General features: G+C 63.3%; 48 protein-coding genes, 5 tRNA genes and 1 pseudogene (2 of these 54 only partly in view). 22 read left to right on the plus strand and 32 right to left on the minus strand.

Annotation, left to right across the window (positions count from 1 at the left end; translation table 11 throughout):
* From AC1DLO_RS01385 to leuC, 5 genes are all read right to left on the minus strand, one after another.
* Positions 1-1,021, minus strand: partial view of an NAD(P)H-dependent glycerol-3-phosphate dehydrogenase gene (locus tag AC1DLO_RS01385; RefSeq protein ID WP_476888764.1) — the 5' portion only. It extends 11 nt beyond the left edge of the window; only the first 1,021 of its 1,032 coding nucleotides appear in the window; it begins with the start codon at positions 1,019-1,021; its stop codon lies off the left edge, out of view.
* A 17-nt stretch (positions 1,022-1,038) separates the two neighbouring features.
* Positions 1,039-1,815 (minus strand): lysophospholipid acyltransferase family protein, encoded by a 777-nt coding sequence (locus AC1DLO_RS01390; RefSeq protein ID WP_476888532.1) that lies wholly within the window; start codon positions 1,813-1,815, stop codon positions 1,039-1,041.
* Positions 1,816-1,826: 11 nt separating this feature from the next.
* Positions 1,827-3,152 (minus strand): UDP-N-acetylglucosamine 1-carboxyvinyltransferase, encoded by a 1,326-nt coding sequence (gene murA / locus AC1DLO_RS01395; protein WP_476888533.1) that lies wholly within the window; start codon positions 3,150-3,152, stop codon positions 1,827-1,829.
* Between the two features lie 169 nt (positions 3,153-3,321).
* Positions 3,322-3,924, minus strand: coding sequence for a 3-isopropylmalate dehydratase small subunit (gene leuD, locus AC1DLO_RS01400; RefSeq protein WP_078108589.1), 603 nt, complete (start codon positions 3,922-3,924; stop codon positions 3,322-3,324).
* Positions 3,925-3,934: 10 nt separating this feature from the next.
* Entirely contained in the window at positions 3,935-5,389 is a 1,455-nt protein-coding gene (leuC, locus tag AC1DLO_RS01405) for a 3-isopropylmalate dehydratase large subunit (RefSeq protein WP_476888534.1), read from the minus strand.
* Positions 5,390-5,501: 112 nt separating this feature from the next.
* Here leuC and AC1DLO_RS01410 point away from each other — a divergent pair, with 112 nt between their 5' ends.
* Both AC1DLO_RS01410 and AC1DLO_RS01415 read left to right on the plus strand, forming a co-directional pair.
* The gene (locus tag AC1DLO_RS01410) at positions 5,502-6,221 is read left to right on the plus strand and encodes an IclR family transcriptional regulator (RefSeq protein ID WP_028264661.1); all 720 of its coding nucleotides are present in this window, start codon (positions 5,502-5,504) and stop codon (positions 6,219-6,221) included.
* Between the two features lie 60 nt (positions 6,222-6,281).
* Positions 6,282-6,848 (plus strand): DUF1697 domain-containing protein, encoded by a 567-nt coding sequence (locus tag AC1DLO_RS01415; RefSeq protein WP_476888535.1) that lies wholly within the window; start codon positions 6,282-6,284, stop codon positions 6,846-6,848.
* Between the two features lie 469 nt (positions 6,849-7,317).
* On the opposite strand, the gene AC1DLO_RS01420 is transcribed toward AC1DLO_RS01415, so the two are convergent.
* Positions 7,318-7,390: transfer RNA gene (locus AC1DLO_RS01420), tRNA-Glu, on the minus strand.
* Between the two features lie 126 nt (positions 7,391-7,516).
* Positions 7,517-7,588: transfer RNA gene (locus AC1DLO_RS01425), tRNA-Gln, on the minus strand.
* Positions 7,589-7,919: 331 nt separating this feature from the next.
* Here AC1DLO_RS01425 and AC1DLO_RS01430 point away from each other — a divergent pair.
* Complete coding sequence (locus tag AC1DLO_RS01430; protein WP_476888536.1) at positions 7,920-9,383, plus strand: hypothetical protein; 1,464 nt, start codon at positions 7,920-7,922, stop codon at positions 9,381-9,383.
* Positions 9,384-9,403: 20 nt separating this feature from the next.
* On the opposite strand, the gene AC1DLO_RS01435 is transcribed toward AC1DLO_RS01430, so the two are convergent.
* The 4 genes from AC1DLO_RS01435 to AC1DLO_RS01450 form a co-directional block, all read right to left on the minus strand.
* The gene (locus tag AC1DLO_RS01435) at positions 9,404-10,117 is read right to left on the minus strand and encodes an HAD family hydrolase (protein ID WP_476888537.1); all 714 of its coding nucleotides are present in this window, start codon (positions 10,115-10,117) and stop codon (positions 9,404-9,406) included.
* Between the two features lie 12 nt (positions 10,118-10,129).
* Positions 10,130-11,644 (minus strand): glutamate--tRNA ligase, encoded by a 1,515-nt coding sequence (gltX, locus tag AC1DLO_RS01440; RefSeq protein WP_476888538.1) that lies wholly within the window; start codon positions 11,642-11,644, stop codon positions 10,130-10,132.
* 93 nt (positions 11,645-11,737) lie between these two features.
* Complete coding sequence (locus tag AC1DLO_RS01445; RefSeq protein ID WP_476888539.1) at positions 11,738-12,514, minus strand: fumarylacetoacetate hydrolase family protein; 777 nt, start codon at positions 12,512-12,514, stop codon at positions 11,738-11,740.
* 74 nt (positions 12,515-12,588) lie between these two features.
* Positions 12,589-13,371: an MBL fold metallo-hydrolase gene (locus AC1DLO_RS01450; protein WP_476888540.1), complete on the minus strand. Its 783-nt coding sequence runs from the start codon at positions 13,369-13,371 to the stop codon at positions 12,589-12,591.
* A gap of 175 nt (positions 13,372-13,546) precedes the next feature.
* Between AC1DLO_RS01450 and AC1DLO_RS01455 the strand changes: the two genes are divergently transcribed.
* Positions 13,547-14,272 carry an SGNH/GDSL hydrolase family protein gene (locus AC1DLO_RS01455; RefSeq protein ID WP_476888541.1) on the plus strand — a complete coding sequence of 242 codons (726 nt, stop codon included), beginning with the start codon at positions 13,547-13,549 and terminating at the stop codon, positions 14,270-14,272.
* Between the two features lie 102 nt (positions 14,273-14,374).
* Here AC1DLO_RS01455 and AC1DLO_RS01460 read toward each other — a convergent pair whose 3' ends face one another.
* The 11 genes from AC1DLO_RS01460 to AC1DLO_RS01510 form a co-directional block, all read right to left on the minus strand.
* Positions 14,375-15,487 carry a branched-chain amino acid aminotransferase gene (locus AC1DLO_RS01460; protein WP_476888542.1) on the minus strand — a complete coding sequence of 371 codons (1,113 nt, stop codon included), beginning with the start codon at positions 15,485-15,487 and terminating at the stop codon, positions 14,375-14,377.
* 115 nt (positions 15,488-15,602) lie between these two features.
* Positions 15,603-16,667: a 3-isopropylmalate dehydrogenase gene (locus AC1DLO_RS01465; protein ID WP_476888543.1), complete on the minus strand. Its 1,065-nt coding sequence runs from the start codon at positions 16,665-16,667 to the stop codon at positions 15,603-15,605.
* A 282-nt stretch (positions 16,668-16,949) separates the two neighbouring features.
* Positions 16,950-18,509 carry a methionine--tRNA ligase gene (gene metG, locus AC1DLO_RS01470; protein WP_476888544.1) on the minus strand — a complete coding sequence of 520 codons (1,560 nt, stop codon included), beginning with the start codon at positions 18,507-18,509 and terminating at the stop codon, positions 16,950-16,952.
* Positions 18,510-18,586: 77 nt separating this feature from the next.
* Positions 18,587-19,342, minus strand: a complete 756-nt coding sequence (locus AC1DLO_RS01475; RefSeq protein ID WP_184737294.1) for an ABC transporter ATP-binding protein — start codon at positions 19,340-19,342, stop codon at positions 18,587-18,589.
* Complete coding sequence (locus AC1DLO_RS01480; RefSeq protein ID WP_476888545.1) at positions 19,339-22,143, minus strand: ABC transporter permease; 2,805 nt, start codon at positions 22,141-22,143, stop codon at positions 19,339-19,341. Before AC1DLO_RS01480 ends, AC1DLO_RS01475 begins: the two co-directional genes overlap by 4 nt.
* A gap of 210 nt (positions 22,144-22,353) precedes the next feature.
* Complete coding sequence (gene serA, locus AC1DLO_RS01485; protein ID WP_184737290.1) at positions 22,354-23,949, minus strand: phosphoglycerate dehydrogenase; 1,596 nt, start codon at positions 23,947-23,949, stop codon at positions 22,354-22,356.
* A gap of 185 nt (positions 23,950-24,134) precedes the next feature.
* A complete protein-coding gene (gene ilvC / locus AC1DLO_RS01490; RefSeq protein WP_184737283.1) occupies positions 24,135-25,160 on the minus strand; it encodes a ketol-acid reductoisomerase in 1,026 nt (341 codons plus the stop codon).
* 85 nt (positions 25,161-25,245) lie between these two features.
* Positions 25,246-25,758, minus strand: a complete 513-nt coding sequence (ilvN, locus tag AC1DLO_RS01495; protein ID WP_476888546.1) for an acetolactate synthase small subunit — start codon at positions 25,756-25,758, stop codon at positions 25,246-25,248.
* 2 nt (positions 25,759-25,760) lie between these two features.
* Positions 25,761-27,662, minus strand: a complete 1,902-nt coding sequence (locus AC1DLO_RS01500) for an acetolactate synthase large subunit (protein WP_184737274.1) — start codon at positions 27,660-27,662, stop codon at positions 25,761-25,763.
* Between the two features lie 412 nt (positions 27,663-28,074).
* Positions 28,075-29,796: a dihydroxy-acid dehydratase gene (gene ilvD, locus AC1DLO_RS01505; protein WP_476888547.1), complete on the minus strand. Its 1,722-nt coding sequence runs from the start codon at positions 29,794-29,796 to the stop codon at positions 28,075-28,077.
* 152 nt (positions 29,797-29,948) lie between these two features.
* Positions 29,949-30,875 (minus strand): LysR family transcriptional regulator, encoded by a 927-nt coding sequence (locus AC1DLO_RS01510; RefSeq protein ID WP_184737270.1) that lies wholly within the window; start codon positions 30,873-30,875, stop codon positions 29,949-29,951.
* A gap of 171 nt (positions 30,876-31,046) precedes the next feature.
* Here AC1DLO_RS01510 and AC1DLO_RS01515 point away from each other — a divergent pair, with 171 nt between their 5' ends.
* The 4 genes from AC1DLO_RS01515 (at position 31,047) to AC1DLO_RS01530 (ending at position 33,694) form a co-directional block, all read left to right on the plus strand.
* Positions 31,047-32,138 (plus strand): sunset domain-containing protein, encoded by a 1,092-nt coding sequence (locus AC1DLO_RS01515; protein WP_476888548.1) that lies wholly within the window; start codon positions 31,047-31,049, stop codon positions 32,136-32,138.
* Positions 32,139-32,183: 45 nt separating this feature from the next.
* Positions 32,184-33,356: a PQQ-dependent sugar dehydrogenase gene (locus tag AC1DLO_RS01520; protein ID WP_476888549.1), complete on the plus strand. Its 1,173-nt coding sequence runs from the start codon at positions 32,184-32,186 to the stop codon at positions 33,354-33,356.
* A 117-nt stretch (positions 33,357-33,473) separates the two neighbouring features.
* Positions 33,474-33,549 (plus strand) — tRNA-Lys (locus AC1DLO_RS01525).
* Positions 33,550-33,618: 69 nt separating this feature from the next.
* Positions 33,619-33,694 (plus strand) — tRNA-Lys (locus tag AC1DLO_RS01530).
* An 86-nt stretch (positions 33,695-33,780) separates the two neighbouring features.
* On the opposite strand, the gene AC1DLO_RS01535 is transcribed toward AC1DLO_RS01530, so the two are convergent.
* Positions 33,781-34,269 (minus strand): MarR family winged helix-turn-helix transcriptional regulator, encoded by a 489-nt coding sequence (locus AC1DLO_RS01535; protein WP_476888550.1) that lies wholly within the window; start codon positions 34,267-34,269, stop codon positions 33,781-33,783.
* 108 nt (positions 34,270-34,377) lie between these two features.
* Between AC1DLO_RS01535 and bcp the strand changes: the two genes are divergently transcribed.
* From bcp to AC1DLO_RS01570, 7 genes are all read left to right on the plus strand, one after another.
* Positions 34,378-34,851 carry a thioredoxin-dependent thiol peroxidase gene (bcp, locus tag AC1DLO_RS01540; RefSeq protein ID WP_476888551.1) on the plus strand — a complete coding sequence of 158 codons (474 nt, stop codon included), beginning with the start codon at positions 34,378-34,380 and terminating at the stop codon, positions 34,849-34,851.
* A 118-nt stretch (positions 34,852-34,969) separates the two neighbouring features.
* A tRNA-Leu gene (locus AC1DLO_RS01545) sits at positions 34,970-35,051 on the plus strand.
* A 132-nt stretch (positions 35,052-35,183) separates the two neighbouring features.
* On the plus strand, positions 35,184-36,851 hold the full coding sequence (locus AC1DLO_RS01550) for an ABC transporter substrate-binding protein (protein ID WP_476888552.1): 1,668 nt from the start codon (positions 35,184-35,186) through the stop codon (positions 36,849-36,851).
* A gap of 79 nt (positions 36,852-36,930) precedes the next feature.
* Complete coding sequence (locus tag AC1DLO_RS01555) at positions 36,931-38,436, plus strand: malate:quinone oxidoreductase (RefSeq protein WP_476888553.1); 1,506 nt, start codon at positions 36,931-36,933, stop codon at positions 38,434-38,436.
* Between the two features lie 64 nt (positions 38,437-38,500).
* Complete coding sequence (locus tag AC1DLO_RS01560; RefSeq protein ID WP_476888554.1) at positions 38,501-41,734, plus strand: efflux RND transporter permease subunit; 3,234 nt, start codon at positions 38,501-38,503, stop codon at positions 41,732-41,734.
* 127 nt (positions 41,735-41,861) lie between these two features.
* Positions 41,862-42,983: an LLM class flavin-dependent oxidoreductase gene (locus tag AC1DLO_RS01565; RefSeq protein WP_476888555.1), complete on the plus strand. Its 1,122-nt coding sequence runs from the start codon at positions 41,862-41,864 to the stop codon at positions 42,981-42,983.
* Positions 42,980-43,444 carry a MarR family winged helix-turn-helix transcriptional regulator gene (locus AC1DLO_RS01570; protein ID WP_476888556.1) on the plus strand — a complete coding sequence of 155 codons (465 nt, stop codon included), beginning with the start codon at positions 42,980-42,982 and terminating at the stop codon, positions 43,442-43,444. The genes AC1DLO_RS01565 and AC1DLO_RS01570 overlap by 4 nt, the downstream gene beginning before the upstream one ends.
* A 32-nt stretch (positions 43,445-43,476) precedes the next feature.
* Here the strand turns inward: AC1DLO_RS01570 and AC1DLO_RS01575 are convergent, their stop codons facing one another.
* Both AC1DLO_RS01575 and AC1DLO_RS01580 read right to left on the minus strand, forming a co-directional pair.
* Positions 43,477-44,283, minus strand: a complete 807-nt coding sequence (locus AC1DLO_RS01575) for a transglutaminase-like domain-containing protein (RefSeq protein ID WP_476888557.1) — start codon at positions 44,281-44,283, stop codon at positions 43,477-43,479.
* A gap of 71 nt (positions 44,284-44,354) precedes the next feature.
* Complete coding sequence (locus AC1DLO_RS01580) at positions 44,355-45,170, minus strand: hypothetical protein (protein ID WP_476888558.1); 816 nt, start codon at positions 45,168-45,170, stop codon at positions 44,355-44,357.
* A 123-nt stretch (positions 45,171-45,293) separates the two neighbouring features.
* Between AC1DLO_RS01580 and AC1DLO_RS01585 the strand changes: the two genes are divergently transcribed.
* From AC1DLO_RS01585 to AC1DLO_RS01595, 3 genes are read left to right on the plus strand one after another with little or no spacing between them, the layout of a single operon-like run.
* Positions 45,294-45,965 carry a DUF1684 domain-containing protein gene (locus AC1DLO_RS01585; RefSeq protein ID WP_476888559.1) on the plus strand — a complete coding sequence of 224 codons (672 nt, stop codon included), beginning with the start codon at positions 45,294-45,296 and terminating at the stop codon, positions 45,963-45,965.
* A 22-nt stretch (positions 45,966-45,987) separates the two neighbouring features.
* Positions 45,988-46,842 (plus strand): fumarylacetoacetate hydrolase family protein, encoded by an 855-nt coding sequence (locus AC1DLO_RS01590; protein WP_476888560.1) that lies wholly within the window; start codon positions 45,988-45,990, stop codon positions 46,840-46,842.
* A 12-nt stretch (positions 46,843-46,854) separates the two neighbouring features.
* A complete protein-coding gene (locus tag AC1DLO_RS01595) occupies positions 46,855-47,346 on the plus strand; it encodes a GtrA family protein (protein WP_476888561.1) in 492 nt (163 codons plus the stop codon).
* A gap of 90 nt (positions 47,347-47,436) precedes the next feature.
* On the opposite strand, the gene AC1DLO_RS01600 is transcribed toward AC1DLO_RS01595, so the two are convergent.
* Genes AC1DLO_RS01600 through AC1DLO_RS01620 form a run of 5 tightly spaced genes read right to left on the minus strand, consistent with a single transcriptional unit; the run spans position 47,437 to position 53,306 of the window.
* Positions 47,437-48,594, minus strand: a complete 1,158-nt coding sequence (locus AC1DLO_RS01600; protein WP_476888562.1) for a cysteine desulfurase family protein — start codon at positions 48,592-48,594, stop codon at positions 47,437-47,439.
* Positions 48,595-48,598: 4 nt separating this feature from the next.
* Positions 48,599-49,495 carry a carboxylating nicotinate-nucleotide diphosphorylase gene (gene nadC, locus AC1DLO_RS01605; RefSeq protein WP_476888563.1) on the minus strand — a complete coding sequence of 299 codons (897 nt, stop codon included), beginning with the start codon at positions 49,493-49,495 and terminating at the stop codon, positions 48,599-48,601.
* The gene (nadB, locus tag AC1DLO_RS01610) at positions 49,488-51,254 is read right to left on the minus strand and encodes an L-aspartate oxidase (protein ID WP_476888564.1); all 1,767 of its coding nucleotides are present in this window, start codon (positions 51,252-51,254) and stop codon (positions 49,488-49,490) included. Before nadB ends, nadC begins: the two co-directional genes overlap by 8 nt.
* Before the next feature lie 37 nt (positions 51,255-51,291).
* The gene (gene nadA / locus AC1DLO_RS01615; RefSeq protein WP_476888565.1) at positions 51,292-52,599 is read right to left on the minus strand and encodes a quinolinate synthase NadA; all 1,308 of its coding nucleotides are present in this window, start codon (positions 52,597-52,599) and stop codon (positions 51,292-51,294) included.
* Positions 52,596-53,306, minus strand: coding sequence for an NUDIX hydrolase (locus AC1DLO_RS01620; RefSeq protein WP_184737485.1), 711 nt, complete (start codon positions 53,304-53,306; stop codon positions 52,596-52,598). The genes nadA and AC1DLO_RS01620 overlap by 4 nt, the downstream gene beginning before the upstream one ends.
* A gap of 248 nt (positions 53,307-53,554) precedes the next feature.
* Between AC1DLO_RS01620 and AC1DLO_RS01625 the strand changes: the two genes are divergently transcribed.
* The 3 genes and pseudogenes from AC1DLO_RS01625 to AC1DLO_RS01635 all read left to right on the plus strand — a co-directional run bounded on the left by AC1DLO_RS01625 (position 53,555) and on the right by AC1DLO_RS01635 (position 55,992).
* The gene (locus AC1DLO_RS01625; protein WP_476888566.1) at positions 53,555-54,943 is read left to right on the plus strand and encodes an amino acid permease; all 1,389 of its coding nucleotides are present in this window, start codon (positions 53,555-53,557) and stop codon (positions 54,941-54,943) included.
* Positions 54,944-54,953: 10 nt separating this feature from the next.
* Positions 54,954-55,157, plus strand: a pseudogene (locus AC1DLO_RS01630) (biotin/lipoyl-containing protein); the annotation flags it as partial.
* 4 nt (positions 55,158-55,161) lie between these two features.
* Positions 55,162-55,992: an alpha/beta fold hydrolase gene (locus tag AC1DLO_RS01635; protein ID WP_476888567.1), complete on the plus strand. Its 831-nt coding sequence runs from the start codon at positions 55,162-55,164 to the stop codon at positions 55,990-55,992.
* A gap of 22 nt (positions 55,993-56,014) precedes the next feature.
* Here AC1DLO_RS01635 and AC1DLO_RS01640 read toward each other — a convergent pair whose 3' ends face one another.
* Entirely contained in the window at positions 56,015-56,464 is a 450-nt protein-coding gene (locus AC1DLO_RS01640) for a MarR family transcriptional regulator (protein ID WP_476888568.1), read from the minus strand.
* Between the two features lie 46 nt (positions 56,465-56,510).
* Between AC1DLO_RS01640 and AC1DLO_RS01645 the strand changes: the two genes are divergently transcribed.
* Entirely contained in the window at positions 56,511-57,164 is a 654-nt protein-coding gene (locus tag AC1DLO_RS01645) for a phosphoribosyltransferase (protein ID WP_476888765.1), read from the plus strand.
* Positions 57,165-57,235: 71 nt separating this feature from the next.
* On the opposite strand, the gene hpaB is transcribed toward AC1DLO_RS01645, so the two are convergent.
* Positions 57,236-57,671, minus strand: the 3' end of a protein-coding gene (hpaB, locus tag AC1DLO_RS01650) for a 4-hydroxyphenylacetate 3-monooxygenase, oxygenase component (RefSeq protein ID WP_476888569.1). 1,019 nt of this gene lie beyond the right edge of the window; the window shows 436 of its 1,455 coding nt (coding positions 1,020-1,455); the start codon falls outside the window, past its right edge; its stop codon occupies positions 57,236-57,238.

The following is a 57,671-nucleotide window of genomic DNA, read 5'->3' on the forward strand; positions in this document are numbered from 1 at the left end:
CTTCGGACTTCAGGGAGCGGGCCAGGAGTCTGGGCCCAAGTTCATCAACGGATAGTTTGCCTTCAAGGACGGCCACCACGGCCGCGGTGATCGGCATGTCGACACCGAGCTTTCCGGCTAGTTCGTAGACAGCGTACCCGGACTTGATGCCCTCCGCCGTCTGCGTCATCTGCTCGGTAACCTGTTCAAGGGTCAGGCCCTCTCCGAGCAAACGGCCCGCCGTGTGGTTCCGGGAAAGGGGCGAGGAGCAGGTCGCCACCAGGTCTCCCAGTCCAGCAAGACCGGCCATGGTATGCGCCTCGCCACCCAAAGCAAGGGCAAGCCGCGAGGTCTCCGCAAGGCCGCGCGTGATCACCGAGGCCTTCGTATTGTCGCCCATTTGCTTGCCTTCGCAGATGCCGACGGCGAGGGCGATGACGTTTTTCACAATCCCGCCGATTTCGACGCCGACGACGTCGTTGCTCGTATAGGGGCGGAAGTACGGCGCGGTGCAGTAGAGCGCGAACGATGCAGCAGTGGCTTCGTCGCCGCATGCCACGACTGAAGCCGTCGGTTCCTGTCGTGCAATTTCCATGGCCAAATTAGGCCCGGAAACCACGACGACCCGCTCTTGCGGAATGTCGAGTTCCTCGGAAATGACCTCGCTCATCCGCGAGTCGGTACCGAGCTCGAGGCCCTTCATGAGCGACACAACAACGGCTCCCGGAGCCACGAGTGGCTTCCATTTGCGAAGTTGAAGCCGAAGCGATTGCGCCGGCACGGCAAGAATCACGATTCCGGCACCGGCAAGGACCTCTGATACGTCCGCTGAGGCGGTGATGCAATCGGGCAGCGCAATATCCTTTAAGTACTGCGTATTGCGGTGCTCCGTGTTGATCTGGGTAACCACTTCGTCCCGTCGGCCCCAAATGCGGATGCTGCGCTCCGCGCCACTGGCTGTTGCCGCATCCGCCAGGACCTTTGCGAACGTGGTGCCCCAGGATCCTGCGCCAAGCACGGCGACTACCGCGGTGTCGGCCATAAGTACTTCGCCAGCGGTCACTTCTGTCCGTCCGTGCCGTTGTTGCGCGTAGTTTCTTCCGTTGCTTGGAAGCGGCCGTGCTTCGACTGATTGTGAGCAGCAGGATCCCACCGTTCCCCGGGCGGTTCTTCCCCGCGCAAGGTAGCAAGGAGCCCAGTGATGGCATCCATGATGATGTCCGTAGCCTCAACCAACGTTGCCCGGTCCAGGGGTCGGCCTTGGAAAGCACTGAGATCCACCGGTTCGCCTACCAGGATGCGGGAGGTCTTCCGCGGGAAGACATGTAGGCGCTTGGCGTACCGGGGGAACACCTCATGGGCACCCCAATGGGCAATGGGCACCACGGGGGCACCGGTCTGGATTGCCAGGCGCGCAGCTCCCGTGTGGCCCTTCATCGGCCACAAGTCCGGGTCGCGCGTCAAGGTGCCCTCTGGGTAGATAATGATGGCGCCGCCGGCATCCACCACTTCCTGGGCGGCTTGCAGCGAGCGGTTCGCTCCCGTCGTCGAGCGTTCTACCGGAATCTGGTTCGTGGCGCGCAACAGGCCACCCAGAACGGGGGCCTTGAAGAGCCCCGCCTTCGCAAGGAAGTGCGGCGGACGCTTCATGTTGTAAAGCATGTGCCCCACCACGATGGGGTCGATCTCGGTGCAGTGGTTCGGGGCCGCAATGAAGCCACCTGCGGGGAGCTTTTCGGTCCCCTCCCACTTCTTTGCCATGAGGATGTTCATGAGCGGACGCGCAATTCCCGCGAGAACAGCGAACATGGCACGGCTCTGGGCCGATTCCTTCAAGGTATCCCCCGTTACTTGGAGTCAGTGAGGTCGAAATCGGCGCCCAGCGCGGCGAGCTTTTCTGTAAATCGCTCGTAACCCCGGTTGATGATGTCGATCCCGGTCACCCTGGACGTGCCGGTCGCGGCAAGCGCCGCAATAAGGTGACTGAATCCGCCACGGAGGTCGGGAATATCGATGTCGGTGCCCCTGAGCGGGGTGGGTCCTGAGATGACGGCGGAATGCAGGAAATTGCGCTGGCCGAATCGGCACGGCACGCTGCCGAGGCATTCGCGGTGGACTTGGATGGTGGCACCCATACGACTCAACGCGTCGGTGAAGCCGAAGCGGTTTTCGTACACTGTTTCATGCACGATCGACACTCCTTCAGCCTGCGTCAGGGCCACCACCAAGGGCTGCTGCCAGTCGGTCATAAAGCCCGGGTGTACGTCCGTTTCCAGGACGAGCGGACTGAGCTTCCCGCCAGGGTGATAGAAGCGGATGCCGTCCTCGCGGATATCCATCCCGCCACCCACCTTGCGGTAGGTGTTCAGGAAAGTCATCATGTCCCGCTGCGAAGCACCCTCAACGAAGATATCTCCACGGGTCACCAATGCAGCGGAAGCCCACGACGCCGATTCGTTGCGGTCCGCCAGGGCACGGTGGTCGTAGCCACCAAGGTCCCTGACGCCTTCGATCCTGATGGTGCGATCCGTCTGGACGCTGATGATCGCGCCCATCTTTTGCAGGACGGCGATGAGGTCGATGATCTCGGGTTCGGTGGCGGCACCACTGAGTTCAGTGATGCCCTCGGCGCGTGTGGCGCTCAGCAGGACCTGTTCCGTGGCTCCCACCGAAGGGTAAGGGAGGGAGATCTTGGCACCGTGGAGTCCCTTGGGGGCGGAAATATGGATGCCGCCCGGGCGCTTTTCGACGACGGCGCCAAACTGACGGAGTACGTTGAGGTGGTAATCGATGGGCCTGTCACCGATCTTGCACCCGCCGAGGTCCGGAATGAATGCTTCGCCAATGGCATGGATCAGCGGGCCGCACAGCAGGATCGGGATGCGGGAGTCTCCCGCGTGGGCGTCGATCGCGGTACTGGACGCTGTCTTGGCGTTTTGGGGATCCAGCGTGAGATCGCCGGTGACGGGGTCTTTCTGAACAGTCACGCCATGGAGCTGCAGCAGGCTGGTGACCACCTCCACGTCCTTGATTTCCGGGACGTTCCGCAGCACCGAGGGTTCGTTGCCGAGGAGCGAAGCCACCATGGCCTTGGGAACAAGGTTCTTGGCACCTCTGACGGTGACGCGACCGGTCAAAGGGACGCCGCCGCGGATTGTCAGGACACTACTCATCTATACCGGTTTCCTCACGAGTTGATGCCCCCATACTTACGAAGACTCCAGCTAAGCATAAAAGCTGACGTTACCGATTCGAAATGGAGCACGCCCGGCAGAACTTCCGCAGACGGAAAAGGACCGGCATGGAGCCGGTCCCTTTCCGGTGAACTACTGGTACCGCGCCCTACTGGATTCGCGCCGGCAGGGTTTTCGGCTTGAAGGAGGGCCTCGTGGCCTCGTAGGCCGTGATGTCTTCCTCGTGCTGGAGCGTCAGTCCGATGTCGTCCAGGCCCTCCAGGAGGCGCCAACGGGTGTAGTCATCGATTTCGAAGGGTGCCACGACGTTTCCGCACTCGACGGTCTTGGACACGAGGTCCACCTTCACTTCGGTGCCGGGCGCGTTTTCAAGCACTTTCCAGATGAGCTCGATGTCATCCTGGGCAAGCTCGGCTGCCAGGAGCCCTTGCTTTCCCGAGTTGCCGCGGAAAATATCCGCAAACCGGGAGGAGAGTACGGCTTTGAACCCGTAGTCTTTCAGTGCCCAGACAGCGTGCTCGCGGGATGAGCCGGTGCCGAAATCGGGTCCCGCCACAAGCACGGAGCCGGCGTTGAAGGGTTCCTGGTTCAGGATGAAGGACGGGTCCTTGCGCCACGCTGAGAAAAGCGCGTCTTCGAAACCGGTACGGGTGATCCGCTTCAGGTAGACCGCTGGAATGATCTGGTCCGTGTCCACATTGCTCTGGCGCAGCGGGACACCGATGCCGGTGTGGGTGGTGAACTTTTCCATGGGGATCCTCCTAGGCGGCGTCGGTAGTGGTGGATGCGGACACTGAGGCGGGCTCCAGGTCCGACGGCGAGCTCAGCGTCCCGCGTACTGCCGTGGCTGCAGCTACCACCGGCGAAACCAAGTGCGTGCGGCCGCCCTTGCCCTGGCGCCCCTCGAAGTTGCGGTTCGAGGTGGATGCGCAGCGCTCCCCCGGTTCCAGCTGGTCGGGATTCATGCCCAGGCACATGGAGCATCCGGCAAAGCGCCATTCAGCGCCGAATTCCTTGAACACCTTGTCCAGGCCCTCTGCTTCGGCTTCAAGGCGGACGCGTGCCGAGCCGGGAACCACCAGCATCCGTACTTTCGGGTCTTTTTCGCGGCCGCGGATAACATCGGCGGCGGCACGCAGGTCCTCGATACGGGAGTTCGTGCAGGAACCAAGAAACACCGTGTCCACCCGGATGTCCTTCATCGGGGTACCGGCTTCGAGGCCCATGTACTGCAGGGCGCGTTCGGCGGCCAGCTTGGCGTTTTCGTCACCGAAGTCCTCGGGGAAGGGCACCGCTTCGTTGAGCGAAATGCCCTGGCCCGGGTTGGTTCCCCAGGTCACGAACGGCTCCAAAGTATCGGCGTCGAGGTCCACCTCGACGTCGAAAGTCGCGTCGTCATCGGTGTGCAGCGTATTCCAGTATTCGACGGCGGCATCCCACTCGTCGCCCTGGGGGGCGTGCGGGCGGCCGTGCATGTAGTCGTACGTCGTCTGGTCCGGAGCCACGAGTCCGGCACGGGCACCGGCCTCAATGGACATGTTGCAGATGGTCATGCGGGCATCCATGGAGAGTGCACGAATGGCCGAGCCACGGTACTCGAGGACGTAGCCCTGGCCGCCACCGGTGCCGATCTTGGCGATGACTGCCAGGATGATGTCCTTTGCCGACACGCCCGGGCGCAGGGTGCCCTCAACGTTGATGGCCATGGTCTTGAACGGCTTGAGGGACAGCGTCTGGGTGGCCATGACGTGTTCCACTTCGGACGTGCCGATACCCATGGCCAGCGCACCGAATGCGCCGTGCGTGGAGGTGTGGGAATCTCCACAGACAACCGTCATGCCGGGCTGGGTGAGCCCAAGCTGCGGACCGACTACGTGAACAATGCCCTGTTCGGCATCGCCGAGCGAGTGCAGGCGGACCCCGAATTCCTGGCAGTTGTTACGCAAGGTCTGGATCTGCGTGCGGCTGGTGAGGTCGGCAATCGGCTTGTCGATGTCCAGCGTGGGCGTGTTGTGGTCCTCGGTCGCGATGGTGAGGTCCGGCCGGCGCAAACGGCGGCCGGCCAAACGGAGACCCTCAAAGGCCTGCGGCGAAGTGACTTCATGCACGAGGTGCAGGTCGATGAACAAAAGATCGGGCTGGGCGTTGGCTCCTTCGCCTTCGCCCTTGCGCACCACGTGCGCATCCCAGACTTTCTCGGCCAGTGTCTTTCCCACGGCCTGCTCCCTTCACTGCGGTTGGCTTGACTACTTCCACTGAACATCAGCGATTCAAACTGCGCCAGCGAAACAACTTGCATCTCAGATATTGAGACGGCAATATCATTACATGGACAATTCTAGTGGAGTCGGCGTCATCGATAAAGCGGCCCAGGTGCTCGACGCACTTGAGGCGGGACCGACCACCCTCGCTCAACTGGTGGCCGCAACAGGGCTGGCCCGTCCCACCGTGCACCGGCTGGCGCTGGCCCTGGTCCACCACCGCCTCGTGAGCCGTGACATCCAAGGCCGATTTGTCCTGGGCAGCCGCCTCGTTGAGCTCGCCTCGGCGGCCGGCGAAGACAGGCTCATCGCCTCGGCTGGCCCCGTCCTCATCCAGCTCCGCGACGCGACCGGAGAAAGCGCTCAGATCTTCCGCCGGCAGGGCGATTGGCGCGTGTGCGTCGCCTCGGCCGAACGCCCCATAGGCCTGCGCGACACCATTCCCGTGGGCACCCAGCTGTCCATGAAGGCTGGCTCCGCCGCGCAAATCCTGTTGGCTTGGGAGGACCACGACCGCCTTCTAGACGGGCTTCAGAATGCCCGGTTCACGCCGACCGTCCTGGCAGGAGTACGACGCCGGGGCTGGGCTCAGAGCCTCGGCGAACGCGAGCCTGGGGTTGCCTCAGTTTCCGCACCCGTGCGCGGTCCTTCCGGCCGGGTTATTGCTGCGGTGTCCATCTCGGGCCCTATCGAGCGCCTGACCCGCCAGCCCGGACGCCTCCACGCCGAAGTCGTCTGCAACGCCGCCCGGGTACTCACCGAAGCGCTGCGCAAGAACAACGACTAGGCATTTCTCGTCGGCGCCCATCGGCGCCCCTCCGGTTGCGGCCGCAGGTAGGGTAGGCGCATGAACAGCTTTGCCGTGTTCCTGCGCGGGATCAACGTGGGCGGGATCAACATCAAGATGGCCGACCTCAAAGCAGCCCTCAAGGCGTACCCTTTCACTGACGTCAGGACCCTGCTGGCCAGTGGCAACGTAGTGCTCCAGAGCGAGCTCGACGCGGCGGGAGTCAAGGAGCAGTGTGAAAAGTGCTTGAGGGAAGCATTTGGCTATGACGCCTGGGTGGTGGTCCTGACCGCTGAGCAGGTTGCCCAACTGGTGGAAGCCTGCCCTTATCCTGCCGACGACAAAACCACCCACAGCTACATCACTCTCGCCTCGGACGCGGCCATGTTGGACGAACTCTTCGACGCCGGCACAGCCCTCGGCACCCCGGGGCAGGGCGGCGTCGAGCAAGTCCGACTGGGGCCCGAGGCCTCGGCTTGGCTCGCCCCCGCGGGAGGCACCCTGGACAGCCCCTTCAGCAAGCTCTCCGCAAAGGCCCGCTACAAGGCGAGCACGACCACCCGGAACCTGCGCACGCTCATCAAGGTCAGGGATGCCGCAGAGGCCCTTCAGAAAGACAGCGCCTAACGGCTTAAGGCGGGCACCTGGCCCTGCTCCGCGTATTTGTTGGGGCCAAGGCCTCCCATTCCTCTTCCCGCCCTCCGCCCTCCAATTCGAATGATCGGGCAGAATCCAACATTAACCGAGCCATCCTGACCTTCTTTGGTCGGGGAAAGCGTTTGCGACACGGCGAGTCGCGTCATACCGGAGGCTTAACGCGTCAAACAAGGTCGGGACGGGCGGCCCCAAGCGACCCGGTCCTCCCCGGAGGACCATTGCATGGTGGAGGCGCGGGGCCGTTATCGTCGGCGGCCTCCCGTACCGTTCTCCCCCCTTTTGACATAGGAAAGCGTTTGCAACACGGCGAGTCCCGTCATTCCCGGGCTTTTGTGCGGCAAACAAGGGGAGAAAGGTACGGCGAACGAGGGTTCTGGGCCCCGCACCCGAGGCAAAGAAAAATCCCCCGGAACCTATTGGTTCCGGGGGATTCATTTTGTGACCCCAGCGGGATTCGAACCCGCGTTACCGCCGTGAGAGGGCGGCGTACTAGGCCGCTATACGATGGGGCCTTGCACTTTCAGAATGCCGCTTCCGGCATTCAAGCTGAATGAGTATTTCATACATTCAACATTGTTTCAAATCGGCGGACCGTTTCAAACTTCCAAATTACCCGCAAAAGCGTGGATTATTCAGAGCTGGGATACCAGGACTCGAACCTAGAATGACGGTACCAGAAACCGTAGTGTTGCCAATTACACCATATCCCATTGGTGCTTTTAGGCCGGATTCGTTGGCCTAAACCTTCGCTCCGTGCCCCTCAGCACGAGTAATTACTTTACCCGAGACTTTCGATGCGCACAAATCGGGTTCGGTAGTCGCACGCCTGCACGGTCCCCACGCCCACACGATCCGCAGATGAGAGCAAAAACCCTTGCACTCCCCGGATCTTAAGTTTACTCTCGGTAAGTTACCAATCGGTAACCAACGCCAAACACTTGTTTCGTGGCACAGCCGCAGGTCAAGCCGCCTGTTAGCTGCGTCACATGGGGGATCCCGGCAGCAGCGCCGCCGTCGGGAAGTCATCGAGAGGAATTGCCCATGACACGGAACCCTGCCATTGCCACCAGAACACGAAGCCGGGCCCAGATGATCGCGATCGGTGTGCTCGTTCTCCTACTCATCGCGTTCCTCGGGTTCTACACCTTGGTCATCGGGAAGATCGCCGCGGGATCCGAGCAGCTCAATGACGGCGCCGGACAGGCATCAGCCGGTGCCAGCCAGCTCAAGGACGGCGCGGCAAGATTAGCGGGAGGAGCCGCGGAAGCCGGCACCGGCGCCGCCAAACTGGCTGATGGCGCCTCAAAGGTCAAAACCGGAATCCAGGGCAAACTGGCCCCGGGAGCCCAGCAGTTGAAAGATGGCGCCGACAAACTGGCGACCGGGGCGGTGAAGATCCAGAACGACGTCAACGCCAAGCTTGCGCCGGGAGTCTACAAAGTGGACGACGGCGCGCAGAAGCTCGCCGCCGGAGCTGTGCAGCTCTCCGCGGCATTGACCCCGACGCCGGCTGGCAACGCCGAAAACAATCTCGCCGACGGCGCCACCCAACTCAATAATGGCGCGATCCAGCTTAATGAGGGCGCCACCCAGCTCGATGCCGGCGCTGCTCAACTCGCTGCAGGTACTGCCAAGCTGGCGGCGGGCACTGATCAGCTCAAGGGCTACCCTGGAGCCGGAAACGATCCAACCAAAGGAACGGGAACCGCCGCATTGGCACAGGGACTGCAGCAGCTTGCCGACGCCGCCAACGGTGTTCAGGGTGTGGTGCCTCTCGCAGTTCTGAAGGCCCAGATCAATGCGCTGAACGATGGCGCGCATCGCCTCGACGCCGGAGCTGGGCAATTGCAGGCGGGGGCGGGCCAGCTTCAAGCCGGGGCGGGGCAGTTGCATGATGGCACCGGAAGGCTCGCCGACGGCACAGACAAGTTGGCCGCGGGAACCGGAAAGCTGACGGCCGGCTTCGCGACGCTGGCCCAGAAGCTCAACAGCCAGGACCCAGCCTCTCCAGGCGTGGTCCTGGGAACCCAGATGCTTGCTGATGGAACGGCGAAGATCCGCGTGGGCATGGACGGAGTTCCAGGCGACCCCGAACATCCGGGGCTCCTCAAGGCCACGGCCAGCATGACGGACGGAACGTCACGGTTGGCCTCGGGCACGGATTCACTGATGACGGGTATCAAGGGCAGCCCCGCTGATCCGTCCTCCCCCGGGCTCCTGGACGGCTCCACGGCACTGGCCGCAGGTGCGTCGAAGTTGTCCGAAGGAAACGCCAAACTGGCCGCGGGCTCGGCCCAACTGTCCACCGGTGCCGACAAACTCGCAGACGGGAACGCTCGAATCGCCGCGGGCACGGCAGAACTCCATCAGGGAGCCGCAGCGGTATCGCCGTCGAGCATGGCGGAAAAGTCGGATACCGGCACGGCGCTCGGACTGGTGGGCGTCCTAAGTGCCGGCTCCGTTGGCGCATTCGTTTTCCTGAGGAAGTTTCGCCTGGGCGCGTAAGCGGGAAGCCGCCCTATCGCTCAGGCGAGCAGTCGCGACAAGGAATCTATTTCCCGGCCGGTAAAGCCGGAGGCCACCTCGCCGGTGCGGTTCAGCCAGACGCCCCGCAATCCGGCTGCGGTGGCGCCATCGGCGTCGAGCAGGCGGTTGTCTCCGACGAAGAGCGTCTCAGCCGGGGTGGTGCCCAGGCGCCGGACCCCTTCCAGGTAAATGGCGGGGTCCGGCTTGGGCACACCTACGGTGTCCGTTCCGACGAGGACCGAGATGCGACCAAGTCCCGCGCTGTCGAGCTTGACCCTCTGATAGTCATGGACATTATTGCTCACGGCGCCATAGGGAATGCCCGCGGCGTCCAAAGTGTCAAGCACGGGGACGACGTCGCTGAAGGCCCTGACATAGCTGGGCTGCAGCCGGGAGTAGTCGCTCAGCCATGTGTGGGAGTCCTCGCCCCCAAGCTCGACGCCGAAATGCCCCAGGGCAGCGCGGCCCCGCAGGAGGCGCTGCTCGTTGAACGTCAGCTCGCCGGCGAGGTATCGGTCGTAGAAATGGGTGGTTTCGTGCGTGAAGATCCGTCCGAACTTCTCCCACCCGGCCTGGTCCAGGCCAGGTAGGAGATGTTCGCTCACATCACGCAGAGCCGTGGTCATGGCGTACTCGAGGTCCACAAGGGTGTCGTCAATATCGAACAGGACACCCCGGACCGTGCCAAATGACTCATGAAGTGCCCTGATCACGGCGTGCCTTGACTAGCCGCGGAACGAGCGCAAGCGGGTGAGCGAGGATTCCTTGCCCAGAATGACCATCGATTCGAAGAGCGGCGGCGAGATGCGGCGGCCGGAGATTGCCGTCCGCACGGGGCCAAACGCGAGGCGCGGCTTGATGCCGAGATCCTCCACGAGGGCTTGCTTGAGTGCCGTCTGGATGCTTTCCGCGGTCCAGTCCTCGACGGGTTCCAGGGCACCCAACGCGGCGTCCAACACCTCGGTCAGGTTCTCGGGAAGTCCCTTGCGGGCGTCGTCCGCGACGTCGATCTTGTCGTCGTTCTTGAACAGGAAGGCAAGCATCTCGGGAGCCTCGCCCAGCAGGGTGATGCGTTCTTGGACCAGCGGCGCGGCCTCGGCGAGGATCTCATCCTGGCGTGGGGTCAGGATCTCTCCCACGAAGCCGGCGGCACGCAGGTAAGGCACGAGCCGCTCGCGGAAGTCTTCGGGAGCAAGCATGCGCACGTGCGTGCCATTGATGGCTTCCGCCTTCTTGATGTCAAAGCGCGCCGGGTTGCCCAGGACATCGTGGATGTCGAAGTTGGCCACGAGCTGCTCCACGGTGAAGATGTCCTCATCGGCGCTCAGCGACCAGCCCAAAAGCGACAGGTAGTTGAGCAATCCTTCACGAATGAAGCCACGTTCGCGGTGCAGGAACAGGCTGGATTCCGGATCGCGCTTGGAAAGTTTCTTGTTGCCCTGGCCCATGACGTAGGGAAGGTGGCCGAATTCCGGCATGTACTCAGCCACGCCGATGGCGTAGAGCGCACGATAGAGGGCGATCTGACGCGGAGTGGAGCTCAGCAGGTCCTCTCCGCGGAGGACGTGGGTGATGCCCATGAGCGCGTCATCAACGGGGTTCACCAGGGTGTACAGCGGCGCACCGTTGGCACGCACCACGGCGAAGTCCGGCACTGAGCCCGCCTTGAACGTGATCTCCCCGCGCACGAGGTCATTGAAGGTCAGGTCCTCGTCCGGCATGCGTAGTCGCAGCACGGCCTGGCGGCCCTCGGCTTTGTACTGGGCGAGCTGCTCCTCCGTGACATGACGGTCGAAGCCGTCATAGCCGAGCTTGGGATCCCGCCCGGCAGCACGGTGCCGAGCTTCGATTTCGTCAGGCGTGGAGTACGACTCGTAGATGTGGCCGCCGGCTTTGAGCTTGGCGATGACGTCCTGGTACATGTCGCTGCGCTGCGACTGGCGGTACGGTTCGTGCGGGCCGCCGACTTCGACGCCCTCATCCCAATCGATGCCAAGCCACTTCAGCGCGTCAAGCAGCTGGTGGTAGCTTTCCTCGCTGTCGCGGGCTGAATCAGTGTCCTCGATGCGGAAAATAAGCTTGCCGCCCGTGTGCCGAGCATAGGCCCAGTTGAAGAGGGCGGTACGGATCAATCCGACGTGCGGGGTTCCCGTGGGCGAGGGGCAGAACCGGACACGAACCGGGGTTTCGGCGTTCACGGCAGGGATGGCGGCAGAGTTCGACGCAGCAGCAGTAGTCATAGTGGTTCCAACTTTACCGCGCGTCGCTTGGCGGAATGGCCAGTGCTACTTGGCGTCGACCGGGTCTCGAACAGCAGGCGAACCGTCAAACCCCTACCGGCGGACTACCGGGTTGGACAAGCGGCCGATGCCTTCGATCTCGATCTCGTAGCGATCGCCTTCCTGCACGAGTCCGACGCCGGCCGGAGTACCAGTCATGATGACGTCGCCCGGCAGCAAGGTGAACGCCTGAGAAACTATCGACACTAGTTCCCGCACGCTGCGGATCATCTGATTGGTGCTGCCGTCCTGGCGGAGTTCGCCGTTGAGCCAGCCCTTGATGGCCAGGTCCTCGGGGTCCAGATCGGTCTCGATCCACGGGCCCAAGGGCGCGGAGGTGTCGAAGCCCTTGGCCCGTGCCCATTGCAGGTCCGTTTTCTGGACGTCGCGGGCCGTGAGGTCGTTGCCGCAGGTGTAACCGAAAATGACATCGTCAACGCGGTCTTCCGGCACGTCCTTGCAAATGCGGCCGATGACGACGCAAAGTTCCGCTTCGAAGGAAACCTCCTCGGAGAACTCGGGCAACACAATGGGGTCGTTGGGGCCGACGACTGCAGTGTTCGGCTTCAGGAAGAGCAGGGGATGCTGCGGAACTTCATTACCCAGTTCCCGGGCGTGCTCCGCAAAGTTCCGTCCCACGCCGATCACCTTGCTGCGCGGAATGATGGGTGCCAGCAGGCGCACGTCTTCCAGCTTGTGGCGGACCGAAGTCCGCTCGACGCCATTGAAGAAGGGATCGCCATGGATGACAGTGACGACTTCACTGCCGGGCTCACCTTCGACGACGCCGTAGACGGGATCAGAATCAACAACAAACCGGGCGATACGCATGGCTCCTAGCGTACCGTCCGCACGCGGCCGGTACGCGCGGGAGGACGGGAGCGGCCGTCACGCAAGGGTGTCCGCTAGTTGCGCAGATATTCCAATTGCGCGGCAACCGAGGTTTCCGCCGCCCAACGCACGGAAGGATCGACGTCGGGATACACCGCATCGGTGACGGCCTGCACCCCGGCCTCCGCCCCGAGCCGGGCGAGGGCCTCGCGAATCTGATCCAGGCGCATCTCCCTGTGGGCGCGATACTCGCGGCACACCGCGTCCACGGCCGGCAGGACCGGCCCGTGCGCGGGCAGCAGAGTTGCCGCGCCGAGTGCTTCAAGTGTGTCGAGGCTCGCGAGGTAGTCCCCTAGCTTGCCGTCGGGATAGTCCAGCACCGTTGTTCCGCGCCCCAAAATGGTGTCGCCGGTGAGCACGGAGCCGTCAGGTCCGTCACCGGGAAGATGGAAGCACAAAGAATCCGAGGTGTGGCCCGGGGTGGCAAGGACGTGGATCTCCACCCCTGCCGCCTTGATGACCTCGTCGGCGCGGAGCGGCTTTCCACCGTGGCAATGTGCCGGGTCGGCAGCACGGACAGGCGCGCCGGTGAGTTCGTGGAAGCGCGCGGACGACTCGGTATGGTCCTTGTGGCGGTGGGTGATGAGCACGAGGTCAACCGGTCCGCAGGCGGCAAGGGCCGCGAGATGGGATTCTTCGAGCGGCCCGGGATCGACGACGACCACTCCGGCAGCGTCCGGGGCGGCAATGACGTAGGAATTGGTCCCATCGAGGCTCATCGGCCCGGGATTGGGTGCCAGCCGTGAGCGGGTGAGGAAACTGCTTGGCTGGAAAGACGCGTCATAGACCGGATTCACGGTTCCATCTTGGCACACGCCACATCGCCAGGTCCGGGCGTTAGGGCAGATGCACAGCAGGTAAAGAGAGCTCGCGGCATAGCATGGTGTCAAGGCGCCAGGACAGCTCAGGCGATCAACTCATCGCTTTCAAGGCTGATTTGCTGCTTGGCTTGCCCTGAATGGATGCAGAGGAGTGATCGAATTGTTGCGGACTCAAACCCCTCGAAGAGGACTTCTCTGGACCACGACGGCGATCGCAACCGTTTGCCTTTCCGTCCTCGCGATCCTTAGTGCATGTTCGTCCGACGCCGCACCGCGTGCCGCCGCGGCAGAACCCACAGTGGTGATTATCGGAGATTCCCTCAGCACCGGACACGGGACTTCGCCTTCTGACGCGTGGCCAAACCTCGTGGAGAACGATCCCGCCTTTCAACAGTTCCAAGCAACCATCGTCAATGCCGCGCAGGATGGAAGCGGTTATGTCAGCGTTGGCGAGGACGGATCCACCTTCGGTTCCCAAGTGGACGCGGCGGTAACGGACTCCACCCGTTTGGTGGTGTTCTTTGGTTCCGAAAATGACATGGGTGCCGCCCCGGGGGAAACCGAAGTTGCAGCGGCACGGGCCTTTGCCTCGGTCAAGACCCGCGCTCCCCACGCCGACATCCTGGTGATAGGTCCGCCGTCGTATTCGAGCACGCCGGACCCGGAAAGACTCGACATCCGAGACCAGGACAAAGCGGCTGCACAGCAAGCGGGCGCCGACTTCGTGGATCCGATAGTCCTAGGCTGGATCATGGATGATGCCGCGAACCTCATTGGGCCCGACGGAGACCACCCCTCCGCTGCCGGTCAGCAGTATCTGCAAGCCAAGATGGAAGCGCTCATAGAACCGCTGATCCACGGGCCCCAGCCCCAGTAGCCCTGTCTTCCGGACAGCCGACTGCTCTCTGCTGAAACGCCGACGGCGGCCCGCCCACCCAAGTGGGAGGCCGCCGTCGGGCACTCCAGAGGCCGCCAAGCCCTAGGCGAGGCGGGTCAGCCAGCCGTGCTTGTCCTCGACCGTTCCGGTCTGGATGCCAAGTAGCTGCTGGCGGATCGCCATGGTGGTTTCGCCTGCCTTGGCGTCCTCGGAACCGATGAACTCCGTCTTGTCCTTCAGTACGCCGATGGGCGTGATGACCGCCGCGGTTCCGCATGCGAAGACCTCGGCGATGTCGCCGGAAGCCACACCATCCCGCCACTCGGCGAGGGTGATCTTCCGCTCGGAAACCTCGCGGCCCATGTCCTTGGCCACCTGGATCACGGAGGAACGAGTCACGCCTTCAAGGATTGTTCCAGTGAGCGCGGGGGTAGCGAGTGAGCCGTCCTTCATGACGAAGAAGACGTTCATACCGCCGAGTTCCTCGACCGCATCGTCGTTGAAGTGGTCCAGGAAGAGGACCTGCTTGCAGCCGTTCTCCTCGGCCTCCATCTGGGCAATCAGGGAAGCAGCGTAGTTTCCACCGCACTTGGCTGCACCGGTCCCGCCGCGGCCGGCGCGGGCGTATTCACGGGAGATCCAGATGGACACCGGCTTGAGCTCGCCGCCGAAGTAGTTTCCTGCCGGGGATGCAATCACCCGGAATGAGACCTCGCGGGCTGCGCGGACACCTAGGAAGGCCTCCGTGGCAATCATGAAGGGGCGCAAGTACAGCGCTTCGCCATCGCCGGACGGGACCCATTCCTTGTCCGCCTGCACGAGTTCGCGGATCGCACCGAGGAAGTATTCCTCGGGAAGTTCCGGAAGAGCCAAGCGGCGGGCCGACTTGTTCAGGCGGGCGGCGTTGGCCTCCGGACGGAAGGTCCAGATGGAGCCGTCGGCGTGGCGGTATGCCTTGAGGCCTTCGAAGATCTCCTGGCCGTAGTGGAGGACGGCTGCCGAAGGATCCAAGGAAATAGGTCCGTAGGCCTCGACCCGGGCGCTGTGCCAGCCACCCTTGCCCTCTGCGTCAACGCTGTAGTCGACGATGACGGTGTTGTCGGTGAAGTAGTCGCCAAATCCTGGGTTTGCCAGGATGGCTGCACGCTCCTCAACAGACTTCGGGTTCTCCGAGAGCTGCTGGCTGAATTCGACGCCGTGGGCAGTCTGAGTCATGTTTCCTCCAGTCGGCTACCTGGCACAGCGAACCTTCTCTTGGAGGATATGGTTCAGCGACGGACCACGGCAGCAGGTAAATAATTCAAGTAAAGCTTACGCCTGAGGACAGGCCCTAAAGTGCGGCCGCGATAGCGTCGCCGATGGCCGCCGTGCTGCGGGTCTCGCCGCTGCGGCTTTCGATGTCAGCCACGACCGCGGCTTCGATCCTGCGGGCGGCGGTGGTGTAGCCGAGGTGGTCCAGCAACAATGCCGCGGACAGGATGGCGGCAGTAGGATCCGCTTTTTGCTGGCCTGCGATGTCCGGTGCCGAACCGTGGACGGGTTCGAACATGGAGGGCGCAGTACGGTCCATGTTGATGTTGCCCGAAGCTGCCAGACCGATGCCGCCGGTGATGGCCGCTGCAAGGTCTGTGATGATGTCGCCGAAGAGGTTGTCGGTAACGATCACGTCGAAGCGGGAGGGATCGGTGACCATGAAGATCGTGGCGGCATCGATGTGCAGGTAGTCGTGGGTAACCTCGGGGAATTCCTTGGCCACGGCCTCAACGGTGCGCTTCCACAAGTGGCCGGCAAAGACCAGGACGTTGTGCTTGTGGACGAGGGTGACGTGCTTGCGGGGACGCTCGCTGGCGCGGCGGAAGGCGTCCCGCACAACGCGCTCGACGCCGTGTGCCGTGTTGAGCGACACCTCGGTGGCGACCTCGTGGGGAGTCCCTCCGCGCAGCGTACCGCCGTTGCCGACGTACGGGCCCTCGGTGCCTTCGCGGACCACGATGAAATCGATGTTGCCGGGGTTGGCCAAGGGGCTGCCGACCGTACCGTAGAGGCGTGACGGGCGCAGGTTCACATAGTGATCCAGGCTGAACCGGAGCTTGAGCAACATCTCGCGTTCAATGATGCCGGAAGGAATACGGGTGTCCCCCGGGGCTGCTCCGACGGCGCCGAACAAGATGGCATCGCGGGTCCGGAGATCCGCCAGGACGTCGTCCGGGAGAGTCTCGCCGGTTTCGAGCCAGTGCTGGGCTCCAAGTTTGTATTCGGTCTGCTCCAGGGTGACGCCTTCTTCGGCAACAACCTTTTCCAGGACCTTGAGGGCTTCGGCAATGACTTCGGGGCCAATGCCATCACCGGGAATGACGGCCAGATTGATCGTTGCGGCGGGGTGCGATGCGCTCATGTTTTCAGACTGCCAAGGCATCCACATGCTGGTCAAAATCGTCTCAGCATTTGAACTCCGGAGTGCGACGGTCGAGGATGCGAGCGGCAGGCCGCCGACTCCAACGCTCGCTCACTTATGCGGCCCTTTCCGCCGCCGATCCTCGCTCACATATTTGCGCGAAAAAGCGAACGCTCCTTCAGATCCGCAGGGCTTGCCGAACAGATCCGAAGGAGCGTTTGCCTCACGGACCGCATACGTGAGGGAGCGTTCGCCTCACGCACCGCATACGTGAGCGGGCGTTTAGGACTCGGCGGGCTCCTCGTAACGCGGGAAGACCGGGGCCGGGGCCGGGAGCTGCGTGCCCGGGACGATCGGAGTGGCAATGGCCGCGAATTGTCGGGCCTCGCCTTCGGGCTGTCCCAGCACCTCAAGCAGCTTGGCCGCCGACGTCGGCATGACAGGTTGGGTGAGGATCGCCACGATGCGGACAACCTCCAAGGTGACGTACAGGACCGTGTTCATGCGCTCGATGTCGGTCTTGCGCAGCACCCACGGGGCCTGCTCGGCAAAGTAGGCGTTGGTGTCACCGAGCACGGCCCAGATTGCTTCGAGGGCACGGCTGAATTCCTGCTTCTCGAAAGCGGCGCGGGCAACGTCCAGCAAGCCGCCGGCCTGGGCGAGCAGCGCGGAGTCCTCGGCCGAGAAATCGCCGGGGACCGGCACCGTGCCTTCGCAGTTCTTGGCCACCATGGACAGCGAACGCTGCGCAAGGTTACCGAAGTTGTTGGCGAGGTCGGAGTTCATGCGGCCCACGATTGCCTCGTGGTTGTAGCTGCCGTCTGCGCCGAAGGGCACTTCGCGGAGGAAGAAGAAGCGCACCTGGTCCAGGCCGTACTGCTCCACGAAATCCTTGGGGGCCACCACGTTGCCGAGGGACTTGGACATCTTGACGCCATTGTTGGTGAGGAAGCCATGGATCATGACCCTCTTTGGTAGTTCCAGGCCGGCGCTCATCAGGAAGGCGGGCCAGAAGATCGCATGGAACCGGGAGATGTCCTTGCCAATGACATGGACGTCCGCGGGCCAGAACTTACGGAACGCCTCAGACTCGGCATCCGGGTAGCCGACCCCAGTGAGGTAATTGGTCAGGGCATCAACCCACACGTACATCACGTGCTTGTCGTTCCCTGGAACCGGGACACCCCAGTCGAAAGTCGTCCGGCTGATGGACAAGTCCTGCAGACCCTGCTTGACGAAGCTGATGACCTCGTTGAAGCGGTACTGCGGGGCGCCGAATTCCGGCTGCTCCTCGTACAAGGCGAGCAATTTGTCCTGGTACGCAGACAGGCGGAAGAAATAGCTCTCCTCCGCGGTCCACGTCACTTCGGTGTCTGTACCGCTCGAATAACGGACGCCGTCGTCCTTCAGTACGGTCTCGTCCTCGGTGTAGTAGGCCTCGTCGCGGACCGAATACCAGCCCTCGTACTTGGACAGGTAGATGTCCCCCTTGGCTTCCATCTTTTTCCAGATGGCCTGCGAGGCAGCGTAGTGATCTTCATCGGTGGTGCGGATGAAGCGATCGTACGAGATGCCCAAAGCAGCGTGGGCGGCCTTGTAGATTTCGGCATTTCGGTCCACGAGTTCCTTGGGGGTGATGCCTTCCTTCTCCGCCGCCTGGGCAATCTTCATGCCGTGCTCGTCCGTACCGGTCAGGAACATCACGTCGTAGCCGTCGAGGCGCTTGAACCGGGCCATCGCGTCAGTGGCAATGTACTCGTAGGCATGGCCGATATGCGGCACGCCGTTCGGGTAGGTGATGGCGGTGGTGATGTAGAACGGGGGTTTTTCTGAAGACGTCACTCTACGAAGTTACCTTCTCTTGGAGATGGAAAGACCGGACCGGCCGCATGTGACGGCCGGTCCGGAAGCATCGGTTACTAGATCAATTCAGTCAGCGTATCGCTGAGCCTAACCAGCTCGTGGTCGTGCGAGGCCACCAGCACGGCAATGCCATCGCTGGTGGTGTCCTTCAGGATGCTGATGATGCGGTTGGCCGAGGTACGGTCCAAGCTGGCCGTGGGCTCGTCCACTACCAGGACACGGGTGCCCAGGATCAGCGCGCGGGCGATCGCGACTCGCTGGCGCTCACCTCCGGACAGCTGCGCCGGACGGTGGCGCATGCGCCGGCCCAGACCCACCAAGTCCAGCAGGTCCTTGGCCATCTCGGTGCGCTGCTCCACTTCGCCGTCGGGAACGGCCGGCAACAGGACGTTCTCCAACGCACTCATGCCATCGATCAACGCACCACCCTGGTCCACGTACCCGATCAGCGCGCGGCGGCGGTCTGCGATTTCGTCGTCCCCCATCTTCTCCAGGGAGTCGCCTTCCCAGAGGACCCGGCCCGACGTCGGAAGCGTGAGTCCCGCGCCAACCGTCAGGATGCTGGTCTTGCCTGAGCCGCTTCGCCCGGCGATGCAGTGCATCTCGCCGGCGTGGAGGGTGAGGCTGAAGTCCTCGACGACCGTGACCGGCTCGGCACCACCCTTGTCCCCGCCATAGCGGATGGTGATGTTGCTCAACTGCAGGGGCGTCGCGTGGTCCTCGGCCTTCACGATGGTATTGGCGCGGGTCAACAGCGACTCGTCGGTGGATTCCGTGGCCGGGGTCAGATCGGGTTGGAGATTGTCAGTCATTTGACCACTTTCGTTGCAATGGGAATCCAGCAAAGTACAGCCAGCAATCCGGCCAGGGCGGCCCAGAGTGCGGCATAGGGAGCGAGCAGCAGGCCAAGGCCCAGCGCGCCCAGGACGCCCAGGACCAAGGCCGCAGTCCCGACCAAGGCATTTTCGAAGAATCGAACCTGGCCCAGCATGTCCGGGTTCCAGCCCATGGCCTTGAGCGTGCCAAGTTGTTCGCGCTTGGCCCGGAGTTCGAACCGTCCTGTGACCAAGGTCAGGACGAGGCCCACGAGCACTCCGCAGACCGCCAGGATGACGCTCGGCAACGCGATGGTGGCCGACGCCAGTCCGCTGAGCGCACTGGCTCCTGCTGCCCGTGGAATGTCAATGAGCAAGGCGATCAGGGCACCAACGGCGGCCCCGAACACGCCGACTGCCACTGCCAGCGCGACTGAGTTGAAACGGTTGGTGACCAGCTGACGGTAAGCAAACGTCAGCGGCGAATCCACTGCGATGAGGCGTTCATCGTGCTGCGGTTCCTGGTCTACGACGTCACGGTGCCGCAACTGCTGGGCAGCGAAGTACGCGGCAGCGAAGTAGATGAGCAACACGGACGCGGAAACAATGACCGTGGCTAGATTCCAGCTCAGTAGGCTCAGCGCGATGCCTGCCACGGCAAGGATTGCGGCACCAATGCCGAATTCCTCAAGGACCCAGCGCCGGACCCTCTTTTGGGTCCAGCCCATGGCCCGGAGGATCCCCGCCTCACTGCGTCTCTGGCGGATGTAGCTGACTGTGGAAGCGCCGGTCAGGAGCGTGGCACCGCACAGCGTCAGGAAGAGGAGGGTGATGTTGGTGCTTGTCAGGGAGCCGGAAACGGCATCGGCGGCATCCTGACGGACCCACGATTGCACGACGGTGCCCAGGTCAGACTCCTTGCCGGCGTCGTCCTTGGAATACCCCGGGACGAAGATGTTGGCGTCTTCACGCGCAGAACCGGCGACCACGGTGGCTTCGAGTCCCATGTCGCGGATCTGGGCAGCGAGCTTGTCGACGTCCGGCTGGGCTTGTTTCCAGTTGCCGGGGGCGCTGGCGCGGACCCGTACGGCATCGATCACGTTGGCGTTGGAATCGTAACCGCGGGCTGCGGCAAGGCCGTAGTAGTCGGTAATGGCGCCGGCAGATTGGCTCACCAGGCCTGTGGCGCTCAGCGACGGCTTGAGGCCTTTGGCTGCGGTGTCATTGCCTGCGGCGTCCTTCTGGAGCGTCATCGGAGCCGGGTCGTAGCCCCCCAAGGGGAGCTTGTTGACGTCGCCTGCTGCTTTTTGGATCTGGGCCGGATCAAACGTCCCATAGACCATCGGCAGCGGCGTAGCCGGCTTCGATCCCGTGGAAAGATTCTCACGGTACGAGCGCTCGTCAACAGGCTTGCGCTGGGCCTGGTCCACCATCGCCCCGAAGGCCGACTTCTCGGGCAGCTTGTTGACTGTCACCCAGTCCCCCGGCGTTGCGGACTTGCCGACGGCACCGTTCGCGGAGGCTTCGCCGTCCTTGTACTTGGGTGCGGCCGCGAAGTCCGTGCTCCACTGGGCAGGCTGGTACAGGCCTTGACTGAAATTGCCCGTGTTACCGAGCAGCTGGCTGTGGTCGGTGGAACCGGGCCATTCGAGGGCAAACGGTGACTTTGAAACGAAGGGCAGGTAGTCCTTATCCAACGAACGCGAGACAGTGCCGACGTCATTGACGACCTTGCCGGAATCGTCGATTTCCTGGATCTTGACCGAGTACTTCAGGTCAAGAGATGTTCCCTGCCGGACGATCAGGGGAATGGCCTGCGAGGCATCCGTGATCTGGCCGGACAGCTTTGCCTGCTGGTACTGGGTCATGAGGGGCGCCCAATATTTGAGCTTGACACCGAGGAAGTCAGGGCCCTGTTCGAGCTCTTGCTGCGTGGGGCTCTTGGCGAAGAGCTGTTCAAAGTAGCGGCCGATGGCGCCCGCGTTGCGCGTATCGGCAGGCGGTGCTTTTTCCAACGGTGCCAGGAAGTCACCGGCAGATCCAAGGAGCGCACGTTCAGCTGCGGGGTCGACTGCGACGACGGATTCGGTGACCTGCGGGGCCATGGGAAGGGCGACCGAAAGGTTGAAGAGGTTGTGCTCGGAGCCACCGGCAGGCGCAGGAAACTTGATCCCGGTCTCCCGTGCTGGGCCGGCAATGCGGATGCTCTTCCCTCCGGCGGTCTGCTGTTCAACAACCTGGCCTTTGCCCAGGGTTCCTTCAGCACTGGTCTGGAAGAGCGTTTGCTGGGATACTCCGTCGGAGCTCACGGCAGTGGCTGTCAGGCGGTACTTCTTTGGCTGCGCAGGAAGGACGGATTCCGGCGCGGGCCACTTCTTGGAGTCCGTTCCGGTGGGGTCCCCTGCAGTGGCGCCGCCAGCAAGGCCTGCGTTGTAGCCGAGGTAATCCATCGCATCAAGCCGCGGGGCTTCCAGGTTCTGCGTCACCCGGGAGACAAGGCTGATGGGGGCGGCAACGGACGTGCCACCCAGACCACGGATCTTCTCGAGTTGCTGGAAGCTGATGCCGCCCTGTCCGTTAGCGATGTCCGGCTGGATGAGTGCTCCGCCATCTTTGGTATTCCCAGCCTTGGCCTGTACCAGGATGTCGTACAGGCCTCGCGAGTTCTCATCCACCGTCCGGTTCAGCGCGGCCTGGGACTGGCTTTGGATGAAGACGGACATGCACATGGCGACGATCAAAATGGCCGCGGTCAACAGCAGCACACGGCTTCTGATGAACCTCTGGACGGCGTTCATAGGGCTCCCTGAGTCCTGGATTGCGGGTGCGCACACTGCTCTCCCTGAAACCATGCCGAGGCAAGAGGAATCCACCGGGTGTGTGCAAAGGGTATTGGCCGGCCTGCCGCCGGATCCGAATTTCGGACCAAGCCATTGTAGGCAGACCGGCCAATAATATGTGGCCGATGTGAACTGCGGCACACGATTTTAGCTCAAACGGTTCGGATGCTAGTCCTCCAGATCAACTTCACGAACCATGTCGGCACCGATCCCGGCCTTGATTGCCTCAAGGACCTGCTGCGGCACGGAAGTGTCGATCGTCAGCAGCGCCAGGACCTGGCCACCTTCGCTCTGGCGGGCCACCTGCATGCCACCGATGTTGATGTTGTTCATGCCGAGGATATGGCCGATGGTGCCAATGACGCCGGGACGGTCAGCGTAGGAAACGACTACCAGGTGCTCGCTGATCGGGATTTCGACGTCGTAGCCGTTGACGCCCACCAGCTTCTGGACTTGCTTAGGTCCAGTCAGGGTGCCGGCCACCGAGATCTGGGAGCCGTCGCTGAGTGCGCCGCGGATAGTCAGGACGTTGCGGTAGTCCTCGGCTTCCGACGTCGTGATCAAACGGGTGTTGATGCCGCGCTGTTCGGCGATGACCGGTGCGTTGACATACGAGACCTGCTCGGTGACGACGTCGGCGAATACGCCCTTGAGGGCGGCGAGCTCAAGGACCTTCACGTCCAGGCTCGCGATTTCGCCTGCAACCTCGACGTCGATCTGCGTCAGCGATGCGTGGGTCAAAGCCGTGAAGATACGGCCGAGCTTTTCGATGAGCGGAATTCCGGGGCGAACGTCGGAAGCGATCACGCCGCCCGCAACGTTGACGGCGTCAGGCACGAGTTCGCCGGCAAGGGCCAGGCGCACGGACTTTGCCACGGAGACGCCCGCCTTTTCCTGGGCTTCATCGGTGGAGGCACCCAGGTGGGGCGTCACGATGACGTTGTCCATACCGAAGAACGGGAGGTCGGTGCTCGGCTCCTTGACGAACACATCGATTCCGGCGCCGGCGATCTGACCATCTTCCAAGGCCTCGTGAAGGGCTTCTTCGTCGATCAGGCCACCACGGGCAACGTTGACCACGTAGGCCGTTTCCTTCATCTTCTTGAAGGCATCGGCGCCCAGCATGCCCACGGTTTCAGGGGTCTTGGGCATGTGGATGGTGATGAAGTCCGACTTCTCCAGCAGTTCGTCCAAGGTGACAAGCTTGACGCCGAGCTGCGCTGCACGGGCGGAGGTGATGTAGGGGTCGTACGCGAGGATCTCGGTCTCGAAGCCCTGCAGCCGGGCAGCCACGAGGGCTCCGATGCGTCCGAGGCCGATGATGCCGATCTTCTTTTCGAAGAGCTCGATGCCCGTGTACTTGGAGCGCTTCCATTCGCCGCCCTTGAGGGCGGAGCTCGCCTGCGGGATGTGGCGGGCAAGGCTGAGGATGTGGCCGACCGTGAGTTCGGCTGCGGACACAATGTTCGACGTCGGGGCGTTGACCACCATGACGCCAGCCTGGGTGGCGGCCTTGATGTCCACGTTGTCCAGGCCAACGCCGGCACGCGCGATGATCTTCAGGTTCTTGGCTGCGGCAATTGCCTCGGCGTCCACGTGAGTTGCGGACCGCACGAGGATGGCGTCGACGTCGACGATTGCGGAGAGCAGCTGGGAGCGGTCCGCACCGTCGGTTTGGCGGATCTCGAAGTCCGGACCAAGGGCCTCGATCGTGGCGGGCGAAAGTTCCTCAGCGAGGAGTACTACTGGCTTGGTGCTAGTCACCGGTGACCTCTTTAGCTCTCTTTTTTCAGGTGGGGTTTTGGTGAAACGATTCTTTGACGACGAAGGCCGGACCCGGTATACCGGGTCCGGCCTCCATGCCGGGCGGCTTCATTTCGAGCCTATCCCGAACGGCGTTCTGTGTTGAATTGCTACGGCCACGCCGCGGCTTCAACGGGTGCCTTTAATTAGCGGGCTGCAGAGCCTTCGACGTAATCCTCGTCCTGCTGCTGCCAGGAGAACAGGGAACGCAATTCGCGGCCGACGCCTTCGATGGGGTGCTGCTCTGCCTTGGCACGCAGCTCCTTGAACTCGACTGCACCGTTGTCCTGGTCGTCAATGAAGCGCTTGGCGAACGCGCCGGACTGGATGTCGGCGAGGACGCCGGCCATGTTTTCCTTGACGCGGGGGTCGATAACGCGCGGACCGGAGACGTAGTCGCCGTACTCTGCGGTGTCGGAAACGCTCCAGCGCTGCTTGGCAATGCCGCCTTCCCACATGAGGTCAACGATGAGCTTGAGCTCGTGAAGCACCTCGAAGTAGGCGATCTGCGGCTGGTAGCCGGCCTCGGTCAAGGTCTCGAAGCCGTACTGGATCAGCTGGGAGACGCCGCCGCACAGGACAGCCTGCTCGCCGAAGAGGTCGGTTTCGGTCTCTTCAGTGAAGGTGGTCTTGATGACGCCGGCGCGGGTGCCGCCGATGGCCTTGGCGTAGGACTTGGCCAGCTCCCAAGCGGAACCGGTAGCGTCCTGCTCGACGGCGATGATGTCCGGAATACCGCGGCCGGCTTCGAACTCGCGGCGCACGGTGTGGCCCGGAGCCTTCGGGGCGATCAGGATGACGTCAACACCCTCCGGTGCCTCGATGTAACCGAAGCGGATGTTGAAGCCGTGCGCGAACGCCAGTGCCTTGCCGGCGGTCAGCTTGTCCTTGATGGAGTCGTTGTAGATCGAGCGCTGGTGCTGGTCCGGCGCCAGGATCATGATGACGTCTGCCCATTCGGCGGCGTCGGCAACGTTCTTGACCGTGAAGCCTGCGTCCTCGGCCTTGGCGATCGACTTCGAGCCTTCCTTGAGCGCGATGACGACCTCGACGCCGGAGTCGCGCAGGTTCAGCGCGTGGGCGTGTCCCTGGGAACCGTAGCCGACAATGGCAACCTTGCGGCCCTGGATGATCGACAGGTCTGCATCGTCGTCGTAGAACATTTCAGTCACTTGCGTAACTCCTTTGAGTGGATTTCTTTGTAGATATTGTCTGTGGTGCGTTGTTGGGCGGCTACGCAGTGCTTTACGTAGTGTCTTACGCGGAGCGTAGAGCCCTGTCACTCATGGAGCGGGATCCCCGTCCAACGGCCAAGGTGCCGGACTGCACGATTTCGCGGATGCCGAATGGCTCGAGCACAGAAAGCAGCGCTGCGAGCTTTTCCGGAGTACCGGTTGCCTCGATAACCACCGAGTCTGTGGAAACGTCAACCACTGAGGCACGGAACAAGTCTGCAGCTTGGGTGACTTGCAGGCGTGTCGCGGCATCCGCACGTACCTTGACCAGGATGTGGTCACGTTGCACGGAAGATTCTGGGGTCAGCTCGACAATCTTGATCACGTTGATCAATTTGTTGAGCTGTTTGGTGACCTGTTCAATGAGTTCACCATCGGCGTCGACGACGACGGTCATGCGGGAAATCCCGGAAACCTCGGTGGGGCCGACGGCCAGCGAGTTGATGTTGAAGGCGCGCCGGGCGAAGAGGCTGGCCACGCGGGTCAGCACGCCGGGCTTGTCTTCGACCAGAACGGACAGTGTGTGGCGGCTCATGGCTAGTCCTCCTCTTCCCATTCCGGGGTCATGTTGCGGGCAACCTGGATCTGGTCGTTGGAAACTCCTGAGGGGACCATCGGCCACACCATGGAGTTCGGGCTGACCACGAAGTCGATGACCACGGGGCGGTCATTGATTTCCAGTGCCTTCTGGATGGTGGCGTCGATGTCCTCGTCCCGCTCGCAGCGGAACGCAGCACAACCGTACGCGTCCGCCAGCTTGACGAAGTCCGGGATACGGACGGTGTCGTGGCCGGTGTTCAAGTCGGTGTTGGAGTAGCGGCCTTCATAGAAGAGGGTCTGCCACTGGCGCACCATGCCCAGCGAAGAGTTGTTGATGATGGCAACCTTGATGGGAATTTTGTTGATGGCACAGGTGGCCAGCTCCTGGTTGGTCATCTGGAAGCAACCGTCGCCGTCGATCGCCCAGACCACGCGGTCGGGTTCTCCGACCTTGGCGCCCATGGCTGCCGGCACGGCATAACCCATGGTTCCGGCGCCGCCGGAGTTCAGCCAGGCATGGGGACGCTCGTATTTGATGAATTGAGCGGCCCACATCTGGTGCTGGCCTACGCCCGCAACGTAGATGCCTTCCGGCCCCGTGAGCGCACCGATGCGTTCGATGACCCGTTGGGGGGCACTGAGTCCGTCTTCGGGCTCGGTCCAACCCAGGGGGTAGGTGTCGCGGAGGTTGTTGAGGAATGCCCACCAGCTGTCCAGGTCCGGGGTGCCGGATTGTTCGAACGCGGCCCGGACGGCCTCGCTCAACTCCGGAATGATCTCCTTGACCGAGCCCACGATCGGAACGTCAGCCGTGCGGTTCTTGGAAATCTCCGCGGGGTCGATGTCCGCGTGGATGATCTTGGCGTGCGGAGCGAAGGTGCTGAGGACGCCAGTCACCCGGTCATCGAAGCGTGCGCCTAGGGTGATCAGCAGATCGGACTGCTGCAGTGCGGTGACCGCGGAAACCGTGCCGTGCATGCCCGGCATGCCGACGTGCTGAGGGTGGGAATCCGGGAACGCGCCGCGGGCCATGAGGGTGGTCACCACGGGTGCGCCGGTCAGCTCTGCGAGTTCGCGCAGTTCGGCCGAAGCGTGCGCCTTGACCACACCGCCACCGACGTACAGGACAGGCTTGCTTGCCGCAGCGATCAGACGGGCAGCCTCGCGCACCTGCTTGTTGTGGCCACGGACCACCGGCCGATAGCCCGGCAAATCGATCTTGGGCGGCCAGGAGAAGGTCATGGTCCCCTGCTGGGCGTTCTTGGCAATGTCCACCAGTACCGGACCGGGACGCCCGGTGCTGGCAAGGTAGAAAGCTTCGGCCATAACGTGCGGAATATCGTTCGGGTCCGTCACCAGGAAGGAGTGCTTGGTGATCGGCATGGTAATGCCCACAATGTCCGCTTCCTGGAACGCATCCGTGCCAATGACGGAAGCGGATACCTGGCCGGTGATGGCCACGAGCGGCACGGAGTCCATGTGGGCGTCCATGATGGCGGTAACGAGGTTGGTGGCACCGGGGCCGGAGGTGGCGATACACACGCCAACCCGCCCGGTAACCATGGCGTAGCCTTGGGCTGCGTGGCCGGCTCCCTGTTCGTGACGGACCAGGACGTGATTCATCTTGGAGGCCATCAAAGGGTCATAGGTGGGGAGGATCGCGCCACCGGGCAAACCAAAAATATCGTCGACGCCGAGTTCTTCGAGCGAACGGACAATAGCTTCCGAGCCGGTCATCACCGTTGGGGGTACAACGTTGTTCGGCCCGAGTACAGGAGAGAGAGTTGCAGCATTGTCGACGACGGCGTCAGCCGGACGGTCGACCTTTTCCGGAGCTTTGGGGGCTCCAGCGGACTTTGCAGCCATCAGCGAGGGGCTGATCGGCGATCCTTTGCTCATCGGGCTCTTCCTTTGGGGATCTTCAAATTAGTGAAAGGTACTGCTTGGGTACTGCGTTCGTACGGGTTCTTGCTTCGCGCTGTCCCCTGCGGGAAATAAAAAAACCCCTCAGCCTTACGGCTCTTCGAGGGGTTGCGCGTGACGGTTCGTTACCAGTCGGGCTAGGAGGCCACGCGCTTGGTAAGTACGACAGTGCCCACGGTGGCGCCGACAGTAACGAATGCGATCATGCGTTCAGTGTTCCCTCTTTGTGAGATAAGTGTCAAACGACGAAGAACTCATCTCACTATGTGGACTCCATTGTCCACAGGTTGGTCCTACCTCGGACGCTCACCCAAGTGACTCGCAGTTGTTGTCGTTATGAGGCGTCAAAACGACAACAACTGCGAGTCAGTTGGGCCGGAACCCAGAACTACCCGCAGTAAGCGCCCGTGGAGGCGCTGTGCACCAGCTTGGCGTACTTGGCGAGGACGCCCTTGGTGAACTTCGCCGGAAGTGGCTCCCAGCCGACCTTGCGGGACTCAAGCTCGGCTTCGTCCACCAGGAGGTCGAACGAGCGGGCGGCGATGTCAACGCGGATCTTGTCGCCGTCCTTGACGAAGGCGATGGGACCGCCGTCGACGGCTTCAGGCGCAACGTGGCCGATGCAGAGGCCGGTGGTGCCGCCGGAGAAGCGGCCATCGGTCAGAAGGAGAACGTCCTTGCCGAGGCCCGCGCCCTTGATGGCGCCGGTGATGGCGAGCATCTCACGCATGCCCGGGCCGCCCTTCGGTCCTTCGTAACGGATCACGACGACGTCCCCGGCCTTGATCTCGCCCTTGTCCAAAGCGTCGAGGGCGCCCTGTTCGCGTTCGAACACGCGGGCGGTTCCTTCGAAGACATCGGCGTCGAAGCCGGCGCTCTTCACGACGGCACCTTCCGGCGCCATGGAACCGTGCAGGATGGTGATGCCGCCGGTCTTGTGGATCGGGTTGTCCAGGGCGCGTAGGATCTTGCCGTCGAGGTCCGGCGGGTTGATGGAGGCCAGGTTCTCAGCAAGGGTCTTGCCGGTGACGGTGAGGCAATCGCCGTGCAGCAGTCCGGCGTCGAGCAGCGCCTTCATGATGACCGGCACGCCGCCGATCTTGTCTACGTCGGTCATGACATAGCGGCCGAAGGGCTTCAGGTCACCCAGGTGCGGGATCTTGTCGCCGATGCGGTTGAAGTCGTCGAGCGTCAGTTCGACCTCGGCTTCGCGGGCGATCGCGAGCAAGTGCAGGACGGCGTTGGTGGAACCGCCGAAGGCCATGGTGACGGCGATGGCGTTCTCGAACGCCTTCTTGGTCATGATGTCCCGGGCGGTGATGCCGAGGCGGAGCAGGTTGACCACTGCTTCGCCGGACTTGCGGGCGAAGTCATCACGACGGCGGTCTGCCGAGGGCGGGGCGGCCGAGCCGGGGAGGGACATGCCGAGCGCTTCGCCGATGCACGCCATGGTGTTGGCCGTGTACATGCCGCCGCAGGCGCCTTCGCCAGGGCAGATGGCGCGTTCGATGCGGTCCAGGTCACCCTTGCTCATCTTGCCGGCAGCGCATGCGCCCACGGCCTCGAAAGCGTCGATGAGGGTGACTTCCTTCTCCGAGCCGTCCTCGAGCTTGACCCAGCCCGGCATGATGGAACCGGCGTAAAGGAAGACGCTGGCGAGATCCAGGCGGGCAGCCGCCATCAGCATGCCCGGGAGGGACTTGTCGCAGCCGGCCAGCAAAACAGAGCCGTCAATGCGCTCGGCCTGCATGACGGTTTCAACGGAGTCGGCAATGACTTCGCGCGAGACAAGGGAGAAGTGCATGCCCTCGTGGCCCATGGAAATGCCGTCCGAAACGGAAATGGTGCCGAACTGCATGGGGAAACCACCGCCGGCGTGAACGCCTTCCTTGGCGCCCTGGGCGAGTCGGTTCAGGGAGAGGTTGCAGGGCGTAATTTCGTTCCACGAGCTCGCGACGCCGATTTGGGGCTTGGCGAAGTCGTCATCGCCCATGCCTACGGCCCGGAACATGCCTCGCGCGGGGGCGGCATGGATGCCGTCCGTTACGACCCGGCTGCGTGGCTTGATGTCCGGCTGGTTGTCTGTCGCAATTGGGGTGTGGTCACTCATGGGCACGAGTCTATGACTCTTGGGCTGTGGCCAACGAACACGACGGACTGGTTGAGGGAAATTTAGCGCTATTTGATTCAATATTTCATTCAGATAGTGGACACTCGTCTCAATATACGAGACAGAACGAGCCTGCACGCACCCTCCGAGTGTCACTCGTCACTGAGTCGAAGCTCCTGCGCAATGACCGCGGCCTCTTCCTGAAGCAAGTTGAGGGTCTGCCTGATGGTAGTACGGGCGGCCACCTCCGGACGGGCGAGGGCCACAATGCTACGACTGGCGCGAACTCCTACGAGCGGGCGGAGGACCAGCCGCTTTCCCTGGTTGGCGTGGGCCGTGTATCGGGGAAGCAGGCAGATTCCGTGCCCTGAACCAACCAGGGCTTCAAGGACTCGGAGGTCGGGGTACCGCTGGCCGCGCACCGCCGTCGTGCCCGCTTGGAGCTCAATCTGGCGGAGCACGGTGTCAAAGGGAAAGCCGACAGGAACGCCGAGCCACGGGTAACCCACCACGTCATGGGCCGTCAGCCGCGCCTTGGCCGCTAGCTTATGGCCCGCCGGCATGGCGACGTCCAAGGCTTCCTCCAGCAGTGGGAGGACCTCAAGGCCATGCCGGGCGAACACTTCCGGGCCATCCACGCTGTGGGCGAGGACGATGTCATAATCCGCTGCCAATCCGGCGAAACCGTCAGTTCCGGGATCCTCGAAATGAGCTTCGAAATGCAGCCCTTCAATCGCCTTGACCCGGTGCAGCAGTCCAGGCAGCAGCATCTCGGCGGCGCTCGGGAAGAACGCCGCCCGAATGTGGGCCTGCCAACCCCTGCGATAGGTGTCAACCGTCGATTCCGCCCGGGCCATCGCCGTGGCTACATCGGCAGCCGCTCCCGCCATGGCGAGGCCCGCCTCGGTCAGCCGGACTCCCCTGCCATCCTTCTCCACGAGAACGACGCCGAGCTCCTCCTGGAGCGTTTTGAGCTGCTGTGACACCGCGGAGGCTGTGACGTTCATGGCATCCGCCGTTGCCCCGACCGTCTGCCTGTCCGCCAGTTCGCGGAGGATACGCAGCCTCTTGAAGTCCATGAAGACACCCTAGGGGACGCGACTCTCAACTCAGTTCGCTCGGGCAGCGGCATTGGAAGCATGCAGACATAACGCGTGCCTCGAATCGATTGACAAACCTAGACAGTCCCGTGACACGGACGTAACGTCAAATCACGACAACTGTGCCACTCGAACAGAAGGGCTCCTCCCATGGATTGGTTGATCTGGGTCATCGTCATTGTGTTGATCGTCGCGATTGTCTGGTGGCTCATGAGCCGCAACAGCGCGAAGTCTTCCACGGGCGGCATGGCCCCGTCCTCTCCGTCACAAACTGCCTCGTCTCCACAGATGGACGTCACAGCTGCGGCCTTGACGGGTTCGGCCCCTTTGGTGGCAGCGGCCGCGACCGCCGAACAAGACTTGGCTGAGCAACGCGCCGACGCGCCCGAGACCGCCCCGGAGCCCGAGCCGGAACCAGGACCAGAGCAGGGCGGCGTCGACGTCGACGACTGGGAGCGCCCCGGCCCGCCCCTCGAATCCGCGATGGCCGCCCCGGCAGAGTCCCCAGCTACTGAAACCACAGTGGAGGAGCCCCTGTTCGAGGAGCCCACGCTCCCGGAACCTCTGCTGTCCGAAGAGCTGGTCGAGGAGAGCACGGGCTCCGAGGCCGCAGTCTCGGAAAAGGCCGAGCCGGGAGTCCCAGAGCCGATCGTTCCCGCACCGGTCCTTTCCGAGCCGGAACTCGAAGAGGGCGTGACGGCCGACGACGTCACCGCAGCCGACGACGGACCTTCCGTTCCCCACGCAGCCGACAGTTCGGTGGCCGCAGGAACGCAACCCGCCACCCCCGCGCCACCCAGTCCCGAGCAGCTGGCCGACAGCGCCGAATGGGAAGCCACGTGGAGCGAAGTCGGCGCACCAGCTGCGCCGGTTCCGGTCCACCATCGCGAGTACACGGACGCCCATTCACCGACGCTTCCCGGTGCCGAATCCGCCGCGGCGGAGATCGACGACACGGCTCCGGACGGGCAGCAAGAGAAGCAGCAAGAGGCGGCTGACGCCGTCGCGGGGCCGCTAGGCGGTCATCTCGCCGCCGACCAGCCGTACGGCGAAGGTTCGGCTGCCGCGAACGCTGATGGGAGCGGCCCTGACGGCTACACAGTCAAAGGCAATGCCGACACCATGATCTATCACGATGAAGACAGTGCGTCCTACGACGAGGTCAAAGCCGGGGTCTGGTTTATTTCGAGTGCCCACGCGGAGGCCGCCGGTTTCCGTCCGCCGCGTAGGAATCGCCGCTGAGCACCAGCGAAACTGACGGTCCCAGGACGACAACCAAGACACACCATGGACCAGGCACAGGCGGGTTCCGGAAGCTTGCTCCGGCCCCGCCTTTTGCCTGCCAGGGCGCTCATGGCCATAGTCTGCATCTCGGCTTTGCTCCTGGGCGCTTGCACGGGGAGTTCCCCCGGCACTGGCTCGTCGCCGGGAGGACCGCCGGCGACGTCACCGCCCGCGAGCCGGTCACCCGTCGTCCAGGCCCCCGGGCCCCCAGGCAACGGCCTGGAGCTGATCCGGAAACTGGACCTGAATCTCACCCTCCCGTGGTCCATCGTGTTCCTTGACGATGGCACAGCAATCATCTCGGAACGGGACACCAAGCTCATCAAATCCGTCCGGAACGGCAACCACGCAACCATTGGCGAGTTTCCCGGCGTCGTGCCCGGCGGCGAAGGCGGACTGCTGGGGCTGGCCCTCTCCCCGACCTTCGCCAGGGACCGCTTGCTTTACGCCTACTTCACCGCTGAATCGGACAACAGGATTGCCCGGACCCGGCTGGAACAAGACGCGGACGGGCGGTTGAGTCTTGGCACACCCGAAGTCATCTTCTCCGGCATCTCCAAAGCCTCAACCCACAACGGCGGGCGCATCCGCTTCGGCCCCGACGGGTTCCTCTACGTCGGCACGGGTGATGCGCAGCGCCCTGAGCAAGCCCAGGACCGCAATGCGCTTGGCGGGAAGATCCTGCGGCTCACCCCGGATGGAAAGCCGGCGCCGGGCAACCCCTTTGGCAACAACCCGGTATACAGCTACGGACACCGCAATGTGCAAGGGCTGGCCTGGGACAGTGCCGGCAGGCTATGGGCGAGTGAATTCGGTCCGGATGTGAACGACGAACTCAATCTCATCGAAGCAGGCGGTAACTACGGTTGGCCACTAGTAACCGGTGCCCCCGGCCACGCCGGTTTCCGTGATGCCAAGGTTGTGTGGCCGTCGACGGCGGACTCCTCCCCGAGCGGCTTGGAAATAGTCAATGGAACGGCGTTCACCTGCGCCTTGCGGGGGCAGCGATTGTGGACTGTGCCCCTCAACGGGGAAACGGCAGGGGCTCCTGTGGCATACTTCACATCCCAGTACGGTCGACTCAGGGACGTTTCGCTTGCCCCAGACGGCACTCTGTGGGTTCTCAGCAACAACCAAAACCCTGATTTTGCGCTGGTCCTGCAGCCTCCCCGGTAGCGGCGGGGAAGGGGCTCGTGCCGATTTCACACTTCGGCAGGTGTCGTGTAGAGTTACATGTCGTTGCGGAGATCAACGAGGGAACAAAGAGCCTTCAGCTGATCAAAATCGACGAATGCACCTCTAGCTCAATTGGCAGAGCAATTGACTCTTAATCAATGGGTTCCGGGTTCAAGTCCCGGGGGGTGCACCAAGGGAAGGGCCCTTGAGCGGCAATAGCCGCTCAAGGGTTATTTCTTTGCGTTGTGAGCAACAAACAATTGCACCTCTAGCTCAATTGGCAGAGCAATTGACTCTTAATCAATGGGTTCCGGGTTCAAGTCCCGGGGGGTGCACCAAAAGAAAGATCCCTGGATGGCCGAAACGCCGTTCAGGGATCTTTTGCCTTTCCAACCATCCGCCATGGGCCGACAGCCCGGCGGACTTAGCCGGAGACGTTGCCCTGCGATGCGCCGGAATCAGCGGCGGCCACAATGACATTTACAGCATCAGAAGAATCGTTGTTCGCCAGTTCGCGCACCAGGGCCTGAAGCTCGCGCCGAAGTTTGGCGGTATCCACGGGAACAAATGCAAGCACCTCCCGCTCCAGCTGCGAAGCTAGCCCGAGTGTGCGCTCCCCCGCTTCCGTCAAACTGACCATCTGGCTGCGGCGGTCGGAAACGCCGCGCGTGCGGCTGACATGGCCGTGAGCCTCCAGCCTGGCAAGCGTCTTCCCCATGGTCTGGGCCTGAACGCGGACAATTTGTGCGAGCATCGACTGTGTGACGGGTCCTTTGACGGCCAGTACTTCCAGGACAATCACCCCGGCGTGGGTCAGTCCCATACCACTCAGTTTCTCGTTCCAGGCGTGCTCCACGAGCCGCGCCGCCGTGGAGAGCAAGCGCCCGGTGGGCCACCGTTGCATATCAGGCATAAGGGCCAGTATATCGGCCGGGACATACAGATCCGGTTCGAATTCAATTCGTGAAGCGAGCAACTCATCACTAAGCTAAGTGGTCGCGACGCAAGCAAGGAGCACATTATGGCGGAACGACTCATTCCGGGCGATATTGCCCCCGATTTCACCCTCAAGGACCATACCGGCCGCGAGGTCAACCTGGCCTCGTACCGTGGCCGCAATACGGTCATCTATTTCTACCCGGCGGCGTCCACCCCGGCATGCGCGAAGCAGGCTTGCGACTTCCGCGATTCCCTCTCATCTCTTCATGCCGCCGGTTACGAAGTCCTTGGTGTCTCTCCGGATACGGTGAAGGATTTGGAAAAATTTGTGGCGGAGGAATCACTGACCTTTTCCCTGCTGTCCGACGAAGGGCACCAGGTAGCTGACGCTTACGCGGCTTGGGGCGAAAAGAAGAACTACGGGCGCACGTACCAAGGGCTGATCCGATCAACGATCGTGGTCGACCCTGACGGCAAGGTAGCCGTAGCGCAGTACAACGTGCGGGCTACTGGACACGTTGCAAAGCTCCGCAGGGACCTCAAGCTCGACAAGTAGGCGCCACGTGCCCGTGTCGGGCCAGGTTGGAACGGCTGGCGCAAAACCGCGGGTACAATAGAGGGCGGTATACGCCCGGCACCCAGGAACGCTGGATCCCGGCCAGGTACCGGCACCCGCGCGAGTGGTGAAATTGGCAGACACGCAGGATTTAGGTTCCTGTGCCTTCGGGCGTGGGGGTTCAAGTCCCCCCTTGCGCACATGTCGGAAGTGCCCCGGTCCCTGACCGGGGCCCTTCCGTTTCCAGCGAGGACTCAGGCCCCTGACCTAGACTGGGCTGCGGTCCGGCTGCCACGGGCCTTCGCCCGTCCAACTGCCTTGAGGGGACAAGAGTGGTAAGCAGCAAGCTTCGCCGAGTCACGCTACAAATCGGCGCAGGCCTTCTGGCCGTGGCCTTGACCTCGTGCACGGTAAGTCCTGGACCGGCACCGTCGACATCGGCCGCAGGCGACGCTCCGGCAGAACCGAGCAAGACGTTCAACTTCGGAACGCCGTCGATGCCCCTTGGACTCGATCCCGCTTTGACGAACGACGCCGAGTCGTATCGCGTCACCCGGCAAGTGATGGAAGGCCTTGTAGGCGTCGATGCTTCCACCGGGCAGCCGACGCCCCTACTAGCCACAGCGTGGTCCCAGGGAAATGACGGCCTCAGCTACGACTTCACACTGCGCACAAAAGTCACTTTCCACGACGGGACAGCCTTTGATGCCGCGGCAGTGTGCAGCAACTTCAACCGCTGGTTCAACTTTCCGGCAACCGTGCGCCAACAAGTGCCAGGCATCCCCTTCAAGAGCGTCTTCAAGTCCTTCTCGGACGACGCCGCCCTTTCCCTCTTCAAGAACTGCAAGGCGATCTCTGCCGACCACGTCCAGATCAACTTGGCGAAGCCCTTCACCGGATTCCTCCAGGCTTTGACGCTGCCAGCTTTCGCAATGTCGTCCCCCAAAGCGATGGCCGAAGGCAATGCGAACGTCCTGGACAAGAAATTGGCAGGACAGCCGGCGTCGGCGTACGCGTCCCACCCCGTAGGCACCGGCCCGTACGTCTTCTCTTCATGGAGCGCGGACCGCATCACCCTCACGAGCTACAAGGGATACTGGGGCGACCGCGGACAGATCGCTACCGTCAACTTCATTCCGTTCGACCATCCGCAGGGCCGCCTCCAGGCCCTGCTGGCGGGCACAATCGACGGCTACGACCTCGTCACCGCCGGCACCTTCGACCAACTGGTCAAGAAGGGCATGCAGATTGTCCAACGGGATCCGTTCTCCGTGATGTACCTGGGAATGAACGAGTCCGTTGCGCCTCTCCAGAACCTTGGCGTCCGCCAGGCAATCGAAATGGCCATCGACAAAGAAACCCTCATCCATAAGTTCTTTATCGACAACACCTCACCGGCTTCCCAGTTCGTTCCGCCCAAGCTGAGCGGATTCAACAACAATGCTCCGGCGCTCGGGTATGACCCGGACAAAGCCAAGCAGCTGCTCGCCAAATCCGGCTACAAGGGCGAAGAACTCAAGTTCTACTACCCGCTCAACGTCACCCGCGCCTACATGCCCACACCGGAAAAGATCTACGCGGAGATCAGCGCCGAGCTGACCGCCGTCGGACTGAACATCAAACCGGTACCTGTGAGCTGGGATGACGGCTACCTCCAAAAAGTCCAATCGCCGGGCGACCATGCGCTCCACCTTCTCGGCTGGAATGGCGCCTACTCGGACCCGGACAACTTCGTGGGCACCCTTTTCGGCGAGAACAACGGTGAGTTCGGCTACAGCGATCCGCAAGTGTTCTCGAAAATCGACAGGGCACGCGGGCTCCCTGACGGCTCTGACCGCAACTCCCAATACCAGACCATCAACGCCCAGATCGCCGCAACCGTCCCGGCGGTCCCCATTGCCTTCCCTATCTCGGCCTTGGCCCTTTCCGACCGCGTCGAGAAGTACCCTGCATCGCCTGTCTTAAACGAAGTTTTTACAAACGTTCGCCTGAAGTCTTGACGGGCCGCCGCAATTTCAGTTATGCGCCCACGCGGGGATATTCTGTGACAGCCAGTGCCGCCGCTATCGGAGATAGATCGTGACCTTCATTTCCAAGACACACCACGCTGACGTCGTCCTTATTGGGGGCGGAATCATGAGCGCAACCCTGGGAGCGTTCATCAAGCAACTCGAACCCAGCTGGACCATCTCCCTCTTTGAGCGACTCGACGAAGCCGGCCTTGAAAGCTCCGGGCCGTGGAACAACGCGGGAACCGGACACGCAGCGCTCTGTGAGCTTAATTACTCCCCCGCGGCGAAGGACGGCTCAGTCGACCCGTCCAAGGCCCTGCACATCAACGAGCAATTCCAGCTTTCCCGGCAGTTCTGGTCCCACTTGGTGGACAACAAGCTGATCGGATCCCCCAAAGGCTTCATCAACACCGTTCCGCACATGAGCTTCGTCATCGGCGACAAGCACGCAGACTTCCTCAAGACCCGCTACGAGGCACTCAAGCCCAACACGCTCTTCCGCAGCATGGAATACACGGAAGACCAGGCGCAGATCGCCAAATGGGCTCCACTGATCGTCAAGGGCCGCGACGCCAAGCAGCGCGTTGCCGCCACCCGCGCAGCGGAAGGCACCGACGTCGACTTCGGCGCCCTGACCCGCGAACTGACCGGCTACCTCGCCAACAACGGCGTTGAAGTCAACTACGGCCATGACGTCACCAATGTCCGCAAAGCCTCCGACGGCGGCTGGGACCTTTCGCTCAAGCACCCTGCTTCGGGCGAGCACGGCCAGATCCACGCCAAGTTCGTCTTTGTCGGAGCGGGCGGTGGAGCACTCCACCTGCTGCAGGCGTCCGGCATCCCGGAGAGCAAGGGCTACGGCGGTTTCCCGGTCTCCGGCCAGTTCTTCCGCTGCACCGACGAGGCGATCGCCAGCCAACACAGCGCCAAGGTGTACGGCCAGGCATCCGTGGGTGCCCCGCCCATGTCCGTGCCGCACCTCGATACCCGCTACGTCAACGGCAAGCGCTCCCTGCTCTTCGGCCCGTACGCCGGTTTCTCGACGAACTTCCTCAAAACCAGCAGCTACCTTGACTTGCCGCTGTCCATCCGCCCGAGCAACATCATCCCGATGCTCGCTGTCGCGAAGGACAACATGGACCTGACCGCTTACCTCATCAAGGAAGTGGCCAAGCGCCACGAGGCCAAGGTGGAGTCACTGCGCGAGTACTACCCGCAGGCCGACGGCGGCAACTGGGAGCTGATCACGGCGGGCCAGCGGGTGCAGATCATCAAGAAGGACTCCCGGAAGGGCGGCGTGCTGCAGTTCGGCACCGAAGTCATCACGGCCCGTGACGGCTCCATCGGAGCACTGCTCGGCGCCTCGCCCGGCGCATCCACCGCAGTCCCGATCATGATCGAGATGCTGCAGCGATCCTTCCCGAAGAACTTCAAGGGCTGGCAGTCAAAGCTCAAGGAAATGATGCCGGGCTACGGCGTCAAGCTGAACGACAATCCGGAGCTCGCCGCCGAGCTGGAAGCGAGCACTGCCCGTTCGCTGCAACTCGAGACCGCCAACGCCGTGCAGCACTAGCAACAGCCCGGGCTGCGGCCAGTTCGAGGCACGAGACAGACCGTAGACCCTAGGAGACTGTGCAATGTTCCGTCTGGCAAGGCTTTCACTGGCCAACAGGGCATTGATCGCGCTGATCACCGTTTTCGCTGCGGTGTTCGGCGTGATCACCATGTCCTCGCTCAAGCAGGAACTCATCCCCTCGATTGAGTTTCCGCAGATTTCAGTGATCACGGCCATGCCGGGCGCCTCTCCGGAAGTCGTCGACAAACAACTCAGCCGGCCCCTCGAAACAGCATTGAACAGCGTCGAAGGCCACGAATCGACCACGTCGACATCACGGAACGGCGTTTCACAGATCACCATGGTGTTCACCTATGGTTCGAGCCTGGACCGCGCGCGCAACCAGATCGATCGCGCCATCTCCAACGCCAAACGGGCGCTGCCGGCCGACGTCGAGCCCCGGTCCTTCGCCGGCAGCATCAGCGACTTCCCTATCGTGTATCTGGCAGTGTCGTCGGACAAGCCGCTGAGCGAATTGAACACAGACCTGCAGCGGCTCAGCGTTCCCAGGCTCCAAAAGCTGGACGGGGTCCGCAGTGCCGACGTGACCGGTGGGGCAACCCAGCACATCCTGATCCAGCCCAAAGCCCAGGCCATGGCCGCAACCGGCGCGACGGTCCAGTCGCTCACAAATGCCCTCAAGAACAACGGGACGCTGGTTCCGGCGGGGACCATCGAGGACCAGGGCAAGTCACTCTCCCTTCAAATCGGCAGTCCTGTGGACTCCCTCGACGTCATCAAGGGTTTGCCTCTCGCCGGGGCCAAGGGCGGCACCACGATCAGCACCGTTGCCGATGTGAGCATCCAGGACGACGCCGCAACCTCCATTACCCGCACCAACGGGAAGCCGACGCTGGCCCTGTCCATCACGAAGAAACCCGACGGCGATACGGTTGCCATTTCGCACGCCGTCAAGGATTCGCTTGCCCAGATGGAGGCCGAGCTCGGCTCCAATGCGCATTTCACCCCGGTGTTCGACCAGGCCCCGTACATCGAAAAATCCATCAAGGACCTCACGACGGAAGGCCTTCTTGGACTGGGCTTCGCCGTGGCAGTCATCCTCGTGTTCCTGATGTCCGTGCGCTCAACGCTGGTGACGGCAGTGTCCATTCCCCTGTCGCTCCTCATCACGTTCATTGGGATATCGGCGACCCACTACTCGTTGAACATTCTCACCCTCGGTGCGCTGACCATTGCGATCGGCCGGGTGGTGGATGACTCGATCGTGGTGATCGAGAACATCAAGCGCCACCTCAGCTATGGCGAGCACAAGCTCGCGGCAATCCTCAATTCCATCCGGGAAGTTGCCGGTGCCATCACGGCGTCCACCCTCACCACGGTTGCCGTCTTCCTGCCGATCGCCTTCGTGGGCAATCTGGCGGGCGAGCTTTTCCGGCCCTTCGCCCTGACGGTGACCATCGCCTTGTTGTCGTCGTTGCTCGTCTCCCTCACCATCGTTCCGGTGCTGGCGTATTGGTTCCTCAAGTCGCCATCGCGGGCCGCTGGGAATGCCTCCGACGCCGCGGACGCCGTCGCCGCTGAGCACGCCGTTGCCGCTGCGCATGAGGCGGAGCAGCGGAGCCTACTGCAGCGCGGCTATTTGCCCATCCTGGCCAAGACCCAGAAGCACCCGGTGGTGACCATCGTCGCCGCGGTCCTGGTGTTGGGTGGAACAGCAGCCATGTCCCCGCTGCTTGCGACAGACCTCCTGGGCAACTCCGGCCAGAACAGCATGACCGTGCGCCAGGTCCTCCCTGCCGGTACCAGCTTGGAACAAACCGGCGCCGCTGCTGCACAAGTGGAATCGGTCCTCCGCGGAATCGGTGGCATCAAGGACGTCCAGGTAACCTCAGGCAATGCCCAGACCGGTTTCGCCGCCCTCACTTCCAGCGGCGCGTCCAACTCGACGTTCACGGTAGTGACGGACGAAAAGGCTGACCAGCAGAAACTGCAGGACACGGTCCGGTCCCGGCTCTCCAGCGCCTCGGCTGTCGGAAAGATTACTGTCGGCGCCCAACAGGGCGGCCTGGGCACGTCTTCCAGCGTGGACATCACCATCAACGCCGCCAACACCGCTGATCTGAAGACCGCTAGCGACACTGTGGCGAAGGCCATGGACGGCGTACCCGGGAGTTCCGAGGTGGCCACCAACCTGGATGCCAGCCAGTCCGTGGTCCAGGTAAAAGTTGATCGGGCCAAAGCCGTCGCCGCTGGATTGAACGAAGAACAAGTTGCCGGCGTGCTGGCGTCTACTGTCAGTCCCGTCCCCGCAGGCACTGTCCGCATCGACACGACCGATTTCCCGGTCCAGATCGGCGAAGGCACGCATTTCAGCAGCATCGCCGACGTCCGGGCCATCAACCTCCCGACGGCGGCAGGGCCGGTTCCGCTGTCCAGCATCGCTTCCGTGAAGCAAGTGGACACCCCGGTGTCCATCACCAGCAGCAACGGCCAGCGAAGCGCGAAGGTGACAGTCACGCCGTCGGGCTCCAACCTTGGTGCGGTCAGTACGGCAGTCAGCGAGCGGCTGGCCTCCGTGCAGCTGCCGGCAGGCGTTACCGCCACGATCGGCGGCGCCACAACCCAGCAGGCGGACTCGTTCCGGCAGCTCGGCCTCGCTCTACTGGCCGCCGTCGCCATCGTCTATGTCATCATGGTGGCCGCCTTCAAGTCCCTCATCCAGCCGCTCATCCTGCTCGTATCCGTGCCTTTCGCGGCGACGGGCGCCATCGCTTTGCTCCTGCTCACGGGGGTCCCGCTGGGCCTGCCTTCGCTGATCGGCATGCTGATGTTGGTGGGAATCGTCGTGACCAATGCGATTGTGCTGATCGACCTCATCAACCAGTACCGTAAACCGCACGGCGGCAACCCCGGAATGAGCGTTGCCGAAGCCATCACCCACGGCGCCCGGCAGCGGCTACGCCCCATCCTCATGACCGCGCTAGCCACCGTTTTCGCCCTCACGCCCATGGCTTTGGGCCTCACGGGGGGCGGCGGCTTCATTTCCCGGCCGCTCGCGATCGTGGTCATCGGTGGGCTCGTCTCGTCCACGGCGCTGACCCTCGTTCTGGTTCCGGTCCTCTACAAACTGGTCGAAGGCCGGCGGGAGAAGAAAGCACTGCTCAAGGCTCTGACGCAGCGTCCGGACGCGAAGGATGGCACTGCCGGCCATGGCGAGGCCGAGCACCTGGATTGGACCACCGGAATGATCCCCAGGGTCACCGGCCGCCGCTCCGCTACCGGCCGCTCCGAGTAAGGCAACACACCGGGAACAAAATGACGCCTTGCCCTGTTGCAAACACCGATACATGCAAATGCATCTATTTTGGGATAGACTGTTTACCAGAGCCCGAACACCAATCGGGTAGGCAGAAAGGCACATCATGGAGATCGGCGTATTCAGCGTCAGCGACATCACCACTGACCCCACCACGGGCAAGACCCCCACGGAGAACGAGCGCATCAAGGCCGCCGTGGCCATTGCCAAGAAAGTCGAAGAGATCGGCATGGATGTCTATGCGATCGGCGAGCACCACAACCGCCCCTTCTTCTCATCGTCCCCCACCACCACTTTGGCCTACATCGCGGCGCAGACGGAACGCATCACGCTGTCCACGTCCACCACGCTGATCACCACGAACGATCCGGTCAAGATCGCCGAAGACTTCGCCATGCTCCAGCACCTCGCCGACGGCCGCGTGGACCTCATCATGGGCCGCGGCAACACGGCTCCGGTGTACCCCTGGTTCGGCAAGAACATCCAGGACGGGATCGAACTCGCCGTCGAGAACTACTCCCTCCTGCGTCGGCTCTGGGATGAGGACACCGTCAACTGGAGCGGCAAGTACCGCACCCCGCTGCAGAACTTCACCTCCACGCCCCGCCCGCTCGACGGCGTCGCGCCCTTCGTCTGGCACGGCTCCATCCGCAGCCCCCAGATCGCGGAACTTGCCGCATACTACGGCGACGGCTTCTTCGCGAACAACATCTTCTGGCCCAAGGAGCACTACCAGCAGCTGATCGGCCTGTACCGCGAACGCTACGAGCACTACGGCCACGGCAAGGCAGACCAAGCCATCGTCGGACTCGGCGGGCAGTTCTTCATGCGCAAGAACTCCCAGGATGCGGTGAAGGAGTTCCGTCCCTACTTCGACAATGCGCCGGTGTACGGCCACGGGCCCTCACTTGAGGACTTCACTTCCCAAACGCCGCTCACCGTCGGCAGCCCGCAGGAGGTCATCGAAAAGACGCTGACCTTCCGCGAGTACTTCGGCGACTACCAGCGCCAGCTCTTCCTGGTGGACCACGCCGGCCTGCCGCTCAAGACCGTCCTGGAGCAGTTGGATCTCTTCGGCGAAGAAGTCCTGCCGGTCCTGCGCAAGGAATTCGAGGACCGCAAGCCGGCGCACGTACCCGATGCACCCACCCACGCGTCACGTGTTGCCGCTTCCTTGGCCGCTTCATCCAGCGATGACGTGACCGATCCTGCCGGGAGGTCGGCGTGAGCACCAAGGCACCCACCTCGTCATCCGTGCGCCTTGCCGCCGAAACCTGGGAGTCCTTGTTCCGCTCCCAGGTGGCGGTCATGCGCCGGCTCCAAGCCGGGCCGGCGTTCAAGAAGCTGCCCATCAAGGAGTATGACGTCCTGTTCACGCTTTCCCGCTGCCCCACGGGCAAGCTGCGGCTGAACGAGATCAACGATCACGTCCTGCTCAGCCAATCCAGCCTGAGCCGCCTGGTTGACAGGTTGGAGAAGCGCGGACTCGTGGAACGCAGCATCGCCCCCGACGACGGCCGCGGGATCCTGCTAGGGCTCACCGAAACCGGGCAGGAACTTCAGAAAGAGATTGGCCGGGAGCACATCCGCGATATCGCCGAGCTTGTGGCTCCTGCCCTGACGGCCGAGGAACAACGTGAGCTGCTCCGGCTGACGGAAAAGCTGCAAGCGTTCGTCGCAAGCAGGTAGAGCGGGGCCAAGGCGGCCGGCCCAGGATTGCGTCAGCGCAGGACGACGAGCTTTGCCGGATCCTCATCCGGCAGCTCGTCGGCCACGACGGCCGTCACTTTCAGGCTCTTCAGGGACAAGCTTCCGCCCACCGTCGACAGGAACGCGGTGTCCGAGGAATCGCGCCCGGCCGTGATGCGCAGCATGGACTCCCTCGGGGCCAGTCCGGTGGGGTCGATCACGTACCAGGTTCCATCGATGTGAGCCTCAGCCACAGCATGGAAGTCCATGGGGCTCAGGCCGGGCGCATATACGGCCGCGAGCCGCGCCGGGATGTCCTTGGACCGAAGGAGGGCGATGGCCAGGTGGGCGAAGTCGCGGCAGACACCTTTGCGGTGCAGCAGCGTTTCCACCGCTCCGTCCGTCCCCCGCGAGGAACCACTGACGTAACGGAGTTCGTCGTGGACCCAGTTCCGGACGGCCTGCAACAGCTCCTCGCCATGCAGCCCCCCGAACTCTGCGTAGGACGTCGGAAGGAGCCGATCGGACTCGGCATAACGGCTGGGCCGCACATAACGGATGAGCTCCATCCGCGAGGACTCATCGGGGACACCCAAGCCCTCCACCGAGGCGCGGTAATCGACCGTCACCTCGCTGGGTTCGGCGAACTCCATGTAGTGGAAACGGCCGCCGTGGTGGTCTGTCAGCTCAGCCACCGGAACAGCTTCGCCGTCCACCGTGACTGACAACTCTTCGGTCAACGATTCGTAACCTGGATTGTTGGCTACGGCGATTGCCATCGCCACCTTGGTGTTGGCGACGGTCTTGAAAACGAGCTGGGCAGCAACGTTGCGTTCCATGGATCTCCGGAGTGTCGCGGCTGGACACTCCACCCCAGTGTCGCCGATCTATTGGCAAGTCAATCGTGGTTCTACAGATTGATCTTCAGAGACAGTAGCATCCGCTGGACGTTGGCGAATTCCGAACCCTGATCAACGTATTTGGCAGCCTGGTCCAAGGTGTCGAAGGACTTCGCCGGCGCAACCACTTCGTCCGTGGCAAATGCGTGCACGGCAGGCATGTCCCCAAAGTAGTAGTTGCCTTTTCCAGTGGGCCCCACCACGAGATTCCGGAGTTGGCAGGCTTGGCCATCGGTTCCAGCCACCAGGTTGGTGATGCCGTACGAACCGAAGAATTTATAGCCCTGAATGACCCTGAACACCACATGCGGGGGAATCGTGGAATCTCCGTCCGCGTGGGGCAGGTCAATGGGGACGCTGCTGACAACCACGTATGGCCGCTTGGCCGCCGGACTGCAGTCGGCGGGGCTCGCCGCAGGCAGCCCGGTGTGCAGCGTGGCCAGGTACCGTCCCTTGGCATCCTTGACTTCGATCTTGAGGGCGCCTGGCAAGGAGCCCGCGTCGGGCGTGACCGATTGCGCAATCCAGTCGCTTGGAAGATCGAAGCTGACCTTCTTGGCCGCATCCGAATACGTCTTCCACGCAGAGGCCGTAGCCCCCGCCGTCGCCGTACTTCCGGTGGAGGGGCTCCCCGAAGCGGCGGAAGTGCCCGACGGCGGCGCCGTACTCGCGCCCGACGGCCCCGGAGTGCCCGGCGTCGCACTGGTGGACCCGGCCGTCCAGACGGTTCCGCCCTTGCCTTCGGAACTGCAGCCAGCCGCGGACACCGCCACGAGCACCCCTACGACGGCGATTGAAAACTTCAACGGGATCCGCTTGGCTCTCATGCACACAAGCCTAGCGGCGCCGCACCGCTGCCCGCCCGTCCGGGCCGGCGTTTCGCGAGTGCAAACCTGGAGAGACCGTACGGCAAGCGGCTGCGCCCCGTGCCGTAGGACTAGGCTGGACGCATGGCTCCAGATCAGTTTGACGAGGACGAAAAAAGTGTTGCCGGAATTTCCGCCGTGGACATTGCGGACTGGCGCTTGCGTACGTTTGCCTTGTACGGCGACGTCCGGAAGATTGCGGTGGGCGATCCCTTTCAAGCCCATGTCTATTGGCGCCAGGAACGGGATCGAATGTTCGGAACCCACCCGGCCTCGGCGTTGACGCCCGGCAGCAAGCAAGCCTTCTCGGGCCTCCGCACCGCTGACTACAACCCCCAATTCCGCCGCTATGCCGCGTTGTCTCCTGAAGGCGCGGGCCAAGAGATGAATGTCCAGACCGGAACCGATGGCGTGGTGCCGTTCGTCCGGCTTGGCACCTTCGACCTCGACGAGCTTGGCTCCCTGGCGGTATGGCGCCTCCGCAGCTACGGTGGCGGTATCTTCGTCCCCTTCCGCGACGCCACAGCCGGTAAGCCAGGTGGAAGCTACGGGGCCGGCCGATACCTGTTGGACACCATCAAGGGCGCTTTCCACGGCCTTCGCGGATCCGGGCAACAGCAGGAGTTCGTGCTCGACTTCAACTTCGCCTACAACCCGTCCTGTGCGTACAACGAGGCCTGGGCCTGCCCCTTGGCCGGACCAGCGAATCGACTGTCCGCGGACATCCCGGTTGGGGAGCTCTACCTGCCCGTATAGCTCTAGGACGTAGGATGTCTTTATGACTTCCTCACGTGTCCGCCGGATCGCCCGCGTCCGCCCGCTCTCCCCGGCCACGCCGGACGAACAATTCTTCGTGGCCAACGACGCCGTCGACTTCGCTTCCGAAGCAGGCCGCACCTGGACCCTGGTGGACAGCCCGCTCCCGGGCTCGCTGGCAAATGGCAGCAGCGCGGACCGGCCGGGGTGGCACACGGGTGCAAAGGTATCGGAGGAGACGTTCACGTTCCTGGCTCCGTCTGTTCCAGCAAACGTCCTCGGCATGGCGCACAACACCGGCCAGCCTGGGCGGGAGCTACCTGCGCAGGCGTTCCACAAAGCCGCCACAAGCGTGATCGGACCAGGCGACGCGATCGAACTCACCTCCGACGTCGGGTACGTGGACCCTGAAGCGGAACTGACCGTCGTCGTCGGCCGCAGAGTCCGTGGGTTGACGCTCGACAACGCGCGCGGCGCCATCCTCGGTTTCACGATCGGAAATGATGTCTCGGCCAGGGACCTGCAAAAGACCGACGAACTGTGGATCAGCGCGAAGAGCCAGGACACGTTCACTCCCGTAGGACCGTGGATCGTCACAGATCTCGACGACAGTGATCTTTCAATCGGCATCGTGCACAACGGCAGGGAATTGCGGAAAGCCAGTTCCGCCGATCTGGGCTGGAAGGTGGACGAAATCCTTGTCTACCTGACGTCGTTCATGACCTTGCACCCCGGCGATCTGGTGCTCACCGGTTTCCCGGCCGAATGCGCCCGGATCGAGCCCGGAGATACTGTGACCTGCCGCATTGAGGGTATCGGGGAGCTCAGCAACCCCGTAAAAACAGCTTCTTGGGAGAAAATCCCCAGCTTGATGTGACAGGCTTGAGCAATGGAGTCTTCTGCCGCGCCCGCCACTGAGCCGCGGCAGGCGTCCCTTTCAAGAACACTCACTGGTAGGCGACACAAAGGTGTCCTGCGGTATCCAGTAGTTCGCCAACTCATCCGCTTCACCGGCGTCGGAATCATCTGTACTGCAACGTCGCTGGCCCTGTATGCGCTGTTCCGGCCGTGGATGGGACCCCAACTGGCCAACGCCGGAGCGCTGATCATCACTTCGCTCATGAACACCGCATTGAACCGGCGGTTGACCTTCAAAATCATCGGCAACCGGAAGAGAACCCGGGACCACGTGAATGGGCTGATCGTGATTGCGGTGGCCCTGGTCATCACGGGTGGGAGCCTGGGCGTCCTGCATGCGTTCCGGCCCGACGCCTCCGTTACTGAAGACCTCTGGACCACCACCCTGTCCGGATTCTTCGCCACGGCCGTGCGCTTCACCATGCTGCGGCACTGGATTTTCCGCCGGGCCCGCCACGTTTGATTGACTGCCGGATTCCCAACTGACTAACAGTAGATGCCGTTTTGAGCCCTCAAAACGACAACAAATGCGAGCTAGTTGGGGTGGGGACGGTCAGCGGCGACCGAGCCCCTGCACGCTCCCGACGGCGGCAGCCACGGCTTCCGCGGCTTGCTCCAGTTCCGCTGACGTCACCGTGGAGTCGAAGCTGAAACGGACAGCTGTGTGGGCCACCTCGGGCTCGATTCCCAAGGCCAGCAGCACCGGCGAGGGAGCGTCGGATCCAGCGGCGCAGGCCGATCCGCTCGAGCACACCACCCCGAGCCGCTCGAGCTCAAGCAAGACCGACTCCCCGCTCGTGCCGGGTAAGCAGAAGGACGCAACCGACGGCAAGCGCTGCGAGGGGTGGCCGGTCAGCACTGCACCAGGCACAGCCTCAAGGACAGCGCGGATGAAGGCATCCCGCAACTCCGAGACGCGCCCCGCCAGTCCGGACTGTCCGGCGTGGGCAAGAGTCAGTGCCGTGGCCAGCGCGACCGCCCCCGCTACGTTTTCAGTCCCGGAGCGCCTGCCCCGCTCCTGACCGCCGCCATGGACCAGCGGCTCAAGGCGCAACCTGCCCTTGGCATAGAGCACCCCGCTGCCCTTGGGCGCGCCGAGTTTATGGCCGGAAATACTGATGGCGTCGACCCCCAGTTCCTTGACGCCGATGGGCAGCCAACCAGCGGCCTGGACAGCGTCCGTATGGAACGGCACGCCATGTTCCGCGGCCACCTCTGCGAGCTGCCGCACGGGCTGCACCGTCCCGATCTCGTTGTTCGCGTACATGATGCTGACGAGCGCGGTTTCCGGACGCAGGATGGCCCGAAGAGCCTCAGCCGTCACCACACCGTGCCGGTCCACGGGGACCACGTCCACGTCGAATCCGTGGACGCGTTGCAGGTAGCGTGCAGATTCCTCCACGGCCGGGTGTTCGATAGCGCTGATGACAATCCGGTTCAGGGCAGGATCCGTGGCCCGCCTCGCTAAGGCGATTCCCTTCACCGCCAAGTTGTCAGCCTCGGTCCCACCAGAGGTGAAGGTGATCTCCCCCGGTCTGCATCCCAGGACCTTCGCCACCGCCGCACGGGCCCCGGACAACGCATTCGCAGCTGCCTCGCCGAGGCTGTGATGGCTTGAAGGATTGCCGAACTCGCCCGTCAGATACGGCCACATCGCTTCGAGGACTTCCCTGCGGACGGGCGTCGTCGCCGCTGCGTCGAGGAAGATCATGGCGTCAGCCGAGACCCACGAAGGGGTCCGGCGTCACGTCGAGCGTCACGTCCAGGCCCAGATCCAGCGCGTTGACACTGTGAGTGAGTCCGCCGATGGAAATCACATCCACCCCCGCGGCGGCGATGTCCGCCACGGTGTTGACGTTGACGTTGCCGCTCGCCTCGACGACGGCGCGGCCAGCCACCTGCCTCACGCCGGCACGGAGCTCCTCAAGGGAAAAGTTGTCCAGCATGATCGTGTCCACCCCGGCCGCCAGTACCGGTTCGATCTGCTCGGCCCGGTCCACTTCCACCTCGAAGTGTGTGGTGTGGCCCAGCTGGGCCTTGGCGGCCTTGAGCAGTGCAGTGAGTTTCGCGGAATCGCCACCCGTCATCACGGCCAGGTGGTTGTCCTTGGCCAGCACGGCATCGGACAGGCTGTAGCGGTGGTTGGCTCCCCCGCCGCAGCGCACGGCGTAGCGTTCGAGCACCCGCAGCCCGGGGGTGGTTTTCCGCGTGTCAGTAATGCGGGCCTTGGTGCCATCGACCAGCTTGACGAACTCCGCGGTCTTGGTGGCAATGGCGCTCATCCGCTGGGCGAGGTTGAGCCCGACGCGTTCGGCGAGCAACACAGAGCGGGCGCGGCCGCTGACCCGAGCGAGGTGGGTTCCGGCGTCGAACGCTTCACCATCCGCGAGCAACAGCTCCACCTCGGTGTCCGGGTCGATGAGCAGCATGGCGTCACGGAACACCGTTCCGCCGCTGAAGACCCCTGGAACCCGGGCATTGAGCACGGCGGTGGCGCGGGCCTCGGCGGGAATGAGCAGCTGCGAGGTGATGTCGCCGCTCGGCGCGTCCTCCGCGAAAGCCCGCTCCAGAATGTCCCGGACGGGTGCAGCAGGGAGGGTCAGGCTAGTCATTGACGAGGCTCGCTTTCCGGCGGATCGTGTATCTCTGAACAATTTCTTCGCGTTGGGTTTCGACGGCGTCACTCCGGTAATGCGCCCCGAGCGGGTCCCGGCGCGACCCCGCAGCCTGCACCAACAGCTGCGCAGCCAGGAGCAAATTAGCATCCTCGTGCACGCGGGGATCGGCAGAGTCCGGCACATTCTCAGGAAGCACGACGTCGGCCCAAGCGTCGAGTGCCTCAGCGGCCTCCCGGAGCAACCCCCCGGTCCGGAGAACCCCCGCCTTGGCAGTCATCAGCCGCCGAAGGGCGGTTCTGGAGAAGGGCTCGGGGACAAGCTCGGGTTGCCACGAGAGCGGACCGGCCGGCTCGGTGGTTCCCGAAAGCGCCGTTGTTGCGTGGAGGTCCACGCCGGCCGCCGAGCTTGCGAGGCGTTCGCCGGCGTGAGACCGGAGCGCAGGCGCCGAGGGAACTGGCGAGTCGGTCACCCCACCGTTCGGCGGCGCCCACCCAAGGAACCCTTCGACAGCGCGCCGCCCGAACACAAGCCCTTCGAGCAAGGAGTTGCTGGCCAGGCGATTGGCGCCTTGGACTCCGGTGCACGCAACTTCGCCGGCCGCAAGCAGCCCCGGCACGGAGGTACGGCCGTGGAGGTCGGTGACTACGCCACCCATCCAGTAGTGGGCGGCAGGGGCAACCGGAACCGGCTCGAGGGTCCAGTCGATGCCGGCTTCGCGTGTCCGGGCGCTGAGCGTGGGGAAGCGCTTCTCAAGGAAGCCCTCCCCCTTGTTCGCTTCCACGACCCGGGCGTCAAGGAAGACGTGGCCGTTGGGTTCACCAAGCGAAGCCAGGTGGAGGGCAATGCTGCGGGAGACGACGTCGCGCGGCGCCAGTTCGGCGTCCGGGTGGTAGCCAGGCATGAATCGCTTGCCGTTTGCGTCCACCAGGATGGCGCCTTCGCCGCGGACGGCTTCGGAAATGAGGAGCGGATCGGCGCCGAGAGGAGTTGGTCCTCCGGCAGCGGGGAGAACCATGCTCGTAGGGTGGAATTGGAAGAATTCCAGGTCTGCGAGCTCGGCGCCTGCCCGCCATGCGAGCGCGAGTCCGTCGGCCGTGGCGACCGAGGGATTGGTTGTCTGCGCGAACAGCTGCCCCGCCCCACCGGTGGCCAGCAGCACGGCATCGCCGAATACGCTCTCGAAGCGGCCGTTGCGCAAAAATTCGACGCCTGTCACACGCCCCTCCGACTGGATCAGGGAAGTCGCTTGGGCATGTCCCAGCACCTGGATCTTCCCGGCGTCCTGCGCGTCAAGGACCGCCAGGATGAGCGCGTTCGCGACCCCGGCTCCGGTGGCGTCTCCGCCGGTGTGCAGGATCCTCGGCGCGGAGTGGGCGGCTTCGAGTCCCAAGGCCGGATCGCCGTCGTCGTCCGTGTCGAAACGGACGCCGAAACGCTCCAGCCCCATGATGTCGAGGCGCGCTTCGGTGCACAGCACGCGCACGGCCTCCTCATTGCAGTGGCCCGCGCCGGCTTTGAGCGTGTCCGTGATGTGCGCCGCGACGGTGTCGCCGGGGGCGGGCTCGTCCAGCACTGCCGAAATCCCGCCCTGGGCGAAGAACGTGTTGCTGTCCGCAAGCGCCCCCTTGCTGAGCAGGACGACGTCCGCACCGGCCTCGGCGGCCAGCAGCGCGGAGTAGAGGCCGGCGATGCCGCTCCCGACGACGACGAGCCGCCGCCGCGCGGGAGCGCCGGGAATACGTTCTGCAGTCATGTGAGGCTCAATTCGACTGGTTGGTACGGGGTGTGGCCTAGAGCGGCCGTGCGGCAAGCATGCGTTCGAGGGCGATCTTGGCGTTGTCCTTGACCGAGTCGTCCACTGTGATGCGGTTGACCACGCGGCCTTCCACCAGTTCCTCGAGTACCCAAGCGAGGTAGCCGGGGTGGATGCGGTACATCGTGGAGCAAGGGCAGATCACCGGGTCAAGGCAGAAGATGGTGTGCTGCGGGTTCTCCGCGGCCAAGCGGTTCACCATGTTGATCTCGGTACCGATCGCGAAGGTGGTGGGCTCGGTTGCGGCGGCGATGGCCTTCTTGATGAAGTCTGTGGAGCCTGCGCCGTCTGCTGCGTCAACAACCTCCATGGGGCACTCGGGGTGCACAATGACGTTCACGCCCGGGAATTCGGCGCGCGCCTTCTCGATCTGGCCCACGTTGAAGCGCTTGTGGACGGAGCAGAAGCCGTGCCAGAGGATGACACGGGAATCCAGCAGGGTCTGTTCGTCGTTTCCGCCGAATTCCTTGCGCGGGTTCCACATGGGCATCTGCTCCAGCGGCACGCCGAGTGCCTTGGCGGTGTTGCGTCCCAAGTGCTGGTCGGGGAAGAAGAGCACCCTCTGGCCGCGCTCGAATGCCCATTCGAGAACCGTCTTGGCGTTGGAGGACGTACAGACGATGCCGCCGTTGCGTCCGCAGAAGGCCTTCAATGCTGCTGACGAGTTCATGTAGGTTACCGGGATGACCGGCGCACGGCCTTCGGAATCAGGGGCGGTGCCGAAGAGCTCTTCGAGCTGCTCCCAGCATTCCTCCACCGAGTCCTCGTCGGCCATGTCTGCCATGGAGCAGCCCGCGGCCAGGTTCGGCAGCACCACGGCCTGGCCCTCGCTGGACAAGATGTCCGCAGTCTCTGCCATGAAGTGCACGCCGCAGAAGATGATGGCCTCGGCGTCGGGCTTGGTCAGCGCAGCGTTGGCCAGCTGGAAGGAATCGCCCACGAAATCCGCGTATTGGACCACCTCGTCGCGCTGGTAGAAGTGGCCCAGGATGACGGCCCGGTCCCCGAGCGTCTCCTTGGCCGCGCGGATCCGGGCGTCGAGCTCGGCGCCGCTGGCCACCTTGTACTCTTCAGGCAACTGGCCCTGCCGGGGTGTGGCTTTTGGAGCGTCGTCTGAGCTGGAAGCTCCGGGACCGTAGGCGGGGATGCCGGCGCGGGCCTCAGCGAGGTCGTACTCCCACGGGCCTTTGGCCAAGGCGGGGCTGCACGTTGAGCCCGCCGCGGAACGGCCACTCTCGGCTTCCTCCCGCGTGATCAGCTGAATAGCTGTGTTGACGCTGCTCATGGTGTACTCCTGTTGTCTGGCCCGAGTCCGGGCGTGCCGGTGAAGCGGTAGAGGCGTGGCGGGCGGTGTTTTCCGCCCTGGAGGTATTCACCGGTCTCTTCGATTTCCGGTGTTCCCTTGATTTGCCGGCGGAAGTTCGCCGGATCCAACTGACGGTCCAGGACAGCCTCGTAGACTTCGCGGACCTGTGCCAGGGTGAAGAACTCACCCAGCAAGTGATAGGCGATGGACCCGTAGGCCATTTTGTTGCGCAACCGCCATAACGCGTAGTCGACGATCGCGTTGTGATCGAAGGCCAATTCGGCGAGCCTGTCTGCCCGGAACCAACGGACGTTCTCTGATTCATCCGCCAGTGCGGCTTCCGTGGGCTGCACCAAGGCCCAGTAGACGATCGAAACAACTCGCTGGGCGGGCGAGCGATGCAGGCCGCCGAAGGCGTAGAGCTGCTCGAGGTATTGAGGCACCAATCCTGTGGTTTCGCGCAGGTTCCGTGAAGCGGCATCCTGGAGGGACTCGTCATGCTGCAAGGGACCGCCGGGAAGCGCCCACATATCCTTGAACGGTTCGCGGATGCGGCGTACCAGCGGCAGCCACAGCGTGGGGCGGCCCGAGCTTTCGCTCGGGCGGAGGGCGAAGATCACCGTTGATATGGCCAACGACGGCGGCGCGAGCCTGCGCTCTGCGACATTCGCGGAGGTGGCGTACACGGTATTCACCCCGCTTCTTTGCCTCAGGGACCAGGAAAATAGTTAAAGTCAAAATGACTAGAACTAATGGTACGACCGTGCACGGCCAGAGTCCAAATGTTTCACAGTCCTCCTTGGCCGCCGCTCCCAGCACCAAGTTGCAACCATGCCTTCAGAGGTGTTTTTCGCCACTTTCCCTGTGGAAGCGGTAAATTCGATAAGTCCCATGAGGATCAAGCGACAATCCATCCACAAGAAGGTAAACACGAATGACAACGAAGTCCACCGCTGTTAAGCCCGCCATTCCTTCGCAGGGCCTCGGCCACTCGATGAAGCCTCGCCAATTGACCATGATGGGCTTGGGCAGTGCCATTGGCGCAGGCCTCTTCCTCGGCTCCGGCGCAGGAATCCACGCGGCAGGCCCGGCAGTACTCATCTCCTATCTGGTGGCGGGCACCCTGATCATCCTGGTGATGTGGGCTCTCGGCGAGATGGCGGCCGCCAATCCCAACAGCGGCGCCTTCTCCGTCTATGCCGAAAAGGCCATGGGCAAAACAGCCGGATCCACGGTCGGCTGGCTCTGGTGGTTGCAGTTGGTAGTCGTCATCGCCGCGGAAGCTCTTGGTGCCGCAGGACTACTGTTCTCTGTCTGGCCGGTTATTCCCGTGTGGGCACTGGCCCTGGTTTTCATGGTGGCCTTCACTGCGATCAATCTCGCCGGAGTCCGGAACTTTGGCGAGTTCGAGTTCTGGTTTGCCATCCTCAAAGTTGCCGCCATTGTCGCGTTCCTCGTCATCGGTGCGGCATTGCTGTTCGGTTGGCTGCCTGGAGTGACCTCCCCCGGCCTCGGACACATGACCGCCAACTTCGCACCGTCCGGCTGGGCTGGAATTGCCACGGCGCTCTTTGTCGTGATCTTCGCCTTCGGTGGCACCGAAATCGTCAGCGTTGCGGCGGCTGAGACGCAGGATCCTGTACACAGCGTCGGCAAAGCCATCCGCACGGTGGTGTGGCGCATCCTGGTCTTCTACATCGGATCCGTCTTCGTTATTGCGGCCGTCCTTCCCTCCGACTCAGAAGGGTTGAAGTCGCCGTTCGCCGGTGTCCTGAACCTTGCCGGCATTCCGGGAGCCGGTACGGCTATCACCCTCGTTGCCGTCGTGGCCCTGCTGTCGGCGCTCAACGCCAACCTCTATGGGGCCTCGCGCATGGTCTTCTCCTTGTCTGAGCGCGGCGAAGCACCGGCTTTCCTATCGCGGCTGCGCGGCGCTCAGGTGCCTATGGCCGCCGTCGGGGTCTCCGTCGCTTTCGGCTTCATCGCCACCGTGCTGGAACTGCTCTTTCCCGATCGCGTCCTGCCGGCATTGCTCAACCTTGTGGGCTCCACGTGCCTGGTGGTGTGGGGTACAGCCCTCGTGTCGCAGTTCATCTTGCGCCGCCGGGCCGACCGCGACGGAACCGAGCTGCCCCTTCGCATGAAGGGCTTCCCCTTCCTCACCGTGTTCGGACTGGCACTGCTCGCCCTCATCTTCGTGGTGGGCTTCTCGAACGCCGAGAGCGCCGGCCAGTTGATCGGCACATTCCTGCTGATCGCGTGCATCGCCGTAGCCTGCCGGATCGGGGCCAAAGTCAAAGCTGCACGGAGTGCCTCATCGTAGAGCTGGAAAGAGTAAATCCGTCCTCGAGTTGCCGAGCCCGCAGGCAGGTAAAGTGATCCGTATCCACGGCGCGCCGGGCGACACGATCAACGTCGGCGAGCCGCTGGTGGTGTTCGAAGTGCCGGACGATACTGCCGGCATGGTGGGCACGGTTCCGAAGGATGACGCACCGAAGCGCCGGGTCCGCCTGAGCGCCGTACTTGATGAGGACTGACACCATGAGCGGCAGGCACACAGGAGAGCACATCCACACCGTGGAAGGAACGGATCCCCATATCTTCGTGGAAATCCATGAACCCGCCGCGGGGACCGACGCCGGGCTGCGACCCATCCTGCTCCTGCATGGCTTTTCTTCCTCCAGCAAACTCAACTGGGGAGACACAGGATGGATTACCACCCTGCAAGGCGCCGGCCGCCGCGTTATCACGGTGGACCTTCCCGGACACGGCCGGAGCGCCTCCCCCGAGGACCTGGACTCGTACTCGCCCAGCCGTATCCGCGCGGACCTGCTTCAGATAGTGACCGACGCCGGTGCACGCCCCGTGCGCGACGGTGACCCTTCCAGCGGGCTCGACATCATTGGTTATTCTTTGGGCTCCCGGCTCGCCTGGGAATTCGGGGCGACCCAGCCCGAACTCGTGCACCGCCTGGTGCTGGGCGGCCCGAACAAGGAAGACCCGCTGGCGTCCTTCGATCTCGTGGCTGCCCAACACTACCTTGCCGACGGCACGCCCATCGAAGACGAGTCCACCGCAGGCTTGCTCAAAATGGCGCAGCTCTTGCCGAGCAACGATCTATTCGCGCTCTTGTCGCTCATCGAGGCCATCAAGGGCGAACCGTACGATCCTGCCGAGGCGGTGCCGCACATGCCGATGCTGCTGGTGGCCGGCGACAAGGACGAACGGGCGGTCACCATGCCTGAACTCGTCGCGATCGCGGGCCATGCCGGTGGCATGGCGGAACAACTACTTATCCCAGGACGGAACCACAGCAACGCCATCACCAGCCGGGCTTTCAAGGACGCTGCGGTGGCGTTCCTCGGCGTCTAGGCTAGTGGCGGAACGGCATGCCCTACCCGGCCAGCCGTTCCGCGTTGAGCGTCATACGCTCCAGCACGCTCAGGGCCATGGCGTATTCGTCAATGCCTATCCCTATCGAGATGTCCCGGCGGGAGTCCTCGACGAGTCGCTGGGCTTCCAGATGTTTTACGTGGCCTAGTTCGCTGAGGCTGATGCGATCGTCCACCATGATGATCATTCCGCGGCCCACCAGCGCTGCGAGTTCATTTTCGCGACGCCGCGTATCGCCGCCCCAAAAAGGGTTGAGGATGCCGTCAAGATCCTCTGGGCTGAGAGGTTCCTCAGCCAGGACATTGAGGGTTTGCCATTGCCTACGGCTGAGTTTCAACCTGGCCAAGGTACTGTCCAGATGCGCTTCCAGCGCGGCATCCAGGCGTTTGATCCAATAACCGATGGGCTTGTTCACACGGCCCATCGTGGCAGCGAGGAGCGGTCGCGGCAAGAAAGGTAGGCTTGATTCAGCGCCGGATGACGTGGAAGTGAGACGAATGGGCATGCGCTTCAAGGACCGTGCGGACGCCGGACGCCGCCTGGCAGCCGGGCTTCCGCAGCTCCGGGAACGGCCGGACACGATCTTGCTTGGGCTGGCCCGCGGCGGAGTCCCGGTGGCGGCTGCGGCCGCCGTCGAGCTCTACCAGCCGTACGGCGCCGTCCTGGTGCGCAAACTCGGCATCCCCGGGCGTGAAGAAACAGCCTTCGGCGCCCTTGCCTGGTCCAACGGCAGAATTGTCCGCATGGTCAACCGACCCCTGGCCGAACGCATGTTGTGGCATGGAATCACCCAGGCTTCGCTTGACTCGGTGGAGGTACGCGAACGGGGCGAGCTCTTGCGGCGCGTGAAAACCTATCCCGGTATCAACTTCGAGCTTTCGGGCAAGACTGTGGTGCTTGTCGACGACGGACTCGCCACGGGAGCAACCATGCGCGCCGCCGTCGAAGCCGTCCGTGCGGGAGGGGCGGCGACCGTGGTGGCCGCCGTCCCGGTGTCGTCCCTCGAAGCCCAGGCATCCATCAGCCGGGTGTGCGACTTCATGATGTGCTTGCACACGCCGGGCAAATTCCACGCCGTGGGCGCGTTCTACGAGCACTTCGAACAGCTGACGGACGACGACGCTGTGCGGCTCTTGAAGCGGGCGGGGTAGTGCGCAAATTGGCAGGAGCGTTGCGGGTTTTCCGGTCATAGGTGAGCGAGCGTTGGAGACTTGCCGCGCGTTCAGTCTGTCCGTTCGAGGAATTCCCGCACGCGGGCGCGGGCCGGTTCTCGGTCGTAGCTGTTGACGAGGGCGCCGGCCATCCGGACGGGATCGCCGAAGAAGAAGTACTCATACAGGGCCTGGCGACCGGCGAACGCGGAAATGCTGGCGTCGAAGGCGAGTTTGAAAAGACGCACCCGCTCCGGTCCCGTCAGAGTCTTCGCCTGCAGATACAGCTCAATGTCCGGTAGCGCCTCGCTGGCCAGGTCCGCTTCGCCCGGCAAAGCCATGAGGCCGGATGCCGAGAACTTGCGGATGATTGCCGGGAAGCGCTGGGCGACCTTCGGGTACCAGTTGCGGGCCGCATTCAGGGTGGGCCAATGCGGCAGGAACACGCCATCCGGGCTTGGAGCCGCCTGGGCCTCCGCGGCCACCATGAGGGCCTTGCCGATTTCA

This window comes from Arthrobacter sp. 01T419 (assembly GCF_056398865.1).

Coding starts and splice junctions, on each gene's coding strand:
- AC1DLO_RS01430 (WP_476888536.1), top strand. CDS start 7,920: ATGACACGGAACCCTGCCATTGCCACCAGAACACGAAGCCGGGCCCAG.
- AC1DLO_RS01475 (WP_184737294.1), bottom strand. CDS start 19,342: ATGACTGACAATCTCCAACCCGATCTGACCCCGGCCACGGAATCCACC.
- nadC (WP_476888563.1), bottom strand. CDS start 49,495: ATGACTAGCCTGACCCTCCCTGCTGCACCCGTCCGGGACATTCTGGAG.
- AC1DLO_RS01575 (WP_476888557.1), bottom strand. CDS start 44,283: ATGGAACGCAACGTTGCTGCCCAGCTCGTTTTCAAGACCGTCGCCAAC.
- AC1DLO_RS01465 (WP_476888543.1), bottom strand. CDS start 16,667: ATGAGCGCATCGCACCCCGCCGCAACGATCAATCTGGCCGTCATTCCC.
- AC1DLO_RS01415 (WP_476888535.1), top strand. CDS start 6,282: ATGAACAGCTTTGCCGTGTTCCTGCGCGGGATCAACGTGGGCGGGATC.
- AC1DLO_RS01500 (WP_184737274.1), bottom strand. CDS start 27,662: ATGAGCAAAGGATCGCCGATCAGCCCCTCGCTGATGGCTGCAAAGTCC.
- ilvD (WP_476888547.1), bottom strand. CDS start 29,796: ATGAGTGACCACACCCCAATTGCGACAGACAACCAGCCGGACATCAAG.
- AC1DLO_RS01585 (WP_476888559.1), top strand. CDS start 45,294: ATGGCTCCAGATCAGTTTGACGAGGACGAAAAAAGTGTTGCCGGAATT.
- nadA (WP_476888565.1), bottom strand. CDS start 52,599: ATGAGCAGCGTCAACACAGCTATTCAGCTGATCACGCGGGAGGAAGCC.
- AC1DLO_RS01515 (WP_476888548.1), top strand. CDS start 31,047: ATGGATTGGTTGATCTGGGTCATCGTCATTGTGTTGATCGTCGCGATT.
- leuD (WP_078108589.1), bottom strand. CDS start 3,924: ATGGAAAAGTTCACCACCCACACCGGCATCGGTGTCCCGCTGCGCCAG.
- AC1DLO_RS01595 (WP_476888561.1), top strand. CDS start 46,855: ATGGAGTCTTCTGCCGCGCCCGCCACTGAGCCGCGGCAGGCGTCCCTT.
- AC1DLO_RS01600 (WP_476888562.1), bottom strand. CDS start 48,594: ATGATCTTCCTCGACGCAGCGGCGACGACGCCCGTCCGCAGGGAAGTC.
- nadB (WP_476888564.1), bottom strand. CDS start 51,254: ATGACTGCAGAACGTATTCCCGGCGCTCCCGCGCGGCGGCGGCTCGTC.
- AC1DLO_RS01580 (WP_476888558.1), bottom strand. CDS start 45,170: ATGAGAGCCAAGCGGATCCCGTTGAAGTTTTCAATCGCCGTCGTAGGG.
- AC1DLO_RS01635 (WP_476888567.1), top strand. CDS start 55,162: ATGAGCGGCAGGCACACAGGAGAGCACATCCACACCGTGGAAGGAACG.
- ilvN (WP_476888546.1), bottom strand. CDS start 25,758: ATGAGCCGCCACACACTGTCCGTTCTGGTCGAAGACAAGCCCGGCGTG.
- bcp (WP_476888551.1), top strand. CDS start 34,378: ATGGCGGAACGACTCATTCCGGGCGATATTGCCCCCGATTTCACCCTC.
- AC1DLO_RS01510 (WP_184737270.1), bottom strand. CDS start 30,875: ATGGACTTCAAGAGGCTGCGTATCCTCCGCGAACTGGCGGACAGGCAG.
- AC1DLO_RS01410 (WP_028264661.1), top strand. CDS start 5,502: ATGGACAATTCTAGTGGAGTCGGCGTCATCGATAAAGCGGCCCAGGTG.
- AC1DLO_RS01645 (WP_476888765.1), top strand. CDS start 56,511: ATGGGCATGCGCTTCAAGGACCGTGCGGACGCCGGACGCCGCCTGGCA.
- AC1DLO_RS01565 (WP_476888555.1), top strand. CDS start 41,862: ATGGAGATCGGCGTATTCAGCGTCAGCGACATCACCACTGACCCCACC.
- gltX (WP_476888538.1), bottom strand. CDS start 11,644: ATGACTACTGCTGCTGCGTCGAACTCTGCCGCCATCCCTGCCGTGAAC.
- AC1DLO_RS01520 (WP_476888549.1), top strand. CDS start 32,184: ATGGACCAGGCACAGGCGGGTTCCGGAAGCTTGCTCCGGCCCCGCCTT.
- AC1DLO_RS01590 (WP_476888560.1), top strand. CDS start 45,988: ATGACTTCCTCACGTGTCCGCCGGATCGCCCGCGTCCGCCCGCTCTCC.
- murA (WP_476888533.1), bottom strand. CDS start 3,152: ATGAGTAGTGTCCTGACAATCCGCGGCGGCGTCCCTTTGACCGGTCGC.
- AC1DLO_RS01460 (WP_476888542.1), bottom strand. CDS start 15,487: ATGACTCAGACTGCCCACGGCGTCGAATTCAGCCAGCAGCTCTCGGAG.
- AC1DLO_RS01625 (WP_476888566.1), top strand. CDS start 53,555: ATGACAACGAAGTCCACCGCTGTTAAGCCCGCCATTCCTTCGCAGGGC.
- AC1DLO_RS01480 (WP_476888545.1), bottom strand. CDS start 22,143: ATGAACGCCGTCCAGAGGTTCATCAGAAGCCGTGTGCTGCTGTTGACC.
- AC1DLO_RS01535 (WP_476888550.1), bottom strand. CDS start 34,269: ATGCCTGATATGCAACGGTGGCCCACCGGGCGCTTGCTCTCCACGGCG.
- AC1DLO_RS01445 (WP_476888539.1), bottom strand. CDS start 12,514: ATGCGTATCGCCCGGTTTGTTGTTGATTCTGATCCCGTCTACGGCGTC.
- AC1DLO_RS01560 (WP_476888554.1), top strand. CDS start 38,501: ATGTTCCGTCTGGCAAGGCTTTCACTGGCCAACAGGGCATTGATCGCG.